Origin of the sequence: Micromonospora sp. DT53, assembly GCF_049841535.1 — a bacterium.
In the GTDB taxonomy this organism is placed as follows: domain Bacteria; phylum Actinomycetota; class Actinomycetes; order Mycobacteriales; family Micromonosporaceae; genus Micromonospora.
This window is the reverse complement of sequence record NZ_JBNCKM010000003.1, coordinates 228,200-284,227: the sequence shown is the minus strand read 5'-3', so window position 1 is coordinate 284,227 and position 56,028 is coordinate 228,200. Positions and strand designations below refer to the sequence as shown.

54 protein-coding genes and 1 pseudogene (2 of these 55 only partly in view) are annotated in these 56,028 nt (G+C 69.7%); 28 read left to right on the top strand and 27 right to left on the bottom strand.

Annotation, left to right across the window (positions count from 1 at the left end; translation table 11 throughout):
• From ACLQ3B_RS12670 to ACLQ3B_RS12645, 6 genes are all read right to left on the bottom strand, one after another.
• On the bottom strand, positions 1-134 hold the 5' end (the start) of the coding sequence (locus tag ACLQ3B_RS12670; RefSeq protein WP_425780335.1) for a 4Fe-4S dicluster domain-containing protein. Its footprint begins 910 nt before the window's first position; the window shows 134 of its 1,044 coding nt (coding positions 1-134); its start codon is at positions 132-134; its stop codon lies beyond the left edge, outside the window.
• 3 nt (positions 135-137) lie between these two features.
• The gene (fdh, locus tag ACLQ3B_RS12665; RefSeq protein WP_425780334.1) at positions 138-3,413 is read right to left on the bottom strand and encodes a formate dehydrogenase; all 3,276 of its coding nucleotides are present in this window, start codon (positions 3,411-3,413) and stop codon (positions 138-140) included.
• 145 nt (positions 3,414-3,558) lie between these two features.
• Positions 3,559-4,356 (bottom strand): PrsW family intramembrane metalloprotease, encoded by a 798-nt coding sequence (locus ACLQ3B_RS12660; protein WP_425780332.1) that lies wholly within the window; start codon positions 4,354-4,356, stop codon positions 3,559-3,561.
• 90 nt (positions 4,357-4,446) lie between these two features.
• Entirely contained in the window at positions 4,447-4,683 is a 237-nt protein-coding gene (locus ACLQ3B_RS12655) for a hypothetical protein (RefSeq protein WP_425780330.1), read from the bottom strand.
• A 280-nt stretch (positions 4,684-4,963) separates the two neighbouring features.
• Complete coding sequence (locus ACLQ3B_RS12650) at positions 4,964-5,875, bottom strand: ABC transporter ATP-binding protein (RefSeq protein ID WP_425780328.1); 912 nt, start codon at positions 5,873-5,875, stop codon at positions 4,964-4,966.
• A 56-nt stretch (positions 5,876-5,931) separates the two neighbouring features.
• Positions 5,932-6,840, bottom strand: a complete 909-nt coding sequence (locus ACLQ3B_RS12645) for a hypothetical protein (protein WP_425780326.1) — start codon at positions 6,838-6,840, stop codon at positions 5,932-5,934.
• Positions 6,841-6,984: 144 nt separating this feature from the next.
• Here ACLQ3B_RS12645 and ACLQ3B_RS12640 point away from each other — a divergent pair, with 144 nt between their 5' ends.
• From ACLQ3B_RS12640 to ACLQ3B_RS12630, 3 genes are read left to right on the top strand one after another with little or no spacing between them, the layout of a single operon-like run.
• Positions 6,985-8,157, top strand: a complete 1,173-nt coding sequence (locus ACLQ3B_RS12640) for a sensor histidine kinase (RefSeq protein WP_425780324.1) — start codon at positions 6,985-6,987, stop codon at positions 8,155-8,157.
• Positions 8,154-8,813, top strand: a complete 660-nt coding sequence (locus ACLQ3B_RS12635; RefSeq protein WP_425780322.1) for a response regulator — start codon at positions 8,154-8,156, stop codon at positions 8,811-8,813. The genes ACLQ3B_RS12640 and ACLQ3B_RS12635 overlap by 4 nt, the downstream gene beginning before the upstream one ends.
• 58 nt (positions 8,814-8,871) lie before the next feature.
• Positions 8,872-9,576 carry a permease-like cell division protein FtsX gene (locus tag ACLQ3B_RS12630; RefSeq protein WP_425780321.1) on the top strand — a complete coding sequence of 235 codons (705 nt, stop codon included), beginning with the start codon at positions 8,872-8,874 and terminating at the stop codon, positions 9,574-9,576.
• A gap of 62 nt (positions 9,577-9,638) precedes the next feature.
• Here ACLQ3B_RS12630 and ACLQ3B_RS12625 read toward each other — a convergent pair whose 3' ends face one another.
• On the bottom strand, positions 9,639-10,229 hold the full coding sequence (locus ACLQ3B_RS12625; RefSeq protein WP_425780320.1) for a hypothetical protein: 591 nt from the start codon (positions 10,227-10,229) through the stop codon (positions 9,639-9,641).
• 119 nt (positions 10,230-10,348) lie between these two features.
• On the bottom strand, positions 10,349-10,768 hold the full coding sequence (locus ACLQ3B_RS12620; protein WP_425780318.1) for an ASCH domain-containing protein: 420 nt from the start codon (positions 10,766-10,768) through the stop codon (positions 10,349-10,351).
• A gap of 11 nt (positions 10,769-10,779) precedes the next feature.
• Here ACLQ3B_RS12620 and ACLQ3B_RS12615 point away from each other — a divergent pair, with 11 nt between their 5' ends.
• Complete coding sequence (locus ACLQ3B_RS12615; protein ID WP_425780891.1) at positions 10,780-11,244, top strand: NUDIX hydrolase; 465 nt, start codon at positions 10,780-10,782, stop codon at positions 11,242-11,244.
• Between the two features lie 12 nt (positions 11,245-11,256).
• Here the strand turns inward: ACLQ3B_RS12615 and ACLQ3B_RS12610 are convergent, their stop codons facing one another.
• The 4 genes and pseudogenes from ACLQ3B_RS12610 to map form a co-directional block, all read right to left on the bottom strand.
• Positions 11,257-12,057: an FkbM family methyltransferase gene (locus tag ACLQ3B_RS12610; protein WP_425780316.1), complete on the bottom strand. Its 801-nt coding sequence runs from the start codon at positions 12,055-12,057 to the stop codon at positions 11,257-11,259.
• Positions 12,058-12,093: 36 nt separating this feature from the next.
• Positions 12,094-13,752, bottom strand: a complete 1,659-nt coding sequence (locus ACLQ3B_RS12605) for a sulfatase-like hydrolase/transferase (RefSeq protein WP_425780314.1) — start codon at positions 13,750-13,752, stop codon at positions 12,094-12,096.
• 266 nt (positions 13,753-14,018) lie between these two features.
• Positions 14,019-14,711: pseudogene (locus ACLQ3B_RS12600) on the bottom strand (CDP-alcohol phosphatidyltransferase family protein); the annotation flags it as partial.
• A gap of 185 nt (positions 14,712-14,896) precedes the next feature.
• Complete coding sequence (gene map, locus ACLQ3B_RS12595; protein WP_425780312.1) at positions 14,897-15,670, bottom strand: type I methionyl aminopeptidase; 774 nt, start codon at positions 15,668-15,670, stop codon at positions 14,897-14,899.
• 65 nt (positions 15,671-15,735) lie between these two features.
• Here map and ACLQ3B_RS12590 point away from each other — a divergent pair, with 65 nt between their 5' ends.
• The gene (locus ACLQ3B_RS12590; RefSeq protein ID WP_091399313.1) at positions 15,736-16,038 is read left to right on the top strand and encodes a helix-turn-helix domain-containing protein; all 303 of its coding nucleotides are present in this window, start codon (positions 15,736-15,738) and stop codon (positions 16,036-16,038) included.
• A gap of 324 nt (positions 16,039-16,362) precedes the next feature.
• A complete protein-coding gene (locus ACLQ3B_RS12585; protein ID WP_425780310.1) occupies positions 16,363-17,229 on the top strand; it encodes an oxidoreductase in 867 nt (288 codons plus the stop codon).
• Between the two features lie 69 nt (positions 17,230-17,298).
• Here ACLQ3B_RS12585 and ACLQ3B_RS12580 read toward each other — a convergent pair whose 3' ends face one another.
• Positions 17,299-18,471 carry a lactonase family protein gene (locus tag ACLQ3B_RS12580; protein WP_425780308.1) on the bottom strand — a complete coding sequence of 391 codons (1,173 nt, stop codon included), beginning with the start codon at positions 18,469-18,471 and terminating at the stop codon, positions 17,299-17,301.
• Between the two features lie 489 nt (positions 18,472-18,960).
• Between ACLQ3B_RS12580 and ACLQ3B_RS12575 the strand changes: the two genes are divergently transcribed.
• Genes ACLQ3B_RS12575 through ACLQ3B_RS12565 form a run of 3 tightly spaced genes read left to right on the top strand, consistent with a single transcriptional unit; the run spans position 18,961 to position 21,782 of the window.
• The gene (locus ACLQ3B_RS12575) at positions 18,961-19,704 is read left to right on the top strand and encodes a hypothetical protein (RefSeq protein ID WP_425780306.1); all 744 of its coding nucleotides are present in this window, start codon (positions 18,961-18,963) and stop codon (positions 19,702-19,704) included.
• Positions 19,701-20,441, top strand: a complete 741-nt coding sequence (locus ACLQ3B_RS12570) for a hypothetical protein (protein WP_425780304.1) — start codon at positions 19,701-19,703, stop codon at positions 20,439-20,441. Before ACLQ3B_RS12575 ends, ACLQ3B_RS12570 begins: the two co-directional genes overlap by 4 nt.
• Positions 20,442-20,462: 21 nt before the next feature.
• Complete coding sequence (locus ACLQ3B_RS12565; RefSeq protein ID WP_425780303.1) at positions 20,463-21,782, top strand: hypothetical protein; 1,320 nt, start codon at positions 20,463-20,465, stop codon at positions 21,780-21,782.
• 41 nt (positions 21,783-21,823) lie between these two features.
• On the opposite strand, the gene ACLQ3B_RS12560 is transcribed toward ACLQ3B_RS12565, so the two are convergent.
• Positions 21,824-21,991 (bottom strand): hypothetical protein, encoded by a 168-nt coding sequence (locus tag ACLQ3B_RS12560; RefSeq protein WP_425780301.1) that lies wholly within the window; start codon positions 21,989-21,991, stop codon positions 21,824-21,826.
• A gap of 133 nt (positions 21,992-22,124) precedes the next feature.
• Between ACLQ3B_RS12560 and ACLQ3B_RS12555 the strand changes: the two genes are divergently transcribed.
• From ACLQ3B_RS12555 to ACLQ3B_RS12540, 4 genes are read left to right on the top strand one after another with little or no spacing between them, the layout of a single operon-like run.
• Entirely contained in the window at positions 22,125-23,051 is a 927-nt protein-coding gene (locus tag ACLQ3B_RS12555; protein WP_425780299.1) for a hypothetical protein, read from the top strand.
• The gene (locus ACLQ3B_RS12550) at positions 23,048-23,500 is read left to right on the top strand and encodes an ABA4-like family protein (RefSeq protein WP_425780297.1); all 453 of its coding nucleotides are present in this window, start codon (positions 23,048-23,050) and stop codon (positions 23,498-23,500) included. Before ACLQ3B_RS12555 ends, ACLQ3B_RS12550 begins: the two co-directional genes overlap by 4 nt.
• A gap of 5 nt (positions 23,501-23,505) precedes the next feature.
• Positions 23,506-24,756, top strand: coding sequence for a sensor histidine kinase (locus tag ACLQ3B_RS12545; protein ID WP_425780296.1), 1,251 nt, complete (start codon positions 23,506-23,508; stop codon positions 24,754-24,756).
• The gene (locus ACLQ3B_RS12540; RefSeq protein WP_425780294.1) at positions 24,753-25,379 is read left to right on the top strand and encodes a response regulator transcription factor; all 627 of its coding nucleotides are present in this window, start codon (positions 24,753-24,755) and stop codon (positions 25,377-25,379) included. The genes ACLQ3B_RS12545 and ACLQ3B_RS12540 overlap by 4 nt, the downstream gene beginning before the upstream one ends.
• Positions 25,380-25,382: 3 nt before the next feature.
• Here ACLQ3B_RS12540 and ACLQ3B_RS12535 read toward each other — a convergent pair whose 3' ends face one another.
• On the bottom strand, positions 25,383-26,099 hold the full coding sequence (locus ACLQ3B_RS12535; protein ID WP_425780292.1) for a YoaK family protein: 717 nt from the start codon (positions 26,097-26,099) through the stop codon (positions 25,383-25,385).
• Between the two features lie 70 nt (positions 26,100-26,169).
• Between ACLQ3B_RS12535 and ACLQ3B_RS12530 the strand changes: the two genes are divergently transcribed.
• Positions 26,170-26,850, top strand: a complete 681-nt coding sequence (locus ACLQ3B_RS12530) for a GntR family transcriptional regulator (RefSeq protein WP_425780290.1) — start codon at positions 26,170-26,172, stop codon at positions 26,848-26,850.
• A 23-nt stretch (positions 26,851-26,873) separates the two neighbouring features.
• Here ACLQ3B_RS12530 and ACLQ3B_RS12525 read toward each other — a convergent pair whose 3' ends face one another.
• From ACLQ3B_RS12525 to ACLQ3B_RS12490, 8 genes are all read right to left on the bottom strand, one after another.
• Positions 26,874-28,664, bottom strand: a complete 1,791-nt coding sequence (locus ACLQ3B_RS12525; protein ID WP_425780288.1) for a gamma-glutamyltransferase family protein — start codon at positions 28,662-28,664, stop codon at positions 26,874-26,876.
• Positions 28,661-29,662: an ABC transporter ATP-binding protein gene (locus tag ACLQ3B_RS12520; protein ID WP_425780286.1), complete on the bottom strand. Its 1,002-nt coding sequence runs from the start codon at positions 29,660-29,662 to the stop codon at positions 28,661-28,663. Before ACLQ3B_RS12520 ends, ACLQ3B_RS12525 begins: the two co-directional genes overlap by 4 nt.
• Positions 29,659-30,675: an ABC transporter ATP-binding protein gene (locus ACLQ3B_RS12515; RefSeq protein ID WP_425780284.1), complete on the bottom strand. Its 1,017-nt coding sequence runs from the start codon at positions 30,673-30,675 to the stop codon at positions 29,659-29,661. The genes ACLQ3B_RS12520 and ACLQ3B_RS12515 overlap by 4 nt, the downstream gene beginning before the upstream one ends.
• Positions 30,672-31,559 (bottom strand): ABC transporter permease, encoded by an 888-nt coding sequence (locus tag ACLQ3B_RS12510; RefSeq protein WP_396721491.1) that lies wholly within the window; start codon positions 31,557-31,559, stop codon positions 30,672-30,674. The genes ACLQ3B_RS12515 and ACLQ3B_RS12510 overlap by 4 nt, the downstream gene beginning before the upstream one ends.
• A complete protein-coding gene (locus ACLQ3B_RS12505; protein WP_425780282.1) occupies positions 31,556-32,512 on the bottom strand; it encodes an ABC transporter permease in 957 nt (318 codons plus the stop codon). Before ACLQ3B_RS12505 ends, ACLQ3B_RS12510 begins: the two co-directional genes overlap by 4 nt.
• A gap of 6 nt (positions 32,513-32,518) precedes the next feature.
• Positions 32,519-34,192: an ABC transporter substrate-binding protein gene (locus ACLQ3B_RS12500; RefSeq protein WP_425780280.1), complete on the bottom strand. Its 1,674-nt coding sequence runs from the start codon at positions 34,190-34,192 to the stop codon at positions 32,519-32,521.
• Positions 34,193-34,466: 274 nt separating this feature from the next.
• Positions 34,467-35,696, bottom strand: a complete 1,230-nt coding sequence (locus ACLQ3B_RS12495; RefSeq protein ID WP_425780278.1) for an MFS transporter — start codon at positions 35,694-35,696, stop codon at positions 34,467-34,469.
• Between the two features lie 152 nt (positions 35,697-35,848).
• Entirely contained in the window at positions 35,849-36,430 is a 582-nt protein-coding gene (locus tag ACLQ3B_RS12490) for a TetR family transcriptional regulator (protein WP_425780276.1), read from the bottom strand.
• Between the two features lie 65 nt (positions 36,431-36,495).
• On the opposite strand from ACLQ3B_RS12490, the gene ACLQ3B_RS12485 reads away from it, so the two are divergent.
• Positions 36,496-37,191, top strand: coding sequence for an NAD(P)-dependent oxidoreductase (locus tag ACLQ3B_RS12485; RefSeq protein WP_425780275.1), 696 nt, complete (start codon positions 36,496-36,498; stop codon positions 37,189-37,191).
• A 124-nt stretch (positions 37,192-37,315) separates the two neighbouring features.
• On the opposite strand, the gene ACLQ3B_RS12480 is transcribed toward ACLQ3B_RS12485, so the two are convergent.
• Together ACLQ3B_RS12480 and ACLQ3B_RS12475 are read right to left on the bottom strand one after the other, a co-directional pair.
• Entirely contained in the window at positions 37,316-41,350 is a 4,035-nt protein-coding gene (locus ACLQ3B_RS12480) for a discoidin domain-containing protein (RefSeq protein WP_425780273.1), read from the bottom strand.
• 167 nt (positions 41,351-41,517) lie between these two features.
• Positions 41,518-42,084: a TetR/AcrR family transcriptional regulator gene (locus tag ACLQ3B_RS12475; protein WP_425780272.1), complete on the bottom strand. Its 567-nt coding sequence runs from the start codon at positions 42,082-42,084 to the stop codon at positions 41,518-41,520.
• A gap of 112 nt (positions 42,085-42,196) precedes the next feature.
• Between ACLQ3B_RS12475 and ACLQ3B_RS12470 the strand changes: the two genes are divergently transcribed.
• The gene (locus ACLQ3B_RS12470) at positions 42,197-43,597 is read left to right on the top strand and encodes an MFS transporter (RefSeq protein WP_425780270.1); all 1,401 of its coding nucleotides are present in this window, start codon (positions 42,197-42,199) and stop codon (positions 43,595-43,597) included.
• A 93-nt stretch (positions 43,598-43,690) separates the two neighbouring features.
• The gene (locus ACLQ3B_RS12465) at positions 43,691-43,903 is read left to right on the top strand and encodes a hypothetical protein (protein WP_425780268.1); all 213 of its coding nucleotides are present in this window, start codon (positions 43,691-43,693) and stop codon (positions 43,901-43,903) included.
• Positions 43,904-44,132: 229 nt separating this feature from the next.
• Here the strand turns inward: ACLQ3B_RS12465 and ACLQ3B_RS12460 are convergent, their stop codons facing one another.
• Entirely contained in the window at positions 44,133-46,067 is a 1,935-nt protein-coding gene (locus ACLQ3B_RS12460; protein ID WP_425780266.1) for a Na+/H+ antiporter NhaA, read from the bottom strand.
• A gap of 314 nt (positions 46,068-46,381) precedes the next feature.
• Here ACLQ3B_RS12460 and ACLQ3B_RS12455 point away from each other — a divergent pair, with 314 nt between their 5' ends.
• The 11 genes from ACLQ3B_RS12455 to ACLQ3B_RS12405 all read left to right on the top strand — a co-directional run bounded on the left by ACLQ3B_RS12455 (position 46,382) and on the right by ACLQ3B_RS12405 (position 54,379).
• A complete protein-coding gene (locus ACLQ3B_RS12455; protein ID WP_425780264.1) occupies positions 46,382-46,726 on the top strand; it encodes a type VII secretion target in 345 nt (114 codons plus the stop codon).
• A complete protein-coding gene (locus tag ACLQ3B_RS12450) occupies positions 46,723-48,036 on the top strand; it encodes a WXG100 family type VII secretion target (RefSeq protein ID WP_425780262.1) in 1,314 nt (437 codons plus the stop codon). Before ACLQ3B_RS12455 ends, ACLQ3B_RS12450 begins: the two co-directional genes overlap by 4 nt.
• Entirely contained in the window at positions 48,033-48,425 is a 393-nt protein-coding gene (locus ACLQ3B_RS12445) for a hypothetical protein (protein WP_425780260.1), read from the top strand. Before ACLQ3B_RS12450 ends, ACLQ3B_RS12445 begins: the two co-directional genes overlap by 4 nt.
• A gap of 87 nt (positions 48,426-48,512) precedes the next feature.
• On the top strand, positions 48,513-48,737 hold the full coding sequence (locus ACLQ3B_RS12440) for a hypothetical protein (RefSeq protein WP_425780889.1): 225 nt from the start codon (positions 48,513-48,515) through the stop codon (positions 48,735-48,737).
• Between the two features lie 93 nt (positions 48,738-48,830).
• Positions 48,831-49,169: a hypothetical protein gene (locus ACLQ3B_RS12435; protein ID WP_425780258.1), complete on the top strand. Its 339-nt coding sequence runs from the start codon at positions 48,831-48,833 to the stop codon at positions 49,167-49,169.
• 85 nt (positions 49,170-49,254) lie between these two features.
• Complete coding sequence (locus ACLQ3B_RS12430) at positions 49,255-49,440, top strand: DUF4926 domain-containing protein (protein ID WP_425780887.1); 186 nt, start codon at positions 49,255-49,257, stop codon at positions 49,438-49,440.
• Between the two features lie 478 nt (positions 49,441-49,918).
• Positions 49,919-50,326, top strand: a complete 408-nt coding sequence (locus ACLQ3B_RS12425) for a hypothetical protein (protein WP_425780257.1) — start codon at positions 49,919-49,921, stop codon at positions 50,324-50,326.
• Positions 50,327-50,481: 155 nt separating this feature from the next.
• Positions 50,482-51,009: a hypothetical protein gene (locus tag ACLQ3B_RS12420; protein ID WP_425780255.1), complete on the top strand. Its 528-nt coding sequence runs from the start codon at positions 50,482-50,484 to the stop codon at positions 51,007-51,009.
• Positions 51,010-51,194: 185 nt separating this feature from the next.
• Positions 51,195-51,671: a hypothetical protein gene (locus ACLQ3B_RS12415; RefSeq protein WP_425780253.1), complete on the top strand. Its 477-nt coding sequence runs from the start codon at positions 51,195-51,197 to the stop codon at positions 51,669-51,671.
• Positions 51,672-51,741: 70 nt separating this feature from the next.
• Complete coding sequence (locus tag ACLQ3B_RS12410) at positions 51,742-53,532, top strand: glycoside hydrolase family 15 protein (protein WP_425780251.1); 1,791 nt, start codon at positions 51,742-51,744, stop codon at positions 53,530-53,532.
• Between the two features lie 10 nt (positions 53,533-53,542).
• Entirely contained in the window at positions 53,543-54,379 is an 837-nt protein-coding gene (locus tag ACLQ3B_RS12405; protein WP_425780249.1) for an aldo/keto reductase, read from the top strand.
• A 165-nt stretch (positions 54,380-54,544) separates the two neighbouring features.
• Here the strand turns inward: ACLQ3B_RS12405 and ACLQ3B_RS12400 are convergent, their stop codons facing one another.
• Positions 54,545-56,028, bottom strand: partial view of a phosphocholine-specific phospholipase C gene (locus ACLQ3B_RS12400; protein WP_425780247.1) — the 3' portion only. It continues 586 nt past the right edge of the window; the window shows 1,484 of its 2,070 coding nt (coding positions 587-2,070); its start codon lies off the right edge, out of view; its stop codon occupies positions 54,545-54,547.

Genomic DNA, 56,028 nt, shown 5'->3' with positions numbered 1-56,028 from the left:
CAGGCCACCTCGCACGCTTTGCAGCCGATGCAGACGCTGGTGTCGGTGAAGAACCCCATCCTCGGCGGCGGGTTCTCGTAGCCGGCGTCGGGTGCGGGGTCCAGCGGTCCGTACAGGGCGTTGGCATGGGGCATCGGTCAGGCCTCCTGGTCGCTGCTGCTGTCGGCGACGTCGGTCGTGACCATCGGGGGGTAGCGGTGAACGAGGTCCCCCGACCGCCGCCGGTAGTCGACGACGAGGTCCAACAGGTCCTGTCCTCTGGGGCGTCGTCCGGGCCGGACGTCGCACGTGCCGACCTTGCTCTCCTGGATCAGGACGTTCGGGTCGAGGGTGATGCCGAACAGGTCGTTGGCCGAGTCGCCGGTCACCAGGCCCTCGTAGCTGAAGTGGTACGGCAGCCAGACCTGGTGGATGATCCGGCCATCCACTCGCAGTGGCGTCACACGGTCGGTCACCAGCACCTTCGCCTCGACGGCGGCGCGGCTGGTGACCAGGTGGGCCCAGCCCAGGTGACGCAACCCTCGCAGGGCCGCCAACTCCGGCGACACCTCGACGAACATCTCGGGCTGCAACTCGGCCAGGGGCGACACGGTTCGGCTCATCCCGCCGGCGGTGTGGTGCTCGGTGAGCCGGCTGACCGTGAACACGTACGGGAACACCTGGCTGTGCTCCTGCGGCGGGCTGGGGTTGAGCGTGTTGATCGGGTGCGTGTAGACCTTGCGGGTCGGGTTGGCCTGCTGTCGGTAGAGCGGGTTACGCACCGGGGACTCCACCGGCTCGTAGTGGGTGGGCATCGGTCCGTCGAGCACGCCGGTGGGCGCGTACAGCCAGCCCTTGCCGTCACCCTGAAGGATGAACGGATCGTCGCCGGCGATGCCCGCCACGCCCGAGGCGTCGCGCTCGGGTCGGTAGTTCGGCGGTTTGGTTCTTTCGAAGTCCGGCACGTCGTAGCCGGTCCACTCGCTCTTGTCCGCGTCCCACCAGACGTAGCGTTTGCGCTCACTCCACGGGTTGCCGTCCGGGTCGGCGGACGCGCGGTTGTAGAGGATGCGCCGGTTCGCCGGCCAGGCCCAACCCCACTCGGGTGCCACCAGGGACTGCTCCGCGCCGGGTTTGCGCCGGGCCGCCTGGTTGACGCCGTCGGCGTACACCCCGGTGTAGATCCAGCAGCCGCCGACGGTGGAGCCGTCGTCCTTCATCTCGGTGAACGACGCCAGCGGGCGGCCGGTCGCCACGTCGTACCCGTTGATCTCGCGCAGCACCGCCTCGGCGCTCGGCTCGACGTTCGGGCCGTGCGTGGGGTAGTCCCAGGCGAGGTCGAGCAGCGCACGGTCGCGCGGCTTCGTCGACGTCGCCAGCCGTTCCCGGATGATGCGACCGAGGTGGTAGAAGAACCAGAGTTCGGAGCGGGCGTCGCCTGGTGGCTCAACGGCCTTCTCCCGCCACTGCAACAGCCGTTGGGTCTGGGTGAAGGTGCCCTCCTTCTCCACGTGCGAGGCGGCGGGCAGGAAGAACACCTCGGTCCGGCACTCCTCGGGAATGATCTCGCCGGTCTCGATCTCCGGCGCGTGCTCCCAGAACGTCGCGCTTTCGATCATGAACAGGTCCCGGACCACCAGCCAGTCGAGGTTGGCCATGCCGAGCCGCTGCGCCCGACCGTGGGCCGAACCGACAGCCGGGTTCTGCCCCAGCAGGAAGTAACCCTTGATCTTCCCGTCGATCATGTCCAGCACCTGCTGATAGGTGCCGTGGTCGCCGGTCATCCGCGGCATGTAGCCGTAGCAGTAGTCGTTGTCGGCGGTGGCGGCGTCACCCCAGTACGCCTTGAGCAGGTTGACGCCGTAGGTGCGGGCGTTGCCCCAGAAGCCCTTCTGGCCGGGGTGCGCGATGCTGTCCACCCACTCGGCCAGGGTCGGGTGGTCAGCGTGGTGCGGCATCGGCAGGTAGCCCGGAAGCAGGTTGAACAGCGTCGGGATGTCGGTGGAGCCCTGGATGCTGGCGTGCCCGCGCAGGGCCATCACCCCGCCACCCGGGCGGCCCATGTTGCCCAGCAGAAGCTGGATGATCGCGCCGGTGCGGATGTACTGCACGCCGACGCTGTGCTGCGTCCAGCCCACCGAGTAGACGAGCATGCCGGTCCGGTCCCGGCCGGAGTTCTCCGTCCACGCCTGGGCCAGTTCGAGGAACTTCTCCTGCGGAATGCCGCAGACCCGTTCCACCATCTCCGGGGTGTAGCGGGAGAAGTGCCGCTTGAGGATCTGGTAGACGCAGCGCGGATGCTGCAGGGTCTCGTCACGTTCGGTCCGGCCGCCGACCGGCGCGCCGTGTGACTCGTTCTCCAGCCCGGCCGCCGTCTCCCGCTGCGTCTCGCTGTCGCGGGTCGTCTGGTTCTGCGAGTGGCCCTCGTACCGCCAACTGGACTGATCGTAGGTGGCGTTGTCGTCGTTGAAGCCGGAGAAGAGGCCGTGCATGTCCTCGGTGTCGGCGTACTCCTCGGTCACGATGGTCGCGGCGTTGGTGTAGGCGACGACGTACTCCCGGAAGTCCAGCTCGTTGTCGAGGATGTAGCGGATCACCCCGCCGAGCAGCGCGATGTCGGTGCCCGCCCGGATCGGCAGGTACGAGTCGGCCAGCGCGCTGGTGCGGGTGAACCGTGGGTCGACGTGGAAGACCTTCGCCCCCCGGCGCTTGGCCTCCATCACCCACTGGAAACCCACCGGGTGCGCTTCGGCCATGTTCGAACCCTGGATGACGATGACGTCGGAGTTCGACAGGTCCTGCTGGTACTGGGTGGCGCCGCCACGACCGAAGCTGGTCCCCAGACCGGGGACTGTGGAGGAGTGTCAAATACGGGCCTGGTTCTCGATCTGGAGCGCCCCCATCGCGGTGAACAACTTCTTGATGAGGTAGTTCTCCTCGTTGTCCAGCGTCGCCCCACCCAGACTGGAGATCCCCAGCGTCCGGTTCAGCGGGCGCCCCTCGGCGTCGACGTCCTCCCAGGTCTCGTCCCGGGCCGCTAGGACCCGATCGGCGATCATGTTCATCGCCGTGTCCAGATCCAGGTCCTCCCACTGCGTCGAGTACGGCCGGCGGTAGCGGACCGTGGTCTGCCGCAACGGACTGGTGACCAGGCTCTTGCTCGCCGAACCCTTCGGGCACAGCCGACCCCGCGAGATCGGACTGTCCGGATCACCCTCGATCTGACTGACCCGCCCGTCCTTCACGAACACCCGCTGACCACAACCCACCGCGCAGTACGGGCAAACAGACCGGGCCATCGAATCAGCGGTGTCGGTACGGGCGGTGAGCGCACGGGACCCGTCAGACTTCGCCGCCGCACCCCGCCCCAGCGGGTCCGTGCCGGTGAGCTGGCGGTAGACCGGCCAACCCTCGAACCAGCTGCGCACCCCCATCGCCGCACCTTCCCGACCAATCCCGCCAAATATGAACACTCCGACGGTAGATGAGGTGCCGGCCCGGTCGCAGCGGGATCAGAAACAGTCATGCCTTCCCCGGCAATTTCGGGCAGGTCGGGAGAGGCATGGAGTACGGCACCGGTCAGCCCGGTAGCGGCTGGCCGATGTGCTGGTCGCCGAAGGTCCGGTAGCGGCGCAGCTCCCAGAACAACCAGCCGATGCTGATGATCGCCAGCACGACGAAGACCAGCGAACCGGAGAACGTGTCCCACAGGGTGTGCAGGACGACGACACCCAGGAACGTGCCGATGAACCCGAAGACCCGACCAGCGCTCGGGCTCGCCAACAACGCCCAGAGCGCGCCGGCGGTCAGCCCGGTCCAGGCGGTGTGACCGGCGGGCGCCGTCAGCCCCCGGATGAAGAGCGTCTGCTCCACCGCGCCGATGTTGCCCTGCGAACTCAGCAGCGCGCTGAAGGCGTAGCCCATCGTCTCCAACGCGGCGAAACCCATGCCGGCCGCGACACCGATGATCAGCCCGTCCGAGGGCACCCGACGCCGACGCTGGGCCACCACCGTGAACAGCAGCACCACCGGGACGATCAGCTTCGCCGACTCCTCGATCAGTGCCACGAACAGCATCGGCAGGGTGCCGAGGCCGCGCAGCGTGTCGTACTCCAGGGTGCCGGCGACCACCGTGCCGATCACACCGCCGAAGAACGCCGACGTCACCAACACCGACGCCGGCACCTGCCACCGCCCGGTGCGGGCCTGCGCGAACGTCAGGAACGTCAGCGGAACCAGCGTCGCCCCGAGCAGGATCAACGCCGGTACGAAGTTCGGATTCTTGGTGCTGACCAGGGTCCGCAGCACCGCCAGATAAAGGATCAGCCCGACAACGAGCACCCCGACCCACGCCCACCGGCGCCATTGATCACGCATAACGCGCAGTCTGGCGGATCCCTGTTACGAACACTAGCCATGGCAGTGACCGCGTGTTCGAGGAGCGGCGGCCGGCGCGCCGGGCTGGCTTCAAGTGAGGTCGCGTCGCCCTGCCACGAGCAAGGCGAGGCCCACCGCGCCCGCGGCGTACAGGAACAGGAGCCCGAACGCCACCGGCAACGCCACCACGCCGCCCAGGTGGGCGACTGTCGTGATGAGGCCGATCGGCAGGTAGTCGCCGATACCGAATGCGAACCCCAGGAGCATCTCGACGAACTGCCATCCGATGACGGCCCCGACGGCGACGGCCGGCTGGGGCAGCAACACCCCGATGGCAGCGCCGAGCGCGCCGGCACCGCCAGGTAGTCGAGGCCTACGGTCCGGCGAACGAACTCGCTGCCGACCACGGCCGCGGCGCAGGCGGCCACGACCACACCCACCACGACGAGCGAGACGTCCATGAAGTCGACGACGCTCGTGTTGTCCTCCACCGGGTCCAGTGCGGCATCCAGCAGGCTGACGAAGGCCACGATCGGGAGGACGAGGAGCACCGCCCAGCTCGACCGCACGGTACGGAGTTTCATCAGCTCGGCGCGGGTCAGCGCGATCATCGGATCGAGTCCTTTCCGCTGGTGAGGCGGAAGTAGGCCTCTTCCAGTGAGGGTTCAGCAGCGAGAAGACGGTCCACGCCGATGCCGTGGTCGAAGGCGACCCGGCCGACGGCGCGGGGGTCGTTTCCGGCGACGGTCAGGGTGGCCCCGGTGTGTTCGAGGACCTGGTGGCCCTCGTCGGCCAGCAGAACCGCCAGGCGGTCCGGCTCGGAAACGCTGATCTGTACTGTCGGTTCGCCGGCGAGCTTTCTCAACCCGGCCAGCGTCTGCTGGGCGATGAGCTGGCCGTGCCCGACCACGACCGCCTTGTCGATCATCAGCGCGAGTTCGGCCAGCCCATGGCTGGACACCAGCACGGCACGCCCCTCGGCGGCGAGGCCGCGGAGGAACTCGCGCAACCAGCGGACGCCCTCGGGGTCCAGCCCGTTGGCGGGCTCGTCGATTATCAGGATCGCGGGATCGCCGAGCAGGGCCGCGGCCAGGGCGAGCCGCTGGCGCATGCCGAGCGAGTAGCCGCCCACCCGGCGGCCGGCGGCGCGTTCCAGCCCGACGCCGTCGATGACCTCCTGAACCCGCCGCGGGGAAAGCCCGGCCTGTCGGGCCAGGATCCGTAGGTGGTTGCGGCCGGTGCGGCCCGGGTGCACGGCGCTGGCCTCCAGAACGGTGCCCACGGTGCCCAGTGGGTCGGCCAGCTCCCGGTAGGGGCGGCCGGCGACGTGCGCCCGACCGCTGTCCGGCCGGATGTGCCCGACGAGCGAACGCATGGTGGTGGTCTTGCCGGCGCCATTGGGGCCGATGAAGCCGACCACGCTGCCGTACTCGGCGCTGAAGCTCAGGCCATCGACGGCTTTGAGCTTGCCGAACCTCTTGGTCAGCGCCTCCACCTCGATGGCGTACGAACTGGTCATGGGCATTCTTCTCCTTCTGCGACAGGTTCCGTTGGCACGGGTCGAGGACGATCGGGTCATCGGCCGGAAGGGGCAACGGTGCCGGCGGCGACCGGACGCGCGGCACCAACCGTGGCCGCGGTGTCCGGGGCGGGCAGACGAGCGTCCTTGCCGCGGCCCCATCGGGTGCGCCCGCCGGGCTTGAAGACGGAGAGGATCGTCGCGGTCCACAGCAGGGCGGCGAACAGCCCCATGGCGCCGATCAGCAGCATCCCCGTGGTTCCGGTCTCGATCAGGTTGGGTGCGCTGCGGGCCTCGAGTTCCTCGATCCAGGGGCCCTCGAAGAACGCGAGGAACGGTAGGGCGAGCGCGATGACCAGCTTGACCAGCACCCAGGTGTGCCTGAGCAGACCCCACGGGGTGCCGAGCGACATCACGACACCGGTGATGATCGTCAGAAAGACGCTCGGGATCGCCAGGAGAATTTCGAACTTGCTCAGCAACAGGTAGGCCCCGTGCTGCAGCTCGTGGCTGTCGGCCGTCGCCCCGATGATCGCCAGCAACAGCATGCCCGTCGAGATGCCCAACCAGCCGACCCCGATGCCGACGTGCAGCGTCAACCACACCTTGCGGGGCGTCCGCGCCAGCCTGGGGAAGCGCGGCTCCAGGCCGACCACGATCGCCGAGGACAGCGCCATACCGAGCCACGGCATGGGGTGGGCCAGCAGGAACAGGAACTGCGCCGGCAGGAAGAGCAGGTGGAAGACGATCAGCAACCGCCGGGTGCGGGCGGCGAGCGCGGGACGCCCGAGCGCGAGCCAGCCGCCGAACGACACCACCACGGCAAGGGCGTAGCCGTATGTCCCCGCCGTCGTGAAGAGCGGGTGCGGCGGGTCGGGACGCAGCGCGACCATCGCGCCCGCGGTGGCAGCGAAGACACCGAAGACGAGCTGTGTTGTTCGCGGATTGAGACGTGGTCTGGCCATGCCCCCACCCTCGCCGGGACGCGCGGCTCGGGGCGTCGGCGGATCCGATGGAACGAATCACTCCATCGGTGATGACCGACAGGGGCGGCGTACAACTTTCGACCGACGCCCGCGCCCGCCGGCCGGCCCTACGCTGGAAACATCATGACGTCGCGTGTCCTGGACCAGGTGGTGCACCGGTTCCGCCGCCGCCCGGTGATCGACGCGGCGGCGGCGCTCGCCATGACGGTGTGCGTGGCGACCGGGGAGTTCGGGGTGGACTTCTTCGGCCCCACCCTCGCCGGCTTCGGTCCCCGCGTTCCTCCGCCCTGGCTCGGCATCCCCCTCGGCCTCGCGGTCGGGCTGCTCACCTGGCGGCGGCGACGGGCCCCGGCGGCCCTGCTGGTCGGCTCTCTCTCGGCGAGCGTTCTCGTGTCGGCCCAGGTGGCGGTCATGCTCGCGCTCTACACGCTGGCCGAGCGCACCACGGCGTGGCCGAAGGTCGCCGCCAGCCTCCTGGTCTCGGTGGTCCTGGTCGGCATCCCGATCTGGCGGTACGCCGGTGCCGATGGAGCCATCCCGGTCACCGTCGCGGTCTGCGTGGCGCCGGCGATCCTCGGCCTCTACGTCGGCACCCGGCGTGAGCTGGTCGAACGCATGCGGGAGCGGGCCGAGCGGCTCGAACGCGAACAGCACCAGCGCATGGCCCAGGCCCGCAGCGACGAACGGGCCCACATCGCCCGTGACATGCACGACGTCGTCGCCCACCGGGTGGCGCTGATCGTGCTGCAGGCCACCGCCCTGGAGTCGGCCAGGGGTGGGGACGCGGTGGCCCGGGGACGGCAGATCGGAGCGATTGGGCGTGAGGCACTTGCCGAACTGCGCGCCCTGGTTGGAGTTCTGCGCAGCGACGACGACGCGCCGCTCGCCCCGCAGCCCGGCCTGGCCGATCTGGATGCGCTGGTCGAGGATTCCCGTCGGCTCGGCGTACCGGTCACCCTGGAGGTGGAGAAGGAGGCCGGGGAACGCCTACCGCTGCTCGTCGAGCACGCCGCCTACCGCATCGTGCAGGAGTCCCTGACCAACGTGCACAAGCACGCGCCCGGCGCCCGAACCCGGATACGCGTCCGGCAGACACGGCAGTCACTTCGGGTGACGATCAGTAATGGTCGGGGACGGCCTGCCAGCGCCCCGCTTCTGCCGGCCGGCGGCCACGGGCTCCTCGGCCTCGCCGAACGCGTCCACCTGATCGGCGGGGAACTGACCTCCGGCCCCACAACCGACGGGGGATTCAGCCTGGTCGCCGAGATACCGATCGCACCCGGGGAAGGACAATGACCCCACCGACTAGGACGCTTATCGTCGACGACGAGTGGATGGTGCGCTCGACGCTGCGCACCATCCTCGACGCGGCACTGGACATCACTGTGGTCGGAGAGGCGTCGGACGGGGCCGAAGCGGTCGAACTCGCACGGACGCTCCGGCCCGATGTCGTCCTCATGGACATCCGCATGCCACGGATCGACGGGCTGACCGCGACCGAGCGGATCGCCCGGCTCGACCGGCCGCCACACGTCGTCGTGCTCACCACGTTCGATCTCGACGAGTACGTGCACACCGCCCTTCGCTATGGCGCCGTCGGCTTCCTGCTGAAGGACGCCCCCGCCGAGGACATGCTCAACGCGGTGCGGAGCGCCGCGCGCGGCGACGCGATGATCTCCCCGCGGGTTACCCGCAGGCTGCTTCGGCAGTTCTCCGGCCCGACATCCGATCGGCGCAGCAACGCCGCACAACGACTGACGGTGCTCACGGAAAGGGAACGAGAAGTCCTGGTCGCCGTCGGCGGCGGCTTGTCCAACACCGCGATCGCGGCCACGCTCTACATGAGCGAGGCGACGGTGAAGACCCACATCAGCCGGATCCTGGCCAAGCTGGGCCTGACCAACCGGGTCCAGGCGGCGATTCTCGCCCACCAGGCCGGGGTGCTCGACTGAGATCCTGACGACGTCGCGCGGGCACCTCTCCCACTCCACGATCACCTACGCTCTGCCCATGCGCCGCGCAGCACCGTTACTGTCACTCGTCGTCCTGCTGGCCCTTCCCGCCTGCACCTCGAAACCCGAGGAGCCCGAGGACGTGGCGTTGACCGTCTTCCTCGACAACGACGTGACGGTGGCGCAGAAGGGCAGCGTGGAGCAGCAGCTCCGGTCGATGCCAAGTGTCACAGAGGTGTCCCTCGAAACCCGTGAGCAGGCGTACGAGCGCCAGAAGGCGGACCTGAAGGACCAGCCCGACCTGCTGGCGGCCCTCAAGCCGGAGTACATGCCGGAGCTTCTACACGCCACCGTCACCGACGCGTCGATCGCCGAGGCTGTCGAACTGGTGATGGCCGAGGCCGACGGCGTGGAGGACGTGGCGCTCAGGATCGCGGACGTCGACCCTCGGCCATCGCGGATCGGCGTCATCGTCCGGCTCGAGTCGTCGGCTACCGACGAACAGCGAGCCGCCGTGGAGAAGGCCGTCCGGGCGCTCCCCACGGCGAAGTCGATCGAATTCGAGGACCGCGACGCCGCGTACGAGCGCCTGCGCAAGCGGTGCCAGGGCAAGGGTGAGCTGTCCACGCAGCTCCAACCGCAGATGACGCACGAGTCGTGGCGGTTCGAGATGCCCCTGAACGGAGAAGGATCCGGAGTGGGCGAGCTGATGAGGCTCGACGGCGTCGACGGCGTACCCCTGGCACCTCTGGCGATGCTGTAACGCCTGCCGAGAGAAGCGGCTGTTCCCCCGCGCCGCCGACCTGCACGTGGCAGCGCGTCTGATCAGCGTCGCGCCCCGCGAGGTGTGGCATGTTCCTCGAGCCAGTTTGGCGGCAACGGGATGGTGTGGAACCACTCGCGCGATATTTGGCCGTAGAACGGCGCCTTGAGTACCGGCGTTCCCCCGCCGAACCGGGCGGCGGCCGCGGAGGCTCGCCTGACATTCAGCCACCAGCCCCCCGTCCCCCGGGAGGCGACGATCCGGCCACCTTGGACGATACCCACGTTACGGTTCGTGGCTGGCATGTTACTGGTCGTCCACACCCGACCGTGGAAGTGAACTATCGCATCGATGTTGGACCACTTCTCGCGCATAGCCGGCCGGCCAAAGTCGTCCGGGCCCAGGTAGACGCCCTGTTCGTCGATGGCGAACAGCAGTTCCCGCCGCAACGCGCTGCTCACGCGACGACGTGCCGTGGCGAGGAAGATGACCTCGAACAACACTCCGATGATGACGAACAGATACCGGACGGACAGGTCCTGCAAGCCGATCACGATGGCCGTCATCGGCAACAGGCTGTACAGCGCCAACGTCAGTCCGGTGCGAAGCCGGCTCCGCCGAACCTCGTAGGGCGAAGCGGCATCCACTCTCATGGCTACAAGATAGCGACCACCGCGACAGCTTCTCGTCGTGCGTAGGCTCACGGTGGCAGCTGAGCTGTTCGACACGCCGAGCGGTGCCCTGCTGAGCTGGCACCGATCGCGGCCAGCGCTCAGACGACGTGCACCAGGCGGAAGCGCTCGGTCACCACAAGCGTGTCGTCGTCCACGGTGAAGTCGGGGTCGCCCAGCTCGGCGCGTACCTCCGCGCTGTGCCAGAAAGTCTCGTGCCCCGCCCGCCACTGCGCCACCGACTCGTCGCCCTCCCCCTCGGCCAGCGCGTGTGCCAGGTCCACCTCGGCGAGCCGGAGCACCCGTACGTCGGTCAGCTCGATGGCCGCGACCCGCCGACCCGCAGAGTCCACCACGGCGGACAGTTGACCCACCTCGGGCAGCGGCTCGTTCGCGCACTCGTAGCCGACCAGCAGACCGGTCGTCGAGGTCTTCGCCCCGGACAGGATCGCGCCCACCAGCTTGTCCCGCAGTGGCCCCGGAAACGCGAACTCGGCGAGCGGGAGATCGTCGAGGTCCATCCGTGCAGAGTATGCGATCCGGTGCGTCGTGCGGGACCGTCGTCGACGTGCTCGCGGTGACGTGGCACGGTCTCGTCATGGCCACCTATGACGTCGCCCTCGTGCTGCTTGTCGATCCGTCGGGCGCGGTGTTGCTGCAGCACCGCGACGAGAATGCGGTCGTCTCGCCGGGCCAGTGGAGCTTGCCGGGTGGTCACATCGAGCCCGGCGAGTCACCGGAGGAGGCGGCCCGCCGCGAGCTGCTGGAGGAGACGGGGCTCACCGTGAGTGAGCTGCACCCGCTGTGGAGCGGCCCGCGTCCGTACGAAGCCGGCTTTGCCCACACCGTGACCGTCCACGTGTTCCGCGGCACCACCACGGCTCGGCAGGAGGACGTGGTGCTCGGTGAGGGGCAGGCCATGGTGTTCGTCCCCCGGGACCAGATGCTCGATCGTGAGCTGGCGGTCTCCTCCGCGCTGGTCCTGCCCATGATCTAGCGTCGCGTACGGCTACGGCGCGGTGGTGGCCTCCCGGTCGCGGGACACGCAGTACACGTCGCCGGCGTTCGCGGCGTGCGGCAGGTCGTGCAGGTGCGACGCCAGGTCGGCCGCGGGCATCCAGCGTTGGAAGGTCATCGACTTGTCGTCGCCCAACGCCACGTCGAAGCCGTCGAAGCCGAGCGCGGTCAGGCGATCGAGACATCGGTACGCGACCGCACGCGCGATGGTGGTGAACTCGAACGACAGCGCGGGCAGTGGGCGGCTCAGGCCGGCCAGCACCTCGTCCTCGAAACCCTCCACGTCGATCTTGGCGAAGGCCGGCACGCCGTACGTCTCGATCAGCGCGTCGACGGTGACCACCGGGACCTCGATGTCGGCATCCCACACCTCGCTCTCCCAACCGCCCGCGCCCTTCGCCGCCCGCACGAAGTCCGGCGAGGCGGTCGACACGGTGGGGTTGGCGGAGTTGACGTGCAACCGGGTGCGCCCGGGGAGCGCGCCACACGCGGCGTCGACAAGGGTCACCTGGTCGTCGTCGGCGTAGATCGCGCGCAGGGCGCGCAGACACAGCGGCTGCGGTTCCACGGCGACGACGCGGGCGCCGAGGCGCCGGAAGCTGGCGATGTGATCGCCCACGTGGGAACCGATGTCGAAGACGAGGTCTCCGCCGCTGACGAAGCGGGAGTAGAAGGCGTCCATCCTCGCGTCCCGCTCGGGATCGCCGTAGTAGACGTCCAGCGACCGGTGCAGCAGGGACAGGGCCGGATCGGTCCGGAGCGCGGCGATCCTGGTGGCGGTGGTAGCCGTCATCTGTCTGGGTCCAGTCCGTGAGTGAGGTGGCCGGGGTTACGGTCCGAAGGCGGTCAGGAACCGGTCCCGGAAGGCGTCCATCCGCCAGACCGGTGCCTGCGGCCCTGGCTTCAGCCCGTCCTGCCAGCCCCACCCGGAGATCCGGTCCAACACGGCCCGGTCCCGGGTGACGATCGAGATCGGGACGTCGTGGCTGGCGTTCTCGCCCGTGACGACCGCGGCGGGTTGGTGGTCACCGAGGAAGATGAACACGAGGTCGTCGTCGCCGTAGGCCTGCACGTAGGAGATGAGCGCGCCGAGGGTGTACTCGATGGACTTCCGGTAGTCCGCCCTGATCTGGGTGGTGTTCCGGCGCTTGTCGTCCGACCTGCCGGCGCCGGCCCCCCGGTAGACCGCGCCGTCGCCGACGTCGGCCCAGTCGAGCAGCGGCGGGACGGGCGTCCAGGGCGCGTGGCTCGACACCAGCGCCAGTTCGGTCATCACGTTGCCGTCGCGCTTCGCCTGCTCCAGACGCTGCCAGCTGGCCAGGGTGTACTGGTCGGGCGGGGTGCCGAAGCTGAACTTCGGGCCACCGTACGCGAGCGTCTTGGCGTTGTAGAACCGGTCGTAGCCGAAGAAGGAGCCCTCCGGCCAGGCCTTGGTGACGGCGGGCATCACGCCCACGGTCTGCCAGTTCGCCCGTCGGAAGGCGCCGTTGAGGGTCATCCGGTCACTGGCCAGGAGGGTGCGGTGCCGTTGGTCGTTGTCGATCCAGAGGCCGGAGAGCAGCGTGTCGTGGGCGAGCCAACTGCCGCCACCGAAGGTCGGTGAGGTGAGGAAACCGCTCTGCGCGGCGAAACCCGCCGCGCTCAGCTCGCTGGTGCCGCGCTCGAGGACCGCGCCGACCTGCGGCGCGAACTCCGGGTCCTGGACGGCGTCCCGGCCGTAGCTCTCCACGAAGGCGACGACCACGTTCTTGCCGCGCAGCGCGGTCAGGAGCTGGTCACCCGGGGTGTCGCCGAACTTGTCGGCCTCGATCAGGGCGCCGAACGTCTCGCGGTCGTCGAGACGCAGGCGCACCTGGAAGCCGTGCCCGTTGGCCAGGGTGGTCGCGGACGTGTCGGCGACCGGCACGCCCTCGACCACCCGCACGTTGAACGCGGCGCAGGCCACCCAGACGACGACGAGGGCGGCCACGACCCGGGTGGTCCCGGTGCGGTGCCGGACCACCAGCCGCCGCAGCCGCCGCATCGACAGGGTGATCAGGGTGGGCAGGCCCACGACCACCACCGCGAGGGTGATCGCGGCGCCGATGGCGGCGGGCCGACCGTAGGACTCGCTGAGGAAGGCGAACCCCTCGTCGACGAGCGCCCAGTCGAGCACCGGGTCGAACGCCCGGCTCAGCGACGCGGAGAACCCCAGGTCGAGCAGCTTCAGCAGGCCGAGCAGGCCGAGGGCCACGCCGGCGAGCGTCGCGACCAGTCGGCTGCCACGCGACGGCAGGGCGAGCAGGAGGGCCACGACCAGCAGCGCCTCCAGGGGGATCCGCACGAACGCCGCCGGGCTGAACCGACCGAAGTCGTACGGCACGGTGAGGGCGAGCAGCACGAGCAGCGCGGCCAGGACGGTCGTCAGCCGAGCCGCGATGGAGCGCTTCGGCCGGCCCTCGGCCTCGCTGCCGTCGGTGGCGGTCACGTCCGAGACCTCGCCTCTCATCGGTCTCCGTCCCTGGTTCGGCAGCTGACGTACGCGCGTCAAGAGCGACAACCCGGGCATCCTTCCATGATCGTTGATGAGAATGGCATCCGGGCGGCTCAGACGCGGGCGATCCCGCGGCGGGCGACGGCGACCGTCGAGCGGTCCGCCCACGGCAGCCCGTCCGTCCGGCCCGAGCCCAGCGCCGTCGCGGTGCTCGGGGCGCTGTGGCTCACCGGGCTGATCGCGTGGACCATCGCGCCCGGGGTGTCGTGGATGACGCTGTGGCGGAGGTGACGGGTCGTCCACAGCCACGCGACGTCCCGCCCGAACGACTCGACAAGCAGCGCCAGTGACGCCAGCAGCACGACGGTCGTCAGCGGCCCGGGCAGCGCGTCGCCCATCGCCACAGTCAGCACCACGCCCTGGATGGCGGCGACGACCTTGCGCCAGTAGCGCGGCGGCAGGGATCCGCGCATCCACCCCAGCACCCAGCTCGCGGCGACGAAGACGTACCGCATCGCGCCGATCGCGAGCACCCAGGCACCCACCGAGGGGGCCACGTGCAGGCAGAGCACCAGGACCAGGAAGGAGTCGATCTCCATGTCGAAGCGCGCGCCGAGCTCGCTGGTGGTCCCGGTGCGGCGGGCCGTGTACCCGTCCACGGCGTCGAGGGCCAACGCCACGCTGGTGAGCACGACCATCAGGGTGACCGGCGCCGACCGGCCGAACGAGTCGGCGGCCAGGGCCGTCACGCCGCCGACGAGGACCGCCCGGCTCAGGGTCACCCGGTCGGCCGGGCTCAGCGCCCGCGCGCCCGCGCCGGACATCCCCCGGCTGAGCAGGGCGCACAGGACCACCCCGTACGCCAGCCCCACCACCCAGCCCGCCGCGCCCAGACCGACTGTCTCCGCGAGCACCGCCAGCAGGACGATCTGCGCGAGCAGTCCGATGACCGGACCAGTTCGAACCGTTGACATCGTGCCTCCGCGACTCTGGTGGGTGACCCTGACCGTCATCACGGAAAATATGACCGATCGGTTCATTCTGAACGCGACCTGGCAGGGCGCCGCAGAGGGACGTGCCCGCTCGGTGGCCGGTTAATCGTCCACCGTGGGCGGCTCGTCGCCGGCTGAGCCAAGGGTGTCGATCGGGCCGGTGCGGGTCAGCGCGTGGGCAGGGTGAGCACGTCCGCGCCGTCGTCGGTGATGGCGATGGTGTGCTCGCTGTGCGCCGTCCGGCAGCCCGTCGCGCTGCGCAGCGTCCAGCCGTCGGCGTCGGTGACGAGCGCGGCGGTGTCCGCCATGACCCACGGCTCCAGCGCCAGCAGCAGCCCCGGCCGCAGCCGGTATCCGCGACCGGGACGCCCCGTGTTGGAGACGTGCGGGTCCTGGTGCATCGTCGACCCGACGCCGTGGCCGCCGAACTCGGTGTTGACCGAATATCCCGCCGCGTTGAGGACCGAGCCGATCGCGTGGGAGATGTCACCGATGCGAACGCCGGGACCGGCGGCGGCGATCCCCGCCCGCAACGCGCGCTCGGTCGCGTCGATCAGCGCGACGCTCTCCGGGGGCCGCACGTCGCCCACGATGAAGCTGATGGCCGAATCCGCGACCACTCCACCAAGGGAGACGGCGAGGTCGAGCGAGAGCAGATCGCCGTCGGCGAGCGGGTAGTCGTACGGCAACCCGTGCAGCACGGCGTCATTCACCGACGTGCAGATGTAGTGGCCGAACGGCCCGCGGCCGAAGGACGGCTCATAGTCGACGTAGCAGGACTGCGCCCCGGCCTCGGTGATCATGGCCTGTGCCCACCTGTCGATGTCCAGGAGGTTGGTGCCGACCACGCAGCGGCTCTTCAGCGTCTGCAGGATGCCGGCGACCAGCGCGCCGGTGTCCTTCGCTCGCAGCACGTCGGTCGGGCTCAGGATCTCGATCATGCGGCGCCTTCCTCGAACTACCAATAAGTATCCCGGCCATATTATCCCGGTACTAGAATCGGAGCATGGTCAGGTTGCCGCTCACCCCCGCCGAACTCGAACGCGGGCAGCGCCTCGGCGCCCTTCTGCGTCGAGCCCGTGGAGAGCGTTCGATGCTCCTCACCGCGCTGGACGCGGGCGTCTCGCCGGAGACCCTCCGAAAGATCGAGTCCGGCCGGATAGCCACTCCCGCCTTCCCGACCATCGCGGCGATCGCCGACGTCCTCGGCCTCTCCCTCGACGCCGTCTGGTCAGAGATCAACACGTCGGACGGCAGCGCCGAACTCCCCCGACCGACGCGCACCGCGCGCGAACGGCTGGCCTCCTAGCGGGCTGCGGTCGAGCCGGTTGACGCCGCCGCGGGTGGGCCCGACGCCCGACGCGCTTCGCTGCGTGGGCCCGACGCGCTTCGCTGTGCAGGCCCTGTCAGGCCGGGACTCAGTCCAGGCCTGGCCCTCGGAACGGCCTGTCGTCAGGTGCGAAACGCGAGCGGTCAGAACCCGAAGAAACTGCGGGCTGTCACTGCGCTGCCGGCGAAGCGGCGCTGCCGGCAGCGCGCTTCCCACGATAGATAACCTAACAGCGGTTGCTCCCGATCGGTATCGGGCAGACGCCCGACTGCGCAGGTCAGCGGCGCTGGCTAGGTTCGCCCAATGCCCACCAACATGATCAGTGCGGAATCTGCGGGTACCTGGACACTCGGCGACCTGAGCGTCAATCGGATCGGATTCGGCGCCATGCGGCTGACGGGTGACGGCAGCACGTCGAGCGACCGCGCGCGGGTCATCAAAGTGCTACGCCAAGCGGTCGAGCTCGGTGTGAACCACATCGACACGGCGGCGTTCTACTTCTCGCCGCTCCGGTCGGCCAACGAGTTGATCAACACGGCACTGTCGCCGTACCCCGACGACCTGGTCATCACCACGAAGGTCGGACCGGGCCGCGACCCCTCGGGAGAGTGGCTGCCGCTGGCCCGGCCGGATCAGCTGCGCGGACAGGTCGAGGAGAACCTGCGCCAGCTCGGCCGCGACCATCTGGACGTCGTGAACCTGCGTCAGGACGGACTGGACTCGGTGGCGGAGCACTTCGGCGCGCTGGCCGAGCTTCGTGACGCCGGACTCATCAGGCATCTCGGCCTGTCCAACATTCGTCCGCACCACCTCGCGCAGGCGCAGGCGATCGCCCCGGTGGTCTGCGTGCAGAACACCTACGGTGTCGATACCCGGCGTACGCAGGATCAGTTCGTGCGTACCTGCGGCGACCAGGGTGTCGCATTCGTGCCGTTCTTCGCGATTGCCGGCGGCGGACGTGAGGCCGGCGGCGTGTTCGCCAACACGGCGGTGGAGGCCATCGCGCGCACGCACGGCGCGACGCCGGCACAGGTGCGGATCGCGTGGACCCTCAGCCGTGGCCCGCACCTGCTGGCCATCCCCGGTACCGGCAACCCCGACCACCTGGTCGAGAACCTGGCCGCCGGGGCGCTGGTCCTGTCGCCGGACGAGTTGGCCAGCCTCGATTAGCGGCCAGCGGCAGGATGCACCGAAAGCTGGTCCCGGTCGACGAGCGACCGGGACCAGCGGGTGGTGCGCTCAGGAGGCGGCGATGCCCTCCATACCGATGCCATCGGCGAACTTCGGCAGGCCGTCCACGGTGGTGACGAGCTTCAGGGAGCCGTCCTCGCCCACCTCGTAGCCCTGCACGTTGCCGGCGGTGGCGTTCTGCACGTACAGGAAGCCGTCGCTGGTGGTCATGTCGATCGCACCGCCGCCGGTGTCGACGGCGACCTCCTTGACGATGTGGAGCTTGCCGTCGTCGTCGACCCGGTAGGAGCTGATGGTGGAGGTGCCGGCGTTGGCGACGAAGAAGAAGTCGCCGACGCGCTGGATCCAGCACGGCGCCTGCTGACCGTTGGGCACCGACGGCCCGACCTGCTCGAGCGCGCCGTCGTCCTCGAGCTCGAACCGGCTCACCGCGTTCGCGCCCGACTCGGTGACCAACAGCGAGTCCTCACTGTCGAAGGTGAAGCCGAACGGCGTGTTTCCCGCGTCGCTGATGACGGGGTCGCGCGACAGTTTGCCGTCGCGGCCGATCTCGTAGCTGAACATGACGTTGGCCATCTTTGTCGACACCAGGACGAACTCGCTGTCCGGGTCGATCTTGACCTGGGCCGGGGCGGTCCCGAACGCGGGCGGGTTGCCGTTGTGCAGCCCGAGCGACCGGTTGGCGTCCTCGATCCGGGACAGGCGTCCCTTGTGCAGCTCGAAGCCCTGCACCGAGCCCTCGCCGCCGGCGTTGAGGACGTAGACGAGGTCACCCCGGGCCGCGACGCTGACCGGCAACAGACCGCCGGACCAGATGACCTGGAGCTTGTGCAGCTTGGTGCCGTCGACCCGGAAGACGGTGACTGTGTTGCTGCCGGCGTTCACGGCGAACAGCAGCCCCTTGTGGTAGGTGAGGGAACCCTGTGAGGCCAGCGCGTCGAGCGGTGCCCCGATGGTGAAGCCACCCAGCCCGCCGGTCTCGTACTCACCCGCCTTGCTGAGACGGCCGTCCTCGTCGCGGTCGAACACCTTGATGGTGTTGCCCTCGGCCTTGTTGGTCTGGACGAAGACCGCGCCCTCGTCGCCATGCTGGTAATCACCCCCCTTGCGGTCGTCGTGGTACCCAGGGCCACCACCATCGGCGAAGGCGGTCCCGGGGATAGATCCGATGCTGGTCAGACCTGCCAGGAGGGCTGCCGCGAACGCGACACTGCGCTTCATCACTGACTCCTTATGCACCCGAAGGGAGGAAAACGAGTTTTCCTCTGCTTCGAAAGCTATCGGAAGCGGTAGGCGCGTTGGTCGTAGTTACCCTAAAGGGGTAATTTCGTGCCGTTCCATGGAATGACCAGACGTACGCGCAGGTGTGGCATAGGTCGAAGCGGACTTTCGGCCCGTCAGGGCAGGAAGTCCGCGGTCAGCCTGACCTGCGCCCGGGCGGCGGGCCCGCTTCGGACCCTTCGGCAGCGCCGGTCCCGTGTTCGGAGGGACAAGTAACACAGCCCTCCGCAAAGCAACATTAACGGCAACTGATCCCCCTAAAGGCGGTGCCGGTCGTTGAGCTCCCCTCTGGACGGTCGGCCAAGCGATTGCGCTTCGCGCGGCCAGCGTGTAGAGGTTGACTATGTCGCCGCTTGCGCACCTCTCTGCGAAACCCAATCAGGTGCCACCTGGCAGGCCCCCTCAACTCCCCCAAGTCATTGGAGCTGCATGACCTCGGTCAGCGTTGTACAAACGGGTGAGCCGAGCGCGTTGCGCATCTACCTAGATTACGACTTCCTCCTCGTCGAAGACCTCTCAGGCGTCCTTGACGCCGTTCGAACCATCTACGAGCAAGCGTTCTGGTCCGACATTCCCGCACTCATCGGAACGCCGCGCCAACGCCAAAACGGCGTCCGAGTAACCAGGTCAGACACCTCGCACAGCATAGTTCTGGAATTGCACGCGCTCGGTCAGACCATTGCGGGACTGGATCCGACATTGGCGGGGATCGGCGGGGGCGCTGTTGCGCTCGGGCTGACCGCCCGGATATTGATCCACACGTTGAGGTCGGGGCACGAGGCGCTGTCCGCTGCCCGGATGAGAGAGCTGGAAGTAAGGGCAGGCTGGGCCGCGATCGAGGCGGAGAACACCCGCACCAGCCTCGATCTCGAACGCGCCGGAGTCGAGCTCGAGGTCGTTCGTCGCGACGCCGAATTTCGCGACTTCGTGCAATCGGCGATCCGCGCGACAGCATCAGTCGACTTCGCACGCGCTGTTGCAAGGAATGAGACCATGACCGAGAACCTGGGGAGAGCCCTCTTGAATGCCTGGTCGGTCCTGCAGAACGACAACATTAATACCGCGCGGATAAACGACGTAGAAGTCAAATCGGTTCAGGGTGAGAGGGCGACGGACGACCAGCAAGGTGCCGGGCCTGGCCCCGGCGCAGGCACCGGGACACCCGAAGCATGACCGGACCGAAATCCCCAGGGAGGGACGAATTGGATCGCCACGCGACGTTGGTTGCCTTCTATGCGGAGAGCAAACCATCGGGCCTGGGCGACTACGTGGGCGGAGTTCAACGGCGCCTGGTTGAACTGCTTGGAGGGCTGTTCCAGCCCAGGCCCATGCCCGACGTGCATGCCACGATCATCGGGCTCGAGTCCTTCGGCCGAGTTCAGCCTCCCCACGACCTCACGGAGCTGCGCGCTTCCGGCTCGGGCCGCCCGGACATCGCTGGTCTGTGCGCCCACCTGAACACGACCCTGGGGCAGCACCCGCCGCAGATCCAGTTCGGAGGCTTCCCGAATCGTGACCTGGGTGTGACGAGCAGGGGTCAGCGGCTGTACACCCGAACCCTCACGGCCAACGCGAACCAGGTCATCCTGATGGGCTGGCCCGTCGACGAATCGGGTCAGCCGACCGAGGAGTTGGAGCGGATTCGGCGAGACCTCCAGAAATTTGGTGTCGTTCACCGATATCACAAGCAAGCCCATGACCGGGACCCCGATCTGTACCTGGTGATAGGGAGACTCAAGCAAGGCGATCCATCGGAGACCGCCGCCTTGGAGGCAATTCGACTCGAACTCTCGCGGGCGACCTTCAGGACACCTCTTCCTCCTGATGCTCTTCGGGTCGCGACCTACGACGACACCGACTTGCCCCTCAGCACGACAAGGGTGTGGCCGCTTACCGATTTCCTGCGCTGACTGTCGCATGAGAGGTTGAGCATGATTATCGAACGGCCGATGGAACACTCGATCATGCCGATGTTCCTCCAAGCTCACGCCGCGGAGGAAGATCTACAGAGCCCAACCGACATAGACATGTACATGCGGGTCAGCGCGTTGCATTGCCGGAGTCTGACCATTGTCGATTCCGACCTCAACAACGCGAACATCTTCCACCAGGCCGCAAAGGTCGAGGGGGGTGTCTTCTGGACGGCTCTGCGTACAGGGTTCATTCGGCGAGCAGCCCGCCTTGACGCGGCCGGATCACCGGTGACTCAGGCCGCCGTCCTGGAAGGTTTTCGCCGGGTCAGCCCGGAGCGGGCGGCGAAGATCGAAGAAGACTACCTTCGGCTCGTAGATTCGGTCTGCCACAGGAACGAACCTACGTCACCCCCGTTGACCTGGTCACTTACCGAAGTCAACAAGCACTTTCTCCGCAAACTCGAGACTTTCGTCGAGCACGCCGTCGCCAACCGCTCGCTACCTGCCCACCATGCGATCTTCGATCAGGTGTGGGAGGCGGTGCGCAACCACCGCCAAGCCGGCACACCGCTCAGCGCGGCCGACATAGAGGCGCGGTTCCGGCCCCGAGACTACGAGACGTCAGAGGAGTGGACATTCATCTGGCAACTTGTCCTCGATGCCCAGTCCGGAAACGTCCCCCTTGTCTACGACGGTCAACTCGCGATCACCACCACCCCACGATCGGCCGACAAGTTCCTGCCAGCCGGGCCTACCTCCGCAGGGGTGGAGCGGGAGGTCGAAGCGGAGCTCTACCGGGGTGGCGCGAAGCAGGAGGATCGGCCCAAGGTGACAGTGGGGGCGACAGGCGGTGACCGGCTCGCCGGACGATTCGTGATCAACAGGGAACGCTTGGCTGCTCTGCGGCTCGAAGAGATTGAAGAGCTGCGAGAGGAGTCGTTGGGCGCCAACTACTTCCAGGCTCGTTTTGACGCGACAGGCTCCAGCACGGACATGTCAGAATCCGCCGTTCCGTACAGCACGACTCTCTTCGAATACCACGAACGTCTCGCCCGGGTAGGCATCTTGCGGACCCAACGGCGGGAGGAGGCGGCGGTCAGGGAGACACTCAGTCGTGTGGTCGTCACCGCCGAAAAATATGGTAGGACGCTGGAGCTCATCATGCAGACGAGCACACCCCTGCCGGTCGCCGAGCACAACATCGTGATGTGTGACTCTCAGACGATTCGGGAGTTGCTCGGCCCGACTGAGGCGCGCAAGATCCTGCCGGACGACAATGCTCTCTGGATGTATCGGCGGCCCGACTGCCGTGTGCTGGAATGGATCCCGTCACCGTAGCCCCGGTTCGGCAGTGCGCCGGCAGGTCGCGCGTTGCGACCTCAGGTCGAGTCGGTCCACCACGGCGTGAGCAGGGTCGGGTCGGCGACGTACTGCTCCACCTGCGCCCGCTGCTCCAGGGTCAGGGTCAGCGCCTGGAGGCGGGCGCCCCACTCGGGCACCCGCTCGGCCTTGTCCAACGCGGTCGCCAGTTCGATCAGGCCGGCCATTGGGCCGGCACCGTCGGGCGGCTTCGACGGCTGTCGTCTCCTACCCAGGGAGGAGGCGCGCTCCGACCAGCGGCCACAACCGGGGCTCGGGGTCGGACGCGATCGGCGGGCCCGGCCACGAACATCTACAGACATGACTACCGTTGTGCGCCGGGCGACGCGTTGGAACCGCCCCCTGATGTTCCTGGTATCCGTGATGGCGGTCCTGGCCGTCGTCGCCGTGGTCGGCATCCTCGTCGACCCGCGCGTCCTCACCGGGGCGCCGATCTGGCTCAAGCCGTTCAAGTTCGGGGTGTCCTTCGTGCTGTACGGCGCGACGCTCGCCTGGATGCTCTCCCTGCTGCCCCGACGCAGCCGAGCCGTCGAGCGGGCGGTCGTCGTCATCGTCGCGGTGGCGGTCGTCGAGAACGCGTGGATCGTCGGTCAGGTGCTGCGCGGGCAGACCAGCCACTTCAACGACACCACGCCGCTGAACACCGCGTTGTTCGCGGCGATGGGCGCGGCGATCATGGTGCTGTTCTTCGCGCACCTCGTCATCGGGGTCGTGGTCCTGATCCAGCGGATCCCCGATCGGGTCGCCGCGACCGCGGTCGGGTGGGGCCTCGGCCTGTCCCTGCTGGGCATGCTCGCGGCGGTGCCGATGGCGCTGCCGATGCAGGACCCGGGGATCGAGGGGATCGGTGGCGCGCACAGCGTCGGCGTGCTCGACGGCGGGCCGGGGCTGCCGATCGTCGGCTGGAGCACCACGGGCGGTGACCTGCGGATCGGGCACTTCGTGGGGCTGCACGCCCTCCAGGCGCTGCCGATCCTGGCGATCCTGCTGAGCCGGTTCGCGATGCGGTTGGACGAGCGCACCCGAGCCCGGTTGCTGGTCGTCGCGGGCGGCGCGTACGGCGTACTCACCGTGCTGTTGACCTGGCAGGCCCTGCGCGGGCAGCCGCTGCTGCGGCCGGACGCCGTCACGCTCGCCGCGGTCGCGGCCCTGGCGGTCACGACGGTGAGCGCGACCGGTCTGGTGCTGGCCCGCCGGCGTCGCCCGGAACTGGCGTTGGCCGCGTGACCGAGACGCTGTTCTCCCTGACGTTCGCGGTGGCCGCGCCGTTCTGGGCGCTGATGATCCTGCTGCCACGCTGGTCGTGGACCGCCCGGATCATCGCCTCGCCGCTGATCGTGCTGCCGGTCGTGGTGATCTACGCGCTGCTGGTGCTACCGGCCTTCGACGACGTGCTGGCGGCCGTGACGTCGCCGACCCTGACCGGGGTACGCGACCTGCTCAGCACCTCCACCGGGGCGGCGGCGGGTTGGGCGCACATGATCGCGTTCGATCTGTTCGTCGGACGGTGGGCCTGGTTGGACAGTCGGCAGCGGGGGGTGCCGGCGCTGGTCATGGCCCCGGTGCTGCTGCTGACCATCCTGCTCGGACCGCTCGGTCTGGCCGCCTACCTCGCGGTCCGGACCCGGTGGCGGCGGCCGGCGGCCGCCGCCACCGGCCCGCAGCACCTAGGCTGACCACCGTGGGCTGGCCGGGGCGACTGTTCGACTTGCGGGACCCGGTCGTACGGATGGCGCTGCTCATCCTCGCCGGGGTGCAGTACCTGCTCTTCGTCCCCCACGCGGACCGCCCACCCACGCCGACACAGTGGGTCCTCGCGGTGCTCGCGTTCACCGTGGGGCTGGCAGTACACCGTTGGCCGGTGGTCAACCTGTCGGCGCAGGCCGCGCTGCTGGCGGTCGCGATCAGCCTGGTCGACGACTTCACGATCAACCAGGTGGGCGCGAGTTGGGCGCTGCTCGAGGTCACCATGCGCGCGCGTCGCGCCCGGACCATCTGGCTGGCCTCCGCGCTGCTGGTGGTGGTCGACCTGACCGACTCGATCGGCGACCCGGCTGGCCAGGTCGCCTCCGGTGCCGTCGGGCTGGCCCTGGAAGTCGGCGTGCCGGTGCTCCTCGGCCTCGTCATCCGCACCAACCGGGAGCTGAGTCGGCAGGCCGTGGAGCGGGCGGTGGCCGAGCAACGCCAGCACGAGTCGGAGAGTCGTGCGGCGCGCGCCGACGAACGCAGCGCCATCGCCCGCGAGTTGCACGACGTCGTCGCGCACCACGTGGCGTCGATGGTCCTGCGGGTCGGTGTGGCCCGGCACGTGCTCACCGACCTGGACCCCCGGGTGGGTGAGGTCTTCGACGACGTGCACGGCACCGGCACCGCGGCGCTCGCGGAGCTGCGCCGGCTGGTCGCGGTGCTGCGCGACCCCGACGGGGTACGCGGTGACGCGGGGCTGACCGCGATCGAACCCTCCGCGCTGCCGGCGGCGATCGGCGCGTCCATCGACCGGGCCCGGCAGGCGGGTGTCACCGTGGAGGCCGAACTCGATCCGGCGATCGGTTCACTCGACGCGGTGCGCGGCATGGCGGTGCTGCGACTGACCCAGGAGGCACTGACCAACGTGGCCAAACACGCGGGGACGTCCGCGCTCGCGCACCTCGTGGTCGCCGTCCGGGACGGTTCCGTGCACTGGGAGGTCACCGACAACGGGCGTGGCGGGGTACCGGCGGGCGTGCCGGCCGGTGGCGGGCACGGCATCACCGGGATGCGCGAGCGCGTCGAGGTCCTCGGCGGCCGGCTGGAGGCGGGTCCGACCGGCGCCGGGTGGCGGGTGCGGACCGTCCTTCCGGTCGTGGCCTCCGCGTCCGCCGACGCGCCGGTCGGGTCGGTGCCCCGCGAGCGGGAGGCGCCGGCCGGATCACCCGCCCCGGAGCCGGCGTGATCCGGGTGCTGCTGGTCGACGACCAGCACCTCATCCGGGCCGGGCTGCGCATGCTCTGCGACGCCCAACCCGACATCGAGGTCGTCGGGGAGGCCGAGAACGGCCGGGAGGCGATCCCGCTGGCCGGGAGGCTCCTCCCCGACGTCGTCGTCATGGACCTGCGCATGCCCGGTGTCGACGGGATCACCGCGACCAGCCGGATCCTCGCCGAACGCCCGAGCACCCGCATCCTGGTGCTGACCACGTTCGGCGACGACGACCACCTCTACCCCGCGCTGACCGCCGGAGCGTGCGGGTTCCTGCTCAAGGACGCGCCGCCGACCGAGTTGCTGGACGGCATCCGCCGGGCCGCCGTCGGTGACAGCCCGTTCAGCCCGGAGGTGCTGCGTCGCCTCGTGCAACGCGCGGTGCACGCCCGCCCCGGATCAGCACCGGCTCTGCCGGGCCTGACCGCCCGGGAACGGGACGTGCTGAACCTGGTCGCCGAGGGCCTGTCCAACACCGAGATCGCCGACCAGCTGCACATCGGTGTCACGACGGTCAAGACCCACATCACCAGCCTGATGGCCAAGACCGACAGCCCCAACCGGGTACGCCTGGCCCTGTTCGCTCGCGGCGTCTGACGCTCAGGCCCGCATCCGCGTGGACACGGCGATGACGAGCACCAGCGGCACGATCAGCAGGGCCGGGGCGACGATCGGCAGGTGCAGGGCGACCAGGGCGCCGACCGCCGCGCCGACCATGAGGGCCAGCAGCACCTGGGCCTTGGGGCGCAGGCTGACCCACGGGCTGCGCGCGGCGACGCCGGCGATCAGGCTCGTGAGCGTGCCGGTCAGGTACGTGGAGGACAGTCCGGACACGCCGAAGCGTTGGATCGCACTGCTCTGCACGCCCAGCGCGACCGCGGACAGCATCAGCAGCGCCAGGTGGACGCGTGCGTCGGGGGTGTGGAGGGTGACCTCCCAGACGACGGCGAACACCACGAACACCGACAGCTCCAGGACCAGCGCCCAGGTGACCCGCCGTGGCCAGACCGGATCGTCGGGCTGCGCCGAGCCGACGACGCGGGCGCCCGCGAGGACACCGACGATGAAGCTGACGATGGCACAGCCCGACGTCAGGGCGAGGTCGGGATCACCCCGACCCGCCGAGAGCCCGAGCAGGACCATGTTGCCGGTCATCACGCTGGCGAAGGCGCCACCGAGGGCGAGGAAACCGAGAGCGTCGGCGCTCCCGGTCAGGAAGGTGAGGACGACGACGAGCGCGTGCCGTCGCCGCAGCAGGCGCTCGTCGCGGTGCGGGGCCACGTGAGGGCGGGTGACGCGGGGCGCTGTGCTCGACACTGTCGGCCACCTTCCAGTAATTGTTCTTCGTATACACTTTGTCCGGACACGTTCACGGAGAGGCGACCAGGTGGCTGAAGACCTACGGGACAAGCTCGGCGCGCAACACCTGCCGCTCCGCGATCAGGTCCTCGCCGCACTGCGGACCGCCATCATCGACGGCGACTACCTGCCCGGGGAACGGCTGACCGAGGACCGCCTCGCCGAGGACTTCGGCGTCTCCCGCAACCCCGTCCGGGAGGCGCTGCGCGTCGCCGAGGCCGAGGGGTTCGTCGTGATCCTCCCCCGCCGGGGCGCGGTCGTCGCCTCACCGAGCAGCGGCACCATCGGCGACATGTTCGCCGTGCGCGAGCGCCTGGAGGCGCTGGCCGCCCGGCTGGCCGCCGAGCGGGCGACCGCGGTCGACGTGGCGTCCCTGCGTGCCCTGCTCGACCAGGGCCGCGAGGCGACCCAACGGCAGGACCTGGCCCGGGTCGCCGAACTGAACAGCACGCTGCACCTACGCATCCTCCAGATCAGCGGAAACCCCTGGCTGTCGTCGATCGCCAAGTCGCTCTACCTCCATGTCCAGTGGATCTTCCGGCTCGGGGCGGCCGAACGCGCCCCACACTCGTGGGCCGAGCACATCCAACTCGTCGACGCCATCGAGTCAGGCGACGGTGACCGCGCCGAGCGGGCCGCGCTCGACCACCTCGACGCGGCATCCGCCGCGGCCTACGAGAACGCCGAAGGCGGCTACGGCGCCCGCTGACGGCCACCTGGCCGGGGCGGCCGCTAGCGGCCGCACGCGTAGCCCTGCATCCCCCGAGGATTCGCACCGGCGGCCAGCACACCCGTCACCGGGTCGCGGGTCACCGCGCAGAGCCGACCGAGGCTCCACCCGTCGGCGACCCGCACCTCGTGCCCGTACGCCCGCAGCGCCGCCAGCACGCCCTCGTCGAGCCGGTCCTCCACCACCAGGACACCGGGCTCCATGTCACGGGGATAGAACGACCCCGGCACGCCGACCGTGTGCCACGCCGGCGCGTCGATGGCCTCCTGAAGGCTCTGACCACCGACGAGGTGCCGCAGCAGGAACGGCAACTGCCACTGGTCCTGCTGGTCGCCACCGGGGGTGCCGCAGGCCAGCACCGGCTCGCCGTCGCGGTGCACCATCGTCGGGCTCAACGTCGTACGCGGCCGACGGCCCGGCGCCAGCGACGAGGCGAGCCCCTCCTCCAGCCAGAACATCTGCAACCTGCTGCCCAGCGGGAAGCCGAGCTCCGGAATCGTCGGGGAACTCTGCAACCAGCCGCCGCTGGGCGTAGCGGAGATCATGTTGCCCCAGCGGTCGACCACGTCCACGTGACACGTGTCGCCCCGGGTCACCCCGTCCGACTGCACGGTCGGCTCTCCCGTCGTGGCATCCGTCGGCCCGGTACGCCGCGCCGCACCGGGTCGGACGTGCGCCGGCAGACGCGGCTGTGCCCCGTCCGGACGCCCCGGCCGCAACTCGACCGACGCGTGATCGCCGATCAGGGCTGCCCGTTCCCGCGCGTACTGCGGGGAGAGCAGCGCCTTGGCGGGCACGTCGACGCCGTCGCCGTACCAGGCCTCCCGGTCGGCGAAGGCGAGCTTGAGGGCCTCGACCTGGGCGTGCACGCCCGCTGCGGTCCCCGGGTCGTACGCGCCCGGGTCGTCGAGGGAGTCCAGGGTGGCCAGTGCCTCCAGCAGCACCGGGCCCTGACCCCAGAAGCCGGTCTTCGCCACCGAGTAGCCGTGCCAGTCGAGGGTGGCGGGCGCCTCCCAGCTCGCCGAGTACGCGGCCAGGTCGTCGCCGGTGACCAGCCCGGCGTGCGGGCGTCCGCTGGAGTCCTGGAACGGCCGCCGGCTGAACGCGTCGATCGCCTCGGCGACGAAACCCGTGCTCCAGGCCCGACGCGCGGCTTCGATCTGGGCCTCCCGGTCGACACCGGCCGCCTGTCCCGCCTCGACGAGTCGGCGCAGCGTGTCCGCGTGCGCCGGGTTGGTGACCATCTCCCCCGCGGCCGGTGGCCGGCCGCCACGCAGCCAGAGCGCGGCGGACGTGGGCCAGTGTTCCTCGAACAACGACCGGACGGCCGCCACGGTGTCGCCGACCCGGCCGACCAGCGGGTGTCCGGCGCCGGCGTAGCCGATCGCCGGCTCCAGCACCTCGGCGAGGGTGAGCGTGCCGTGCTCGCGCAGCAGCAGGAGCCAGGCGTCCACGGCACCGGGTACGGCCGCCGCGAGCGGCCCGGCACCCGGGACGAGGTCCATTCCGAGGGACCGGAAGTGCGCGATGGTCGCACCAGCCGGGGCGGGCCCCTGCCCACACAGCACCTTCGGTCGAGGGTCCTGTGCGGTGGCCACGATGGCCGGCACCTCGCCGCCCGGCCCGTTCAGGTGCGGCTCGACGACGTGCAGGACGAACCCGGCGGTGACCGCGGCGTCGAAGGCGTTACCGCCGCGTTCCAGGATGCCCATCGCCGACTGGCTGGCGAGCCAGTGCGTCGAGGACACCATGCCGAAGGTCCCCTGCAGCGTGGGTCGGGTGGTGAACGTCATGACAACACCTCACTGGGATCTGCGGTACGAACGTCGGGGCCGGTGCCGTCCGGCCGGACCAGGTGACACGCGGCCATGCCGTCGCCGATCGCGATCTGCGCCGGCACCTCCGTCGCGCACCTGTCGAAGGCGAGCGGGCACCGGGTCCGGAACCGGCAGCCGGACGGCGGGTCGAGCGCGGACGGCAGGTCGTCGCCGAGCAGCACCGGCTGACGGTGGCGCTGACGCACCGGGTCGGCCACCGGCGCGGCGGACAGCAGAGCCTGGGTGTACGGGTGGGCGGGCCGGGCGAAGATCCGCTCGCGGCTGCCCGTCTCGACGAGTTGACCGAGGTACATGACCGCGATGTCGTCGGCCAGGTACTCCACAGCGGAGAGGTCGTGGGTGATGAAGAGGCAAGCGAACCCGATGTCGCGTTGCAGGTCGGCGAGGAGGTTGAGCACCGACGCCTGCACGGACACGTCGAGCGCGCTCGTGGGTTCGTCCGCGATGAGCAGCATGGGCTCGGAGATCAGGGCCCGTGCGATGCTGACCCGCTGGCGTTGCCCGCCGGACAACTCGTGGGGATAGCGACGGGCCACCTCGGCGCGGAGGCCCACCCGTTCGAGTTGGGGAGCGACCCGGGCGTCCCGGTCGCGCCGGGACATCCGTTTGCCGGCCAGCCGCAGCGGCTCGGCCACGATCTCGCCCACCAGCATGCGCGGGTCCAGGGACGCGGCCGGGTCCTGGAAGACGATCGACACCGCGCCGCGATGGGGGCGCAGTCGCCGTCGGGACAGGTGGGTGACGTCGGTGCCCGCGATCCGGACAGTGCCCGCTGTCGGTTCGACGAGCCGCACCACGCAGCGGCCCACAGTCGACTTTCCGGAACCGCTCTCCCCCACCAGGGCCGTGACCCGGCCGCGCGGGATCGTCAGCGACACCCCGTCCACGGCACGCACCGGGCCGAAGTGCATCACCAGGTCCGCGATCTCCAGGGCGTTCGGCTGCGGCGTCATCGGTTCGCCTCCTGAGCTGCCGTGGGTGCCGTTGTGCAGGGGTGCCAACAGGCCGCGACGTGGTCGGTGCCGCCGACACTCTCCAGGGGTGGGGCGGCCGCCCGGCACTGCTGGTCGACGGCCGGGCACCGGTCCGCGAAGGTGCAGGCGTCGGGTTGGCTCGCCAGGACGGGCACCAGCCCGGGGATCTCCGTCAACCGGTCGGTGCCGGCGTGCCGGCCCGGCTGCGGTGACGCCGACAGGAGCCCGGCCGTGTACCGGTGCCGTGGGTTGGCGAACAGGTCGTCCACCGGTGCCCGTTCCACCACCCGGCCCGCGTACATGACGACGACGCGGTCCGCGATGTCGGCGATCACGCCGAGGTCGTGCGTGATGATGAGGACGCTCGTGCCGAGCCGGTCGCGCAGGTCCCGCAGCACCTGGAGGATGCCGGCCTGGACGGTGACGTCCAGCGCGGTGGTCGGTTCGTCGGCGACCAGCACCTTCGGGCCGCAGGCCACCGCCATCGCGATCATCACGCGCTGGCGCATGCCGCCGGAGAGCTGGTGCGGATAACTGTCGACCCGCTGGGCGGCGGACGGGATCCCGACGAGCGTCAACAGCTCGACGGCTCGCGCCCGCGCCGCCCGCCGGGACATCCGCTCGTGGACCTGGAGCACCTCCCCGATCTGCCGCCCGACGGTGAGCACCGGGTTCAACGACGTCATCGGCTCCTGGAAGATGTACGCGATCTCCCGGCCACGGACCCGGCGCAGGGCCGACTCGCGGGCCCCGACCAGCTGCGTGCCGTCCAGGCGCACCGAACCGCTGACCCGGGCGCTGCCCGGAAGCAGCCCGGCGATGCTCATCGCGGTGACGCTCTTTCCGCACCCCGACTCGCCCACCATCCCGACGATCTCCCCGGGCGCGAGGTCCAGGCTGACAGCGTCGACCGCGGAGACGGTGCCGGTCTCGGTCGGGAACGACACCGACAGGTCGCGGATCTCCAGCACGGGCGCGGGGGCCGGGGTCATCGCCGGTCTCCCTTCGGGTCGAGGGCGTCGCGCAGGGCGTCACCGAAGACGTTGAACGCCAGCGCCAAACCCATGATCACGACGCCGGGGAAGACGGCGGCCCACGGCGCGCGGGCGGCGAACTGCTGGGCGGTGGCCAGCATGGTGCCGAGACTGGGCGCCGGCGGCTGGATGCCGAGACCGAGGAAGGACAGCACCGCCTCGCCGAGGATCGCCGCCGGGATGGCGACCGTGGCCTGCACCAGGATCACCGAGGTCGCGTTCGGCAGGATGTGCCGGGCCAGCACCCACAGATCGCTCGCGCCGTCGACCACGGCCGCGGCGACGAAGTCGAGAGACTTGAGGCGCAACGTGTCCGAGCGGACGACCCGGATCACCCCGGGGATCTGGGCGATGCCGATGGCCACCGCGGCGTTGCCGAGGCTGGCGCCCCGGATGGCCGCCAACCCCACCGCCATGATCAGGAACGGAAACGCCAGCAGCAGGTCGGTGAAGCGCGAGATCACCGCATCCCAGGCCCGGAAGTAGCCGGCCGCGAGCCCGAGCGGCACCCCGATGACCAGAGAGGTGGCCACCGCCAGAAGTCCCACCTGCAACGACGCCCGCGCACCGAGCATGATGCGGGAGAGGACGTCCCGACCGAGGTCGTCGGTGCCGAGCACGTGCCCGGCGGTCCCGGGAGGCGCGAACGTACGGGCGAAGTCGGTCTGGTCGACCGAGTAGGGCGCGAGCCAGGGCGAGAGCAGAGCGATGACGCCCGCCAGCGCGAGCACGACGAAGCTCACCACGGCGAGCGGGTTGCGACGCAACCGTCGCAGCACCCGGGTACGCCTGGTGATGCTGGCGGTGCCGGTCTCCGCCATCGGTACGGTGAGGACGGTCATGCCGGATCTCCCGTCACCCGGATGCGGGGATCGATGACCGAGTAGAGCAGGTCCACGAAGAAGTTGATCACGATGTAGGCCGCCGCGGTGAGCAGGACGACGGCCTGGATCACCGGGTAGTCCCGCTGGAACACCGCGTCGATGGTCATCTTGCCGAAGCCCGGCAGCCCGAAGATCTGTTCGGTGACGACCGCGCCGGAGATCAGCCCGCCGAGTTGGAGACCCACGACTGTCACCACCACGATGAGGCTGTTCCGTAGGGCGTGCCGGGTGACGACGGCGCGCGGTCGCAGGCCCTTCGCCTTCGCCGTCCGCACGTAGTCGGAGGAGAGCGAGTCCAGCATCGCCGAGCGGGTCTGCCGCATGATGATGGCGGCGAGGCCGGTGCCGAGGATCACCGCTGGCAGGACGATGTGGTGCAGGTTGTCGACGGGGTCCTCCAGGATCGGCACGAAGCCGGAGGCGGGGAAGAGCCCGGTCGCCACGGACAGGTAGAGGATCGCGAGCAGCCCCAGCCAGAAGTGCGGCACCGACAGGCCGATCAGGGCCAGGCCGTTGGCGAGCCACTCCGCCGGACGTCCACGACGGACCGCCGCGATCACCCCGGCGCCGACCCCGAGCGCCGCCGCGATGAGGATCGCCAGGACGGACAACTCGACGGTCACCGGCAGGGCTGTCGTGAGCATCGACGAGACCGGTGTGCCGGTGCGGATCGACACCCCGAAGTCGCCCTGCGCCATGCGCTCCACGTACTGGGCGAACTGCACCGGCAACGGCTGGTCCAGCCCGTAGTGCCGACGGATGGCCTCCAGGGCCTCCGGCGACCGGTCCTCCCCGGCCAGGGCGAGGGCGGGATCACCGGGGAGTGCCCGTACGCCGACGAAGACCACGATCGTCGACAACAGCAGGGTCAGCGCCGACTGCCAGGCGCGGGTGAGCAGATATCGGGCCACGACGACCTACTTGCCGAAGCCGGCGAAGGCCGCCCGGATCACGCCGTCCGGGAAGACCTGCAGGCCCTGGATCTGCTTGCTGACGGCGGTCAGGTTGCGCTGCCGGTAGAGGTAGATCAGGGCGTCGTCCTGCTGCAGCAGGGTGACCGCCTGCCCGTACAGCTTCCTGCGCTCCTCGACGTCGCCGGCCTGGCGGGCCTGGGTCAACAGGGTGTCGAGCTGTGGGTTGCTGTAGCCGGCGACGTTCTGGCTGGCGCCGGTGCCGACGAAGTTGGTGATGTTGGCGTCCGGGTCGATCCGTCCGCTCCAGCCCAGTTGCAGCAGCTCGAAGTTGCCACGGTCCTGTTCGTCGAGCAGCGATGAGTACTCCACCGGGTTGATCTTCAGGTCGAAGCCGCCGTCCTTGACCATGGACTGCAACGCCTGCGCGAGGCGCAGCGTGTCAGGGGTGTTCGAGGCGAGCATCGTCACCGCGTACGGCGTCTGCACGCCGGCCTCGGTGAGCAACTGCTTGGCCTTGGCGGGGTCGTGCGCCGGGCAGGTCTGCGCCTCGGGGGACGAGAACGTGCTCGCGGGCGAGATCGGGGTGCAGGCGGCGGCGTGCAGACCGTTGAAGACCGCGTCGACAAGGGCCTTGCGGTCGATGGCGTGCTCGAAGGCCTGCCGCACCTTGGCGTTCTGCGCGAGGGGGCGATTGATGGGCTTGGGGGCGGTGCCGACGCCGTCGACGTTGCCGACGTTGATGGTCAGGCCCTGGTAGCCGAGGGACTGCGACTGGAGGACGGAGACCGCCGAGTCCTGCCGGAGCGAGGCGACGTCCTGGGTGGAGACCGAGTCGGCGACCTGCGCGTCGCCGGAGCGCAGGTTGGCGGCGCGGATGCTGGCGTCGGTGAGGATCCGCCACGAGATGGCGTCCAGGTGCACCTTGCTCGCGTCGTAGTAGTTGGGGTCCCGCACCACTTCGATGGAGTTCTGCGGCACCCGCTTCGCGAACTTGAAGGGGCCGACGCAGACCGGCGCCGAGGCGAAGTCGTCACCCCGGGTCCGTAGCGCCTGCGCACTCATGATCATGCCGGCCCGGTCGGCGAGGGCCCCGAGCAGCGGTGCGAACGGCTGCTTCAGCCGCAGGACTACTGTCTGCGCGTCCGGGGTGTCGACGCCGTCGATGGGGCCGAGTTCGCTCTTGCGCGCCGACCGGGCGTTGGCGAGGTGGCGTTGCAGGGTGGCTTTCACCGCGGCCGAGTCGAACGCCGTCCCGTCCGCGAAGCGCACGCCGGGCCGCAGCGGAATGGTCACCGTCCGGCCGTCACCGCTCGTGGTGGGCAGGGCCGTCGCGAGCTGCGGTACGACCTGCGCCTGCTCGTTGACGTCGTAGAGCTTCTGGCACATGGCCTGGAAGACGTAGCGGGAGTAGAGGCTTCTCGACAGCGTCGGGTCCAACGCGTCGGGCTCGGCCGAGAGAGCGATGACCAACTTGCCGCCCTGCTTCACGGCGGCGGGGTCTGCGGGCGTACCGAAGGAATCCTGGCCTGCCGACTGGTCGCCGCCGGGTTGGTCGCCGCCGTCGCCGTTCGACACCGGTGAGCAGGCGACGATCGTGCAGACGACGGCGGCCGCCACGGCGGCCCGGAGCACCCGGCGGCGGGGCAGGTTCGTGTCGCGGACGGAGAGGTTCGTCATGGAGAGCTCCTCAGGTGGGCGATTCGGGGAGCGTATGTTGTATACGATGACCGCCGCAAGACCTCTGTGGATGCCTCACGGCGCCCGTCCACGGGCCGTGTGGGGTGCGTCCATCGGGGCCGACGGCTGCGCCGCGCGACCTTTGCTCTGCTTCAACCCACGCAACGGCATCCGTCCGATATCCGGACACCCGGTGGTGCGTCCGTTGAAGCAGAGCAAAGGACCACCACCAACCCCTACCGACCCGCTCGGCCAGCCGGGCACCGCCGTCAGCTCAGCCCGCGGGTCTCGCCGTGGGCGCGGGCGGTGTCGGGCCACGCCGCAGGAGGCTGAGCAGGACGACAAGCGCGAGCACCGCCACCACCGCGCTGAAGATCTCGCCGGCCGGGCGCAGACCGGTTGCCTGGATCAGCAGACCCACCCCGACCGCTGGCACGCCGAGCATGGCGAACAGGATGGCGAAGAAGGTCGACACCGCCTCGGCCCGGTGCTGCGGTTCGGTCTTCATCGTGATCGTCGCGATGCCGTCGCCGACCGCCACCCCGGACGCGACCCCGATGATCGCCGCGCTGACGATGAGCGTCGCCAGCAACGCCATCCACATGCTGAACGCGAGCAGGCCCGCCCCCACGACCAGGCCGGCGCAGGCGCTGGCCAGCGCGGCGCGCGAGGACAGCACGCGGGTCAGCAGCTGACCGAACGCCGCGCCGGTGAACGCCACGAAGACCACAAGCGCGGCCAGGGTGTGTGAGGTCTCGTGCAGGACCATGCCGAGGAACAGCCCGCTCACCGACGTGAGCACCCCGAGAGCGGCGAAGCCCGCGCCAGCGGTGAGCGCCGAGCGGACGAAGGCGCCGCGAATGGTCGCCGGCACGTGCAACCGCTGCACCCGCAGGGTCACCGGCGAGCGCCCCCGGACCGTCTCCGGCACCCCGCGCAACGCGATGATCGCGATCACCGCCAGGATCAGCACGATCACCCAGGGCAGCCGGAGCGGTTCGGGCGCCACGTCCGACACGATCCCGGACAGCAGGGTGCCGGTGGCCAGGCCGCCCAGGTTCGCGAAAATCGACACGGTGGCGGCACGCTTCGGGTACCGAGGGTCGATCAGCTCCGCCAACGCCGCGGTCGCCGTGCCGATGATCAGTGCGGCGGACAGCCCGGCGAGGATCCGACCCACGACGATCATCGCCAGGTCCACTGCGGCCAGGAACACGGCGTCGGCGGCGACCGAGAGCAGCAGGGCGATGAGGATGACCGGGCGTCGGCCGATCTGGTCGGACAGTCGACCGAAGACCAGCAGCCCGACGACGACTCCCAGCGCGTACACCGCGTAGACCACGGTCACGGTCAACGACGAGAACCCGAACTCCAGCTCGTAGAGCGGGTAGAGCGGGGTCGGCACGGTGGTGCCCACGAGCGTGATCCAGAAGGCGAAGGCGACCCGTACCGCGCCGGACGTGGACCGGGTCGTCGCGCCCCCGGCGCGGCTGGCGTCGGACATGATCAGTCCCCCCGGGATCGGACCCCTGACTGCGCGCCGCCGACTCCCACACACTCCCCGTCGCGGCCCCCTGTCCCCGCGTACAGCATGGGTCTTGACCTTGGCGAAGATGCGGTAACAGCCCGGAACGACCGCATCGGGTGGCTGTGCGATCAGCTCGGGACGCGTCCGTACAGGGCAGCGCGCAGCGCTGGCCCGAAGACCCGCCGGACGTCGACCGCGGACAGCGCGCCGACCGAGCGGATCGGATTCAGGTAGCGCGTGAAGATCAGCCCACCCAGCACGCAGACCGCAGCGGTGGCACGTCGCGTCGCGTCAGGCCCGCCGAGAAATTCAGCGATGCGGAGGCGTAGCTCACCGTCCAGGTAGTCCCGCAGGGCGCGCATCGTGTCGCCATCCTGCACCGCCATCTGGCTCTGCACCGGCCCGGCGGCGTCCCACAGGCCGGTGACGGAATCGAGCAGGCGGTCGGCCAGATGCTCCCGGTCACCCCGCAGAGCCTGGTCCAACGCGGTGGGATCGACGCACAGCAGGTCCAGTGACTGACTGAAGAGGCCCTGCTTGGAGCCGAAGTGGTAGCTGATGAGCGCCGAGTCGACACCAGCGGCGGCGGCGATGGCCCGGACCGTCGTACCCGGATAGCCGTGCTTCAGGAACAGCTCGCGGGCGGCCTCGGTGATGCGGGCCTTGGTGTCGGGGTTGCCGCGGGGCCGACCCCGCGTTTTATTCAACACGGTTGAATAATGCTCTCCCCCGCTGGCACGGTCAACGCCGTCAACCCCCAGCGAGGAGCGAACACATGCGCACTGTCATCTTCGGCGCCACCGGCCCCACCGGCCGTCGGATCATCGAGCAGGCCCTGGCCGCCGACCACGAGGTCGTCGCGGTGACCCGCCGCCCGCACGCCGTGCAACCCCGCCCCGGCCTCACAGTGGTCAACGCGGACGCCGCGGACCTCGACGCCGTCGACCGGGCCGTGGCCGGCGGCGACGCCATCCTGTCCAGCCTGGGCGTCCCGCTCACCCCGAAGCCGATCACCGTCTATTCCCGGGGCAACGCGAACATCGTGGCCGCCATGCACCGCCACGGGATCAAGCGCCTGATCACCGTCAGCTCGAGCGTCCTGGATCCCGCCTGGCGCCCGACCGGCGAGTTCTTCTTCAACAACGTGCTGGACCCGCTTTTCAACCGCAGGGCGGGCCGCACCGCGCACGAGGACATGCGGCGGATGGAGTCCCTCGTCCGCGACAGCGACCTGGACTGGACCATCACCCGACCGTCCGGGTTGTTCGACCACCCGACAGTCACCCGCTACCAGGTGGCCGAGGACTGCGCGGACGGCCTTTTCACGGCACGCGCGGACCTGGCGGCGAGCATGGTGGCGCAACTGACCGACGACCGGTACGTCCGGCGGGCGATGGCGGTGATCACTACCGAGGTCAGGCCGAGCATCGCCGGTCTGATCTGGCGCGAGGCCGTCATGAAGAAGAAGTGACAGTCCCGCCGTGACGCCCGTCGGAACACCCCTTGAACACGCCCCGGGCAATCCACTCACGACGGCGAAGCGACCGCGACGCGGCGGGAAGCGGCGCGCACAACGCCGCTTCCCACCCGTACTCCTAGGAGTTGTACGCCTGCGCGGTCACCGTGACCTGGCGGGCGAGGCCCGACCGCGCGGGCCAGGAAATCCGCACCTCGCGGGTCTCCCCCGGGAGGAGCCAGAAGTAGTTGTCGTCGTAACGGGCCGGCAGGACCCGCTCACCGCGCTTGTCGCGCACGGCGAGCCGCACCAACGCGGCGACCGTACGGCCCTGGTTGCGGACCGTCGTGGTGACGGTGTTGCGCCCCTCCACGACGCGTACGGTGCTCGACGACGTCGACAGCCGGGTGCTCGGCACGTCGTTGAGCGCCCGCAACTGCTCGGCCTTGTCGTAGCGCCAGTAGGTGTTCTCGGCGAGCAGCCGGTCGCGGCTGTCCCGCAGCTCCAGTCGCACCAGGTGCAGCCCGCCGCCGTCCGGCGCGGCGAGCGGGAAGGCCGCCGTCGTGGCCGAGCGGGCCACGTCCACCCGCTGACGCTGGGCCGAACCCAGCGACCGGCCGCTCAGGTCGTACCGTCGGGCGCTCACGGTGAGCCCGCTGAGCGGCGCGGCGGTGTGGTTGACCACCCGGACCTGCCAGGTGCCCGGGTCGGCCTGGACGTGCACCGGCTCGCATCCCTTGCGGGCGCCGTAGTAGGCGCCGTTCACGTCGAGGTCGTAGTCGTAGGTCTGCCAGACCGTGCTGTGCCACGCCGGGTGCGACATCCACAGCAGCAGACCTGTGGCGTCCTGCCACAGGTTGGCGTTCCACGCCTCGAACATGGCGCGGTGGCTCTCGTAGTTGACGAACTGCGCCCGGGTGGCGAACTCGTCGAGCGAGTCGGACTCACCGAGCCGCGCGTCGATCGCCGCCTGGTACGTGCCGACGCGCTGGTTACCGATCGTCGACCAGTCGTGGTAGTTCCACACCTCGCCGATCGGCCACTCCGGGGCGTCACCGACGAGGTTGCGCATGCTCTCGACCACCGACACCACAGGCATGCCGATCTCGGTGTGGAACCCGAACGCGCCCGTGTCGTACGTGTTCTTGTTGTTGTACGTCGCCGGGTCCACCCAGTGGTACGGGCCGTGGCCGCTGACGATGCCACCGGCCGAGTTGGGGATGTACAGGATCTCCGGGTGCTCGGTGGCCGCGGCCTGCTTGAGCCCGGCGTCCACGATCGGCGGCGGGTCACCCTCGTTAGCGCCACACCACACCACGATGCACGGGTGGTGGCGGAACCGCCGGATCGTGTCGGCGGCGATGTCGACGTAGCCGGGCGGGTTGGGCAGGAACGCGCCCGCCTGCCAGAAGTCGTTCCACACCAGGATGCCCTGCTCGTCGCAGGCCTGGTACAGCTCCTCGCGGTTGCTGCTGCCGAGCCAGTTGCGGATCATCGTGAAGTTCATGTCGCGGTGCATCTCGACCGTGTCGGCGAGCCGGTCGGGCAGCACCCGGCGCAGCAACTCGTCCCAGCCCCAGTTGCCGCCCCGGGCGAAGACCGGCACACCGTTCACGCTGATCTTCAGTTGGGTGACCGCGTTGCTCACCGACTTCACGTCGGTCCACCGCTGCCCGTCGTCCGAGACCTGGATGACGAAATCGCGCGCGTACGCCTGCTCCCAGACGATGGTGACCTGGTCGAAGCTGACCGGAGCGCCGAGGTCGACCTGGATCCACTGGTTGTCCTCGAACTTCGACGACCACCGGGTCCGGGGATTGCCGTCGACGGCCCGGTCCGGCCCGTTCGAGTCGCTGTCCGAGGACGACGCGGTGGCGGTCCGGCGCAGGGCCAGGTCGACGTCCGGCTCGGCCTGCCGCTGCACCGAGAGCCCCCACATGGACACGCCCCACGAGGTCACCCGCGCGCCGGTCTGGATGCGCAGGTGCTGGGCGGTCTGGCTGGCGAACTTCTCGACCTGGCTGGCGCGGCTGCCCAGCGGGGTGTCGTTGCTGACCGACGTCACGTCGCTCCAGGTGTCCCCGTCGGCGGAGACCTGGACGCGGTAGTCCAGCGCGTACGCCTGCTCCCACACGATGGTGACCCGGTCGAAGTCGACAGCCGCGCCGAGGTCGACCTGGATCCACTGGTTGTCCTCGGCCTGCGAGGCCCAGCGGGTCGCCGCGTCGCCGTCGACGGCCCTGCCGGGCCCGTTGCCGTCGTTCTCCGCAGACGACGCGGTCGCGTCCCGACCCAGGGCGAGATCGGGGCCGGTGCCGTCGGCCACCGACAGGGAGAACATCGAGATGCCCCAGCCGGTGGCGCGCTGGCCGGCCTGGATGCGTACGTGCCGGGCGTGCTGCCTGGCGAACGTGGCCGTCTGGGTCGCCGCGCCGTCGACGAACTCCAGCGCCGGCTTGCCGGGCGGCGAGATGACGATCGGCTGGTGCCAGTCGTAGGCGAACTCGCGGACACCGAAGCGGAGCGCACGCCTGTCGCTGACCGAGCGCCTGACGGTGGCGGTGAGCGTGAGGTCGTACAGGTGGGGGTCGCCGTAGCCGTTGGGCCACCAGAGCCGGGGGTTGCGCACCCGCAGCGCGTGGAAGCGCTCCGGCGTGAAGGTGACTGTGGTGCTCCCGCCGGCGGGGACGGTCACTGTGGACTCGACGCGTACCTTGTCGAACTCGGCGCGGACGGTGACCGTGGTGGCGCTGGCCGCCGCGTTGCGGACCGGCACCCGGATGGTGACCTCCGCGGTGTCGGTGTCGGGCAGGTCCGGCAGCGTGGTCTGCACGTGCGGGTCGCCGATGACCACGGCGCCGGTGCTGCGCAGGCGGACGTGGTCCCAGAGGCCGGTGACCCGGTCGCGGACGGCGGGCATCCAGTCCCACCCGGACACCGCCAGGTAGGTGGGCGCGTCAAGGTAGTGGTGGGCCGACTGGAGGAAGGTACGGCCGTCGGGGCCCTTGTCACCGGGGGTGCCCGGGTGCGGCATCGGGGTGACCCGGACGGCGAGGACGTGCTCGCCACGGTGACCGGCCAGCGCGTCGGTGATGTCGAACGCCGCGCGTGCGAACGGGTGCTTGACGCTGCCGACCTGCACGCCGTTGACCCAGGCGGTCGCCTCGTGGTTGATCCCGTCGAACTCCAGCCAGACGCGTCGGCCGGCCGAGGTGTCCAGGTCGCGCGGCAACCGCAACGCGCGCCGGTACCACCAGGTGTGCCGGGACAGCGCCTCCGGGATGCGCATGTTGTTGAAGCCGGCCACCGGGTCGGGCAGGTGGCCCTGCTCGACCAGGGTGCCCAGCACGGTGCCGGGCACCGTCGCCGGCAACCAGGATCGGACGTCGACACCGGCGCGGGACAGTTCGGCGCCGTCGGCGGTGCCGGCGAAGTCGTCCATCGTCAACGACCAGCCCGACTCCAGCGGCACCGTACCGTCGGCGGCGACCCGCAGCTCGGGGGCCGGGCCGGTGTTGCCGCCCTCCCAACTGGTCCAGCCCTCGGCCTTCGGCCGGCCGGCCAGCGGCACGCCGTAGACCTGGAAGCCGTTGAGGCCCACCGGGTTGCTGTTCGAGCGTTTCGTGGCGGTCATCCGGATCCACCGGGCGGTGACCGGCTGGGGCAGCTTGATGGTCTGCGCGCCGCCCTGGCCCTCGCTGGTCTCGTACACCGACCGCCAGGCACGGCCGTCGGTGGAGACCTCGATCCGGTACGCCGTCGCGGCGCTGGAGAGAATCTCGTCACCGTCGGTGTCGGTGTAGTTGCCGTCGAACGGCCCGTCGGTGAGCGTGGCCTCGAAGACCAGGGAGACCGCCTCGATCCGGCACAGCGCCTGGAGGTCCACCGAGATCCACTGTGGATCACCGTTGGCGGCGCGCCACCCACTCCCCCGGACGCCGACCTGCGGCAGGCCGTCCACGGCGAAGGTGGCCGGCGTCGGCGCGTAGTCGGTCGACGAGACAGTCACCGGGCGGTGCCGGGCCAGGTCGGTGGTGGTCTTGGTGGCGGTCGGCGGCGGCACGGCGGCGGACGCGAGGGCGTCCGGGAGTGCCGCGGTCACCCCGACCGACGCCAGCAGCGTCGCTCCGGCGGAGAGGAAGGTACGCCGTGAGATCGGCGATGGCTCGGACATCTTGCCTCCAGACATGACAACGTTGTCAGATGGCGGGGGTCTGTGACAACGTTGTCAGATGGTGGCCCGATGTTTCCCGAGAGTCAAGGGTCCGAGTCCACCGTGATTCCCCGAACACGTTCCGCAGCTGTTCCACTTCGGACATCGACCCGCAGTCAGGCCTGAGGTCACTCCGGCTGCGTGCTCAGCCCGTCCAGGGCGACAGCGAGCACGTGATCGCGCTGTTCGACGTGAGGGAAATGCCCGGATGCGATGGCGCTGGTCAGGCGCATGACGTCGTCGATCGTCACGTCGGGGCGCACCTCGCGCGCCCGCTGGGCCCGCTCCAGCAGCGGCCCACCGGCGGCGTAGAGCGCCCGCCGACACTCCAGGTAGGCGGTGGACTCACGGTTGAGGCCGGCAGCTAGGGGCTGCTTCGCCCCGATGTACTCCACGAAGCGCCGCAGCCATGTGTACAGGCCGTCGCGTGGGGCGAGCCTCTCGGCCTCCCCGGCGGTCGCGCACACCGCCTCGACCTCGGTGACGTAGACGTTCTCGATCAGCACCTCCCGGGTCGGAAAGTTGCGGTAGAGCGTCGCGATGCCCACTCCGGCCCGGCGGGCGATCTCCTCCAGCGGAGCCTCCGCGCCCTGCTCGGCGAAGGCGACCCGGGCCGCGGCCAGGATCGCGTCGTAATTGCGGGCGGCGTCGGCCCGGTGCGGGCGGGCCACGCGCAGGTGGGTGAGGGCCGTCACGATGCCGATGTCTCCCAGCGCTAGCAACCGGAGGCCGACTATCACTAGAGTGATAGCAGGCCTCCACTTATTCGGAGGTCTCCTATCACTCTAGTCCGAAAGTAGGCGGACCATGTCTCCGACTCCCGCTTCCCGTCGCGGGATCGCCCTGGCGCTCATCCTCGGCTCGCAGCTCATGATGACGCTGGACACCTCGATCATCACGACCGCGTTGCCGCACGTGCAACGGCAGTTCGGCTTCTCCCAGTCCGGGCTCTCCTGGGTGCAGAACGCCTACGTCCTGGCGTTCGGTGGCCTGCTCCTGCTCGGCGCACGAGCCGGTGACCTGCTCGGCCGCCGCCGCGTCTTCCTCGCCGGGATCACCCTGTTCACCGCGGCGTCCCTCGCCGCCGGCCTCGCCCAGAACGGCAGCTGGCTGATCACCGCCCGCGTCGTGCAGGGCCTCGCCGCCGCGCTCGCGGTGCCCTCCACGCTCGCGCTGCTGGTCGCCGACCATCCCGAACCGGGCGCCCGAGCCAGGGTTATCGCCCTGTACAGCGCGGTCATCGGTGCCGGCGGCAGCGTCGGCATCGTCATCGGCGGCGTCTTCACCGACCTGCTCTCCTGGCGCTGGGGAATGCTCGTCAACGTTCCGATCGGTATCGCCATCGCGCTGCTCGCACCACGGTTTCTGGTCGAGACCGAACGCCGTGCCGGTACGTTCGACCTCGGCGGGGCGCTCACCTCCACCGGCGGCATGACCGCAATGGTGTACGGCTTCATCCAGGCCGCCGCGGCCGGCTGGGGCGCACCGACCACCGTGGTCGCGTTGGGTCTCGGCACCGGCCTCCTGACCGCCTTCGTGCTGATCGAGCACCGGGCACCGCAGCCCATCACCCCACTGCGACTCTTCCGCAGCCTGGAGCGCTCCGGCGCGTACGCCGGGCGGATCCTCATCGTCGGCGCGACCTTCTCCACCTTCTACTTCCTCAGCCAGTACCTCCAAGAGGTCCTGCACCTCAGCGCCCTACAGACCGGCTTCGCGTACGTGCCCATCACCGGCATGTTCTTCGCCATGGTGTACGCCATCCGGCCCCTGCAGAACCGGCTCGGCCGTCCCGTCCTGCTGGTGGCGTCCCTCGTACTCGCGCTCGCCGGCATGGCGTGGCTGTCGCGCGTCTCGATCGGCTCCAGCTACTTCCCGGACGTGCTGCTCCCCCTACTGGTGATCGGAATCGGCCAGGGCATCGCCATCATCCTGATGACCCAGGGCGGCGTCGCCGGAGTCGAACCGCAGGACGCCGGCGCCGCGTCCGGCCTCGTCAACGTCGCCCACCAACTCGGCGGCTCACTCGGCATCGCGATCCTCACCATCGCGTACACCCGTGCCAGCTCCGCCACCGACCCGACGGCGGGCTTCCACGCGGCCTTCACCGGCGCGGACGTCTTCTTCCTTGTCGCCCTGGCCCTGGCCGTCGTCGTGGCCGTCGCGGGCCGCCGCGCCAACCGGCTCGCCGCCCTTCCGGTCACCTGACCGCCCGCGCGGGCGGCGAGGCTGCGAGAGCGCCGGACCGCTCCACGGCCGGTCTACCACCCGGGCGACTCGCTGTTTGTCCCGCCGTCGCCGGTGGCGACGCTGCTCGTGCCGACTGCCGCACCCTGGCTCAAGCTCAGCGAGGCGTTGGACTTCGTGCGGGCGGTGCGGCCGAAGCGGGCGTTCCCGATCCACGATGCCACGCTCAACGAGCTCGGCCAGGAGTACTTCGACCGCTGGTTGGACCTCAAGGGCGGCACTGAATACGCGCGCATCCCGGTCGGGGAGTCGGTGACAATCCGCTAAGCCGTTACCGACCCACGCTCCTGGCCGGCGATGCGGCAACAACCCATGCTGTCCACGCGCCGCCTGGGCGGTGATGTCGTCAACGATTCAGCTCCAACGGCAGCGACCGCCACCTCCTCCACCCGCGCGGCAGCACCCGCACAGCTGCCGATCGGACCCGAAGGCTCGTCGGCGACCCACTCCGTACCCGTTGACCACCGCGCCGGGTGGCGACCACGCGCCCGCGCGATCAGCTCGCCGGGCCGGTCTCCCGGCGGCCGGGATTCCGAGGGCGGTACTCGGGTCGGAGCTTCGCGCTCGCGAACGCCGCCTTCACGGCCGCCGAGAGCGCGGCGATGTCGTACGCGCCGTGGTGTCGCCGGCCGTTGATGAAGAAGGTCGGGGTGCCGGTGACGCCGCTGAGGTCGGCGGAGTCGACGTCCTCGGCGATCCGGTCCACGCCCATCCGCTTCGCCATGTGCTCCCGGAACCCGTCCAGGTCCAGGCCGATCTGTTCGGCGTAACCGAGCACGTCGGCGGGGTTGAGAGCGTGCTGGTGGGCGAGCAACAGATCGTGCATCTCCCAGAACGAGCCCTGCTCCCCCGCCGCCTCGGCGGCCTCGGCGGCGAGTTGGGCATGCGGGTGGACATCGGTGAGCGGCAGGTGCCGCCAGACGTACCGGACGTTGGCGAAGTCGGCCAACAGCTCTCGGACCACCGGCTCGGCCTGCCCGCAGTAGGGACACTCGAAGTCGCCGTACTCCACCACCGTCACCGGCGCCTCAAGTGACCCGCGCATGTGGTCACGATCCGGATCGACCGGCAGCATCAGGTCGACGATCCCCTCGGCGACGCCCAGCAGCGCGCGGGCCCGCCGCGCCGGCGAGAGCCGTCCGACGGAGCGGAACACCAGCCAGGTGACGAGGGACGCGCCGAGCGTCGCCACGATGATGCCGAACTTCGCCTCGTCCAGGGCCGGGCCGTCCAGGGCATGGGTGGCGATCAGGAGTGCGACGGTGAACCCGATGCCGGAGATCGTGCCGACCCCCGTGACGGCCAGCCAGCCGACGGGTGGGCGGAACCGGTTGCCACTGAGTCGGGCCACCAACCACGCGGTGGCCACGATCCCGGCCGGCTTGCCGACGACGTACGCGACCACGACACCGAGCGTGACCGGGGAGGTCACGGCCCTGGCCAGCAGGTCGCCGTCGATCACGATGCCGACGTTGGCCAACGCGAACAGTGGCACCACCACGTAGCTCGCCCACGGGTGGTAGAGCGTCTGCAGGCGCTCGTTCGGCGACAGCGCCGAGGTGAGCCCGGCCCTGGCCATCCGGGCCAGTTGCGGGGTGGGCTGTTCCCGGAAGAGGCGGAACTGGTCGCTGGCCCGCTGCAGGTCGATGCGGCCGGGAGCGTAGGCGTAGGTCAGCAATCCCATCACCAGACCCACCGCGACCGGGTCGACACCGGACATCGAGACGGCGATCCAGGCCGCCACCCCCAGCAACGCGAAGACCGGCCCGAACCGCACACCCCATGCCCGGACGAGCAGGACGACGCCGAAGATCGCCGCCGCGGCGATCAGCGCCGTCAGCGAGGGGTGATGCGGGTACGCGATGGCCAGCACCGCGATCGCCACCACATCGTCGACGACGGAGACGGTCAGCAGGAAACCCCGCAGCCGTTCCGAGAAGCGCGGCCCGAAGACCGCCAACGCGCCGAGCGCGAGCGCCGTGTCGGTGGCCATCACCGCGCCCCAGCCCGCCGCTGTCGTGTGCCCGGCGTTGATGGCGAGATAGATCGCGATCGGCACGAGCATGCCGCCGACCCCGGCCAGCATCGGCAACGCCAGGCGACGCCGTTCCCGCAACTCGCCGATGTCGAACTCGCGGCGCAACTCCAGCCCCGCGACCAGGAAGAAGAACGTCATCAGCCCGCTGTTGACCCAGAAACGCAGGTCATGTGACACCTGCCAGTCGCCGAGCTGGACCGCGAACGAGGTGCGCCAGACCGACTCGTACGACGACACGTCCAGGTTCGCCCAGACGAGAGCCACCACCGCGGCGATCAGCACCACTCGCGCGCCGCCGGTCTCGGTACGCAGGAACGAGCGCAGCGGAGCGTTGAACCGCCTGTCCCAGACGGTCCGGCTGGTCCAGCCCCGGGGCGTGTTGTCGCTGGTCACGGGGACAATCTTCGTCGACCTGACGGCCACGCGGTCCGGATTGCCACTCCCGGGGCTGCAAGATCGTGGCCCAGGCTTGTCGATCATGGAGTTGTGGTGCCTGTTTGGCACTACGGCGGGCGCTTTGTCGCCCACCACAACTCCATGATCGGCGAGACGGTGCGACGACGGCGCGTCTGGCGCGGCCCTTGTCGAGGACTGGGCGGGCATGCACGCAGCGCCACCGGTTGGTAGCGTGCCGGTGATGTCGGCGGCCGCCGCCGGCAGTGGTCCCCTGGGGAGGGTCGAGATGTGGGACGACCGGGGACCAGACGATGCCCGGTGGTGACGGCATCCAGGTCGACCCCGACGAGCTGACCGCCCACGCCGCACGCCTCGATCGCTGCGCCGACGGCCTCGACACCGCCCAACAGGCGGGCCAGCACGTCCGGTTGGGCGCCGACGCCTACGGGCAGCTCTGCGCGATGATGCCGGTGCTGCTCGACAGCCTCCAACGGACCCTGGTCGACGGCATCGGCGGCGCCGCCGAATCGGTACGGGACACCGCCGGCAAGCTGCGGCTCGGAGCCGACCGCTACCGAGGCTCCGACGCCCACGCCAAACACCTGCTCGACAGCGTGCGACAGCACCAGCCCGATGAGGTGCGGCAGCACCTGTGACGTCGAATCCGCTCGCCGCCGCCGCCGCGGACACCCCGCCAAGCGCCTGGGCGGGCGTGTGGATCTGCGAGGACATCGAACTCATCGCCCAGGGCGTCCGCACCGGCAGTTGGATCGACGGCAGCCTCGGCGTCGTCAGCGCGGGACTGGACGCCCTCGCCTTCGTCTCCGACCCGGTCGGCGCCCTCCTCCAGTACGGAATCGCCTGGCTCATCGAACACGTCAAGCCGCTCAGTGAGGCGCTGGACTGGCTCGCCGGCGACCCTGCGCAGATCACCGCACACGCCCAGACCTGGCGCAACGTAGCCGGGTCGCTCCGCGACGACGCCGCCGAACTGGCTCGCGCCGTCCGCACCGACGTCGCCGGCTGGGGCGGCAGTGCCGGCCCCGCCTACCGCGCCTGGGCCAACGAACAGCAACAGGCCATCACCGGCCTCGCCCAGGGCGCCGACACCATGGCCGCGATCACCGAGGGCGCCGCCAGCCTGGTGGCCGCCGTCCGGCTCCTGGTCCGCGACGCCGTCGCCACCTGCGTGTCCCGCATCATCGTGTACGCGGGCGAACTCCTCATCACCGGCGGACTGGCCGCGCCGCTGGTGGTGGAGCAGGTGACGACGCTGGTGGCGTCGTGGGGGGCGCGGATCGCGCGGTTGTTGCGCGGATTGCTGGCCAGCCTGCGCCGGCTGATGCCGGAGATCCGCCGGCTCGGCGACCTGATCGAGAAACTCAAGCAGGCCCTGGGGCGGCTCACCCGGCTCGGCCCTGCGGATCGGATGGGAACGCGACGTGACTGGGCCGATCCGAGGGATCGGCCACTGTCGCCGGAGCGGGCCCCCGATTCCTACCTGTCCGCCGGCGACCCGGTCTACCACTCCGATCGCTCGACGGGCATCGGTTACGACGAACTGACGATGCGGAACTTCGACAAGGTGCGACCGCTGGATGGGCACCATGACGTCATCGTGCACGGCACCGACCAGGGATACTTTGTCCCCGGCAAGGTTTCAGCAGACGGAGCAAACATGGACGGAAACGCCACCAACGCGGCCCACATCGCCGCCGCCGTTCGGGAGAATCCGGCCTACGACGGCGGCTCTCTCCGTCTGGTCTCCTGCTATGCCGGCACCGTCAAGCCCGACCTCGACGCGGCACCACTTGGTCAGCAGGTCGCCGACGAACTCGGCGTCAGCGTGCTCGCGCCGACGGCTCGGGTGGGGACCCAGCGGTGGGCCACAGAACCCCAGCCTCCAGTCGTCGAGAGCGGCGGCTCGTGGAAGGTCTTCATACCGCGAGCGAGGAGGCACCAATGAAGACCGTGGGGTTCTTTAGAGAACTAGGACCCGCTCAGCCCGAGGTGTACGTGGAGAGCATCCACGCGCACGTTGAGGCGGAGCCACTCCCCGACGCCCTTCGGGTCGAAGACTATCTACGCCATGGGCATGGCCTCATTGACGTGATGGGTGCGGAGATTGATGTTCTCGGTAGCGGCCGGCACCTCGTTGGGGGTGCATCGGTACTTACGGACGGCGAGTGGTTGTGGCGTGAGGACCTCCGCTACTACCTCGCCACATACCGCGTGCGGCTACCTACGGAATTCCTGAAGACGGTGCGCGGCAATGATTACCGCGTGCCCGACCTCCGAGGAGATCAACTCCGGCTGGTCGGCGAGGAAGCGACACGAATCCTCGGATACCACTGAAGCGGATGATCAACCAAACCTACAAGGGCGCCCGCACCCGGGCCACATACGAGGACGACTTGAACGTCGGAGGCCAGCGACGTGGGGATGATGGTGACGGCACGGCGTGTCGAGGCGGCCGCAGGCGAGGTCCGGTACGAGTTCGGTTTGGATGACAAGTTCGACCGGATCCTGGCAATCGATTCGCGCACCCTCGACGCCCACGTCGAAGATGGTGATTTCAATTCCGCCGCTGGTGCGATCGCGGCGAAAGTCGTGAGGGCGTGGCGGTCCAGCGGCGAGTTCCCGACGAGGATGGTGTTCGCAAGCTGAACCCGGTCGGGCTGCCCAAGCTATCGCCGGTGCGATCGAGCACTTCATCGCGGCCCGCAGCGTCGGTCCGCCAGCAATCGTCGTGGAGACGTGATGGCTAGTCTTATCGTGCTGAAGCCCGGAGTTGACTGGACCGCGACGGGAGGATTGTTCGATTGGACGCTGGAGTTCCTGACTTCACGTCTGTCGGACCGGCAGGCCGCCGGCACCCTGCAGAAGATCGTCGACAACAACCTCGGGTCGTTGTGGATCGACGACTTGCCCGCTGCAACACAGCGGGAGATCGTCAGCCACTGGCGCAACGGGCTGATTACGGCTGGCGAGCAGCAACTGCCGGAGACCGAGCACAAGGTCGACGTCATCCGCCATCTTCAGGAGTTGGTGGACGCCACCTACTCCGCAGGGTTTCCCGAGACGCAAGACCCTGGGTAGCCAGTGAAACCACGCGGCTCTGCCGCCGGCCACACGATCACCAGTTCCCGCGCGAGACAAGGATGACAGATTGAAGCTGTACGACGTGGTCGAGCTCCGAGATGCCAGGCCAAGTGAACGACTGCCTGCGGGTGCGACAGGAACCGTCGTTCACGTCTTCGACGGCCCCCCGACTGCGTACGAAGTCGAGTTCGCCGATGCCGATGGCCGCACCGTCGCCATGGTCACTCTCCGGGCCGGCCAGGTAGTGCAGCGCGATGGCCACCTTTGACGAGTGGCAGACGGCGTACGACGTCGTCTACCGTGCGCTGCCGGCGACGTCAGATCTTGCCTGCCCGAACTGCGGCCAGCGGACCCTAGGGTTCGTCTTCACAGCACGGCCCGAAGCCAATGCCGGGTACGTCTCGTTCTGGTGCGACACCTGCATGGAAGGGGTCCACGTCTGTCGGGCGCCCATTCCAGACGGAGTCACCGTCCGACCGATGGACGAGCCGACCGAGGAACGCAAGCCTCGCGTTCCTAACTACCGCCTCGTGACGTGACGACGGATTGAGGGCGGGCCCAGCGATTCCCGACCGGAGTTGACTAAGGACGCCGACACCGGCCGGAGATCGAGCAGGAGGTCGACGTCACCGGCCGTGATCAACCGGGTACCCCGCTCGGTCCTGTTGCCGACGTGCGGTGAACGCGTACCTGGCGGACCTGCCGGGACTGGTCGCGGACGCCCGCCTCCTCGCGTCGGCGCTGTCGTGACCGCGCCAACGCCACAGCGCTGCCTGGCGGCAGCCGATCAGTTGCTGCGTGGCACCGGGCTGCTCGCCGCAACGGCGGTGTCCGCCGGCTGGTGGCCACAAGCCTGCGCGTGCCTGATCCGGCTCGCCCTCGAAGGCGGCATCGACGCCTACTGGCGAAGGGCGAAGCCGACCGTGGCCGCGTGCCGGCAGGGCCGCGCCAAGCAGCTGATGCTGCGCGGCCGGCTCGGGCCGGGCCGCGAAACCGCCCGTCGGGTGGCGTTCGCCTGGTCGACGCTGTCCGCCGCCACGCACCACCACTGCTACGAGCTGACCCCCACGGCAGTCGAACTGCGTCGCCTGCACACCGAAGTGAGCGCCCTACTGGAACGACTTCAGCCGACCGCCAGCACCAAGACCGCATAGGTGCCCGCCACCGTGGCCCTTCGATCCGGCCCACCAGACGCGCTCGATCTGTTCAGCCACTCGCGTGCGGACGCTACGTGCGATGCGATACCGCTCCGGCTGAGCCGGGGTTCGCCCGGGCCCGCCAGCGGAACCCAGAGGCGACACCAGCAGAGGTGATCCGCAACCTGGAGCGGATGTACGTCAGCGCCCTGGCCGGGACGGGTGCTGCGGTGGGAGGAGCCGCAGCGGCGCCGGGCGTCGGCACCGGCATCGCACTGGCACTGTCGGCCGGCGAAGCCCTCTCGTCTCTTGAGCTGAGCGCCCTCTTCGCGCTCTCGATCGCCGAGGTCCACGGAGTCCCCATCGACGAAATCGAGCGCCGCCGAACGATCGTGATGGGGATCATGCTCGGCGGGTCCGGCTCGGCCACCATCACCAAGGTCGCCGAGCGTACGGGGCAACACTGGGGACGTCAGGTTGTGGCCAAGGTTCCCGCCGAGACGTTGCGTCAGATCAACAAGATCTTGGGTCGGCACTTCATTACGAAGTACGGGACCAAGCAGGGAATCATCGTTCTCGGTCGAGCGGCACCGTTCGGTATCGGTGCGGTGATCGGTGGTGGCGCCAACGCGGCCCTCGCCGCCATGGCCGTGCGGGCGAGTCGTCGCGCATTTGGCCCACCCCCCACGTCCTGGCCGTGACTGCCAACCCGTCAAGGGATCTGGGCGAGAACGTCGGCGCGACAGGTTCGGTGGCTTATGGTGAGAAACCGGGCGGTCCCCGACGCGCGGTGGGCGGGTGTCCGGTCCGGGCCGTGGGATTCACGCTGTTCAGCCGGAGGGTGGACCGATGACCGAGCACGCCCGCGGCGTCGACGACTGCTGAGATGGACTGGGACGGATGGGCGTTGTTCGGGTTTGTCGCCACCGCGGCGCTCACCGCATCGATGATCACCGCTCAGCTGGCCGGCCTCACTCGGCTGGACTTTCCCCTGGCGCTCGGGACCTTCGTCACCGAGGATCCCGATCGGGCGCGGGTCGTCGGGTTCTTCCTCCACCTCTGCGTCGGTCAGGGTTTCGCCGTCGGTTACGCGGCCACGTTCGCGCTGTTGCACCGTGCCACCTGGTGGATCGGGGCGCTGCTCGGGATCTTGCACGTCGGGATCGCGCTGACGGTGATACTTCCGCTGCTTCCTGGTGTCCACCCGCACATGGCCTCGCAACGGGCGGGACCGGCCAGCACGGCGGTGTTGGAGCCGCCCGGGCTGTTCGCCCTCAACTACGGCATCCAGACCCCCCTGGTCACGGCCGTCGTCCACGTCATCTACGGGGCCTTTCTCGGGCTGCTCCTCCACCCCAGTTGACCCGCGTCCGACTGTTGTCCCCTCCTGACGCACGCTGTTCGCCAGCGCGGCTCGTTCAGGAGCGATCTCCATGACTGGTGGGCCACCAATCAGCGACTACGGTCTGCTGGGCGACACTCGCACCGCCGCCCTGGTCGCGAGTGACGGCGCGATGGACTGGCTCTGTGTACCACGTTTCGACGGCGATCCCCTGTTTGGCCGACTGGTCGGGGGCACGGAAGCCGGAACGTTCCGGGTCGGCCCGGCCCGGCCGGCCACGGTCGTCGAACGACGCTACCGGCAGCACACCGCCACCCTGGAGACCACCTGGTCGGTGGGCAGCGGCCGGCTCCGCCTCATGGAGGCGATGGTGGCCGAGGTCAGCGGTCGGCTGCTGCCCACGACCCTGATCGTGCGACGGCTGTCGGCCGAGCAGGCAGCGGTCGACGCGGTGGTGGAGTTCGACCCACGCCTTGGCGCACAGCACCGCCGACCGCGCACCCACCACCGGCGCCAGGGCCTCGTGTGTGAGTGGGGGGCGCTTGCGGTCGCGCTAGCCAGCACGCCCACCTTCAGAATCGAACCGGGTCGGCCCACCACGATCACCGTCCGGCCAGGCCATCCGGTGACCCTCGTGCTGGCCGTGGCCCACCGCGAACCGGTGATCCACGTCGAGCCGACGGCCGCCTGGGAACTGCTCATCGAGGACGAGGCTCGATGGCGGGCCTGGACCGCGGAAATCGACGAGCGGCTACCTTTCCGCGAACACGTCGCACGAAGCCTGCTCACCTTGCGGCTGCTGACCTACTCGCCCTCGGGAGCGCCGGTGGCCGCACCCACGACGTCATTGCCCGAGGATCCCGGTGGAGGAAGAAACTGGGACTACCGCTATGTCTGGCCGCGGGACGCCAGCATCGGCGTCAGCGCCTTCCTCAGCGTCGGCAAGGCCGACGAGGCCCGCGGTTTCCTCGCGTGGCTGTTGCACGCCAGCCGGTTACAACGGCCACGCCTACCGGCGCTGCTCACCCTCCATGGCAGGCACGTACCAGCGGAACGAGAATTATCCGGTTGGCCCGGCTACCTCGACAGCCGTCCAGTACGAATGGGCAACGGCGCCGCCGGTCAACACCAGCTCGACGGCTACGGCTGGGTAATTGACGCCGCCTGGACGTTCGCTCAGGCCGGGCACCGCCTCTACTCGGAGACGTGGCGGGCAGTGCGCGGTTTCGCCGACGTGGTCGCTGGTTGTTGGCAGGAGCCCGATGCCGGTATATGGGAGGTACGGGAGCCCGACCAACACGTCCATTCCAAACTCATGGGCTGGCTCGCCCTGGACCGCGCCCTGGCCATCGCCGACACGCACCCCCTGAGGGAACGTCAACGTCGACGCTGGCAGAAATCCCGAGACGCCATCGCCGCCGAGGTGCGGACGCGCGGCTTCGACCCGACGGCGGCCAGCTACGTCCGCAGCTACGGCTCCCAGGATCTCGACGCAGCCCTGCTCGTCCTGCCGTTGCTCGACATGGACCCGGCCGAGTCGCCCCGGGTGCGGGGCACCATCGACGCCATCCGGGACAGGTTGTCCGCCGGCGGTCCGCTGCTCTACCGCTACCCGCCCGGACGTGACGGCCTTCCCGGCACCGAGGGCGCGTTCCTGCCCTGCTCATTCTGGCTGGTTCAGGGCCTTGCCCGCACCGGGCGTCGCCGCGAAGCGGTCGAACTGTTCCGGGCCATGGTTGACCATGCCAGCCCACTCGGCCTCTACGCCGAGGAGTTGAACCCCGCGACGGGTGCCCACCTCGGCAACTACCCGCAGACGCTGACCCATGCCGCGCTCGTCCAAGCCGCACTCGCCATCCGAGACGCCCCCACCCGCGGGTAGGGTCCCAATCATGACGATTCCCCATCTTGCGGCAGCCGACGGCACCACTCTGCCGGCGATCGGGCTCGGCACGTACCGGCTGAACGGCTCGGCGGGTGTCGACGCGATCGGTCGGGCGATCCGGGCGGGCTATCGGTTGATCGACTCGGCGGTGAACTACGAGAACGAGGGCGCGGTCGGTCGGGCCGCCCGGTCGGCCGGCGACGTGCGGGACGAGCTGGTCGTCACCTCGAAGCTGCCGGGGCGGCACCACCGCTACGACAAGGCGCTGACCACCATCGAGGAGAGTGCGTTCCGCACCGGTCTGGACCGGGTCGACCTGTACCTGATCCACTGGCCGAACCCGAAGGTCGACAGGTACGTGCAGGCGTGGCGGGCGCTGATCGAGGCGCGTGAGCGTGGCCTGGTGCGGCACATCGGGCTCTCCAACTTCCTGCCGGAGCACATCGAGCGGCTGGTGGCCGAGACCGGGGTCGCCCCGGTGGTCAACCAGATCGAGGTGCACCCGTACTTCCCGCAGCAGGAGGCGATCGACTACCACCGGGAGAACGGCATCCTGGTGCAGGGTTGGAGCCCGCTCGGCCATGGCAACGACCTGCAGCAGCATCCCGTCGTCGTGGAGATCGCGACCACGCTCGGCGTCAGCCCGGCGCAGACGATCCTCGCCTGGCACGTGGCCCGCCAGGTGATCCCGCTGCCCAAGGCCGCCTCGCCGCAGCGGCAGGTCGAGAACCTGGACGTCTTCGGCATCAAGCTCACCGACGCGCAGGTCGAGGCCATCACCGCGCTGGGCCGCCCGGACGGGCGTCTCTCGGACCAGGACCCGGCGGTGTACGAGGAGTTCTGATCGCCCCGACCATGCTCGGCCAGGACCACGGAACGTGACGTCTGAGGGATCGGACGCAGTGATGAGCATGATGACTGTGCGGCATCAAGATGCCTGTGAGTCATCACGCTCATCACCACATCGCCGGGCTGACCCACGGCGCTCGAACGTCGGCGTGACGAACGCTTAGACGAGCCCGCCGAGGGCCGGGTCGCTGATGCTGTCCTTGCCGTTCTCGACATGACCCGCGCAGCGGTACGCGAAGTCGGCGTCACCGGCGACGGAAACCGTCAGGTCGTACCAGCCGTGGGTGCGGGCGAGCGCCCACGTGACGCGCTCGGTCGCGCCGGGGCGCAGCGACAGCGTGACCGGACGAGCGTTGTACCCGTCCCGGACGGTCACCTCGACCCGCTTCGACAGGCGGTTCTTGAGCGTGAGGGCCAACTTGTAGTCGCGCTCGTCGTACGAGGGGGTGACGTCGAGGTGGGATCGACCGTCGGTGAACCGGCGGAAGAACCCGTTCGGCCCGTGCACGGACAGGTCGTACCCGGAGGTGACCGGCCAGGTGTCGGTCAGGTGCTTGCCCGGCTCGACCGTGTAGCTGCGCGGAGCGTCCGCGCTGCCGGCCTGGCGGACCTGGAAGACCGCGGCCACCCCACCGGAGTTGCGAAAGTCGATCCGGAACGAGTCGTCGCCGCGGCGCCCGTCGGCGTGCAGGGTGTACGGGATCGGCCGCGCCGGGCGTACCCCGTGCTCCTGCTTCGGCAGCCGCTGGTCGGCCGGCGGGACCGGCACCTCGTCGGGGTGCCGGACCAACTCCTCGGGCTTGAAGTCGTCGGTGTCGGGCAACCTGACCTCGCGCGAGCGGTTCGGGTGTCGAAAGTCGAACGCCGTGGTCAGGTCGCCGACGACGGCCCGCCGCCACGGGGTGATGTTCTTCTCGATGAGGTCCGGCCGGCCGTGCCCGAACCGCGCCTCCAAAAACTTGATCAGTGAGGTGTGGTCGAAGACCTGCGAGTTGACGTAGCCGCCGCGCGTCCACGGCGAGACGATGACCATCGGCACCCGGATGCCGAGGCCGTACGGCCCGGCCGGGTGGTCGGCGTCGCCGGGGAAGATCTCGTTGGTGGTCGGCACTGTCGACTGCCCGTGCCCGCGGGTCGGCGGGGGCGTCGGCGGGACCACGTGGTCGAAGAAGCCGCCCTCCTCGTCGTACGTGATGAAGAGCGCCATCTTGCTCCACACCTCGGGGTTCGAGGCGAGGATGTCGATGACCTGGGAGATGTACCACGAGCCGTACGCCGGCTCCCAGTTCGGGTGCTCGGTGTACGCCTCCGGCGCGGTGATCCAGGAGACCTCCGGCAGGCGTCCCGCCTCGACGTCGGCGCGGAAGTCGGCCAGCAGCGCCTCCGGGTCGCGGCCCTGGGTCCTGACCTCCGTGCCGGTCTTGGCTTTGTCGGCCAGCGGCGTGCCGGGCTGCGCGTTCTGGTACGTGTGGAAGTAGAGCAGCGAGTTGTCGCCGTAGTTGCCGATGTACGGGTCGTTCGTCCAGCCCCAGGACCCGGCGGCGTTGAGGCCGGTGCCGACGTCCTGGTAGATCTTCCAGGAGATGCCGTTGCGCTCCAACCGCTCCGGGTACGTGGACCAGTCGTAGCCGGCCTCGGCATTGG

Excerpts from the sequence above, each read along its gene's own strand:
- ACLQ3B_RS12660 (WP_425780332.1), bottom strand. The coding sequence starts at position 4,356 with ATGCGTGATCAATGGCGCCGGTGGGCGTGGGTCGGGGTGCTCGTTGTC.
- ACLQ3B_RS12650 (WP_425780328.1), bottom strand. The coding sequence starts at position 5,875 with ATGACCAGTTCGTACGCCATCGAGGTGGAGGCGCTGACCAAGAGGTTC.
- ACLQ3B_RS12645 (WP_425780326.1), bottom strand. The coding sequence starts at position 6,840 with ATGGCCAGACCACGTCTCAATCCGCGAACAACACAGCTCGTCTTCGGT.
- ACLQ3B_RS12640 (WP_425780324.1), top strand. The coding sequence starts at position 6,985 with ATGACGTCGCGTGTCCTGGACCAGGTGGTGCACCGGTTCCGCCGCCGC.
- ACLQ3B_RS12635 (WP_425780322.1), top strand. The coding sequence starts at position 8,154 with ATGACCCCACCGACTAGGACGCTTATCGTCGACGACGAGTGGATGGTG.
- ACLQ3B_RS12630 (WP_425780321.1), top strand. The coding sequence starts at position 8,872 with ATGCGCCGCGCAGCACCGTTACTGTCACTCGTCGTCCTGCTGGCCCTT.
- ACLQ3B_RS12625 (WP_425780320.1), bottom strand. The coding sequence starts at position 10,229 with ATGAGAGTGGATGCCGCTTCGCCCTACGAGGTTCGGCGGAGCCGGCTT.
- ACLQ3B_RS12620 (WP_425780318.1), bottom strand. The coding sequence starts at position 10,768 with ATGGACCTCGACGATCTCCCGCTCGCCGAGTTCGCGTTTCCGGGGCCA.
- ACLQ3B_RS12615 (WP_425780891.1), top strand. The coding sequence starts at position 10,780 with ATGCGATCCGGTGCGTCGTGCGGGACCGTCGTCGACGTGCTCGCGGTG.
- ACLQ3B_RS12610 (WP_425780316.1), bottom strand. The coding sequence starts at position 12,057 with ATGACGGCTACCACCGCCACCAGGATCGCCGCGCTCCGGACCGATCCG.
- ACLQ3B_RS12605 (WP_425780314.1), bottom strand. The coding sequence starts at position 13,752 with ATGAGAGGCGAGGTCTCGGACGTGACCGCCACCGACGGCAGCGAGGCC.
- map (WP_425780312.1), bottom strand. The coding sequence starts at position 15,670 with ATGATCGAGATCCTGAGCCCGACCGACGTGCTGCGAGCGAAGGACACC.
- ACLQ3B_RS12590 (WP_091399313.1), top strand. The coding sequence starts at position 15,736 with ATGGTCAGGTTGCCGCTCACCCCCGCCGAACTCGAACGCGGGCAGCGC.
- ACLQ3B_RS12585 (WP_425780310.1), top strand. The coding sequence starts at position 16,363 with ATGCCCACCAACATGATCAGTGCGGAATCTGCGGGTACCTGGACACTC.
- ACLQ3B_RS12580 (WP_425780308.1), bottom strand. The coding sequence starts at position 18,471 with ATGAAGCGCAGTGTCGCGTTCGCGGCAGCCCTCCTGGCAGGTCTGACC.
- ACLQ3B_RS12575 (WP_425780306.1), top strand. The coding sequence starts at position 18,961 with ATGACCTCGGTCAGCGTTGTACAAACGGGTGAGCCGAGCGCGTTGCGC.
- ACLQ3B_RS12570 (WP_425780304.1), top strand. The coding sequence starts at position 19,701 with ATGACCGGACCGAAATCCCCAGGGAGGGACGAATTGGATCGCCACGCG.
- ACLQ3B_RS12565 (WP_425780303.1), top strand. The coding sequence starts at position 20,463 with ATGATTATCGAACGGCCGATGGAACACTCGATCATGCCGATGTTCCTC.
- ACLQ3B_RS12560 (WP_425780301.1), bottom strand. The coding sequence starts at position 21,991 with ATGGCCGGCCTGATCGAACTGGCGACCGCGTTGGACAAGGCCGAGCGG.
- ACLQ3B_RS12555 (WP_425780299.1), top strand. The coding sequence starts at position 22,125 with ATGACTACCGTTGTGCGCCGGGCGACGCGTTGGAACCGCCCCCTGATG.
- ACLQ3B_RS12525 (WP_425780288.1), bottom strand. The coding sequence starts at position 28,664 with ATGACGTTCACCACCCGACCCACGCTGCAGGGGACCTTCGGCATGGTG.
- ACLQ3B_RS12520 (WP_425780286.1), bottom strand. The coding sequence starts at position 29,662 with ATGACGCCGCAGCCGAACGCCCTGGAGATCGCGGACCTGGTGATGCAC.
- ACLQ3B_RS12515 (WP_425780284.1), bottom strand. The coding sequence starts at position 30,675 with ATGACCCCGGCCCCCGCGCCCGTGCTGGAGATCCGCGACCTGTCGGTG.
- ACLQ3B_RS12510 (WP_396721491.1), bottom strand. The coding sequence starts at position 31,559 with ATGACCGTCCTCACCGTACCGATGGCGGAGACCGGCACCGCCAGCATC.
- ACLQ3B_RS12500 (WP_425780280.1), bottom strand. The coding sequence starts at position 34,192 with ATGACGAACCTCTCCGTCCGCGACACGAACCTGCCCCGCCGCCGGGTG.
- ACLQ3B_RS12495 (WP_425780278.1), bottom strand. The coding sequence starts at position 35,696 with ATGTCCGACGCCAGCCGCGCCGGGGGCGCGACGACCCGGTCCACGTCC.
- ACLQ3B_RS12485 (WP_425780275.1), top strand. The coding sequence starts at position 36,496 with ATGCGCACTGTCATCTTCGGCGCCACCGGCCCCACCGGCCGTCGGATC.
- ACLQ3B_RS12480 (WP_425780273.1), bottom strand. The coding sequence starts at position 41,350 with ATGTCCGAGCCATCGCCGATCTCACGGCGTACCTTCCTCTCCGCCGGA.
- ACLQ3B_RS12470 (WP_425780270.1), top strand. The coding sequence starts at position 42,197 with ATGTCTCCGACTCCCGCTTCCCGTCGCGGGATCGCCCTGGCGCTCATC.
- ACLQ3B_RS12455 (WP_425780264.1), top strand. The coding sequence starts at position 46,382 with ATGCCCGGTGGTGACGGCATCCAGGTCGACCCCGACGAGCTGACCGCC.
- ACLQ3B_RS12445 (WP_425780260.1), top strand. The coding sequence starts at position 48,033 with ATGAAGACCGTGGGGTTCTTTAGAGAACTAGGACCCGCTCAGCCCGAG.
- ACLQ3B_RS12440 (WP_425780889.1), top strand. The coding sequence starts at position 48,513 with ATGATGGTGACGGCACGGCGTGTCGAGGCGGCCGCAGGCGAGGTCCGG.
- ACLQ3B_RS12435 (WP_425780258.1), top strand. The coding sequence starts at position 48,831 with ATGGCTAGTCTTATCGTGCTGAAGCCCGGAGTTGACTGGACCGCGACG.
- ACLQ3B_RS12415 (WP_425780253.1), top strand. The coding sequence starts at position 51,195 with ATGGACTGGGACGGATGGGCGTTGTTCGGGTTTGTCGCCACCGCGGCG.
- ACLQ3B_RS12410 (WP_425780251.1), top strand. The coding sequence starts at position 51,742 with ATGACTGGTGGGCCACCAATCAGCGACTACGGTCTGCTGGGCGACACT.
- ACLQ3B_RS12405 (WP_425780249.1), top strand. The coding sequence starts at position 53,543 with ATGACGATTCCCCATCTTGCGGCAGCCGACGGCACCACTCTGCCGGCG.